Source organism: Paraburkholderia jirisanensis, assembly GCF_054782355.1.
The window spans coordinates 284,961-340,807 of sequence record NZ_BAAGSQ010000002.1 but is presented as its reverse complement, the minus strand read 5'-3'; the positions used below and the strand labels follow the sequence as shown (position 1 = coordinate 340,807).

51 protein-coding genes and 1 pseudogene (2 of these 52 cut by a window edge) are annotated in these 55,847 nt (G+C 63.4%); 24 read left to right on the top strand and 28 right to left on the bottom strand.

All coding sequences use genetic code 11. From position 1 onward, the window contains the following. The 4 genes from ACYVNQ_RS01955 to ACYVNQ_RS01940 all read left to right on the top strand — a co-directional run. Window positions 1–1,366, top strand: the 3' portion of a protein-coding gene (locus tag ACYVNQ_RS01955) for a DUF2957 domain-containing protein (protein ID WP_460900459.1). Its footprint begins 80 nt before the window's first position; 1,366 of the gene's 1,446 nt are visible here — the last part of the coding sequence; its start codon lies off the left edge, out of view; the stop codon is at window positions 1,364–1,366. A 120-nt stretch (window positions 1,367–1,486) separates the two neighbouring features. Further along, window positions 1,487–2,746, top strand: a complete 1,260-nt coding sequence (locus ACYVNQ_RS01950) for a DUF2957 domain-containing protein (protein ID WP_460900458.1) — start codon at window positions 1,487–1,489, stop codon at window positions 2,744–2,746. Between the two features lie 128 nt (window positions 2,747–2,874). After that, window positions 2,875–3,699 carry an OmpW/AlkL family protein gene (locus ACYVNQ_RS01945; RefSeq protein WP_460900457.1) on the top strand — a complete coding sequence of 275 codons (825 nt, stop codon included), beginning with the start codon at window positions 2,875–2,877 and terminating at the stop codon, window positions 3,697–3,699. Between the two features lie 625 nt (window positions 3,700–4,324). Beyond that, entirely contained in the window at window positions 4,325–4,636 is a 312-nt protein-coding gene (locus ACYVNQ_RS01940; protein ID WP_460900456.1) for a hypothetical protein, read from the top strand. Between the two features lie 452 nt (window positions 4,637–5,088). Here the strand turns inward: ACYVNQ_RS01940 and ACYVNQ_RS01935 are convergent, their stop codons facing one another. Beyond that, window positions 5,089–5,751, bottom strand: coding sequence for a LysE family translocator (locus ACYVNQ_RS01935; RefSeq protein WP_460900454.1), 663 nt, complete (start codon window positions 5,749–5,751; stop codon window positions 5,089–5,091). Window positions 5,752–5,940: 189 nt separating this feature from the next. After that, a complete protein-coding gene (locus tag ACYVNQ_RS01930; RefSeq protein ID WP_460900452.1) occupies window positions 5,941–7,032 on the bottom strand; it encodes an NAD(P)-dependent oxidoreductase in 1,092 nt (363 codons plus the stop codon). On the opposite strand from ACYVNQ_RS01930, the gene ACYVNQ_RS01925 reads away from it, so the two are divergent. Then, the gene (locus ACYVNQ_RS01925; protein WP_460900450.1) at window positions 6,922–7,668 is read left to right on the top strand and encodes a Mut7-C RNAse domain-containing protein; all 747 of its coding nucleotides are present in this window, start codon (window positions 6,922–6,924) and stop codon (window positions 7,666–7,668) included. The two genes, ACYVNQ_RS01930 and ACYVNQ_RS01925, sit on opposite strands and share 111 nt — an antisense overlap. 213 nt (window positions 7,669–7,881) lie before the next feature. On the opposite strand, the gene ACYVNQ_RS01920 is transcribed toward ACYVNQ_RS01925, so the two are convergent. Next, complete coding sequence (locus tag ACYVNQ_RS01920; RefSeq protein ID WP_460900448.1) at window positions 7,882–8,088, bottom strand: hypothetical protein; 207 nt, start codon at window positions 8,086–8,088, stop codon at window positions 7,882–7,884. Between the two features lie 311 nt (window positions 8,089–8,399). Here ACYVNQ_RS01920 and ACYVNQ_RS01915 point away from each other — a divergent pair, with 311 nt between their 5' ends. Next, entirely contained in the window at window positions 8,400–9,344 is a 945-nt protein-coding gene (locus tag ACYVNQ_RS01915; protein ID WP_460900447.1) for a DMT family transporter, read from the top strand. On the opposite strand, the gene ACYVNQ_RS01910 is transcribed toward ACYVNQ_RS01915, so the two are convergent. From ACYVNQ_RS01910 to ACYVNQ_RS01860, 11 genes are all read right to left on the bottom strand, one after another. Then, complete coding sequence (locus ACYVNQ_RS01910; protein ID WP_460900446.1) at window positions 9,298–9,582, bottom strand: hypothetical protein; 285 nt, start codon at window positions 9,580–9,582, stop codon at window positions 9,298–9,300. The two genes, ACYVNQ_RS01915 and ACYVNQ_RS01910, sit on opposite strands and share 47 nt — an antisense overlap. Beyond that, window positions 9,579–9,752 (bottom strand): hypothetical protein, encoded by a 174-nt coding sequence (locus tag ACYVNQ_RS01905; protein WP_460900444.1) that lies wholly within the window; start codon window positions 9,750–9,752, stop codon window positions 9,579–9,581. The genes ACYVNQ_RS01910 and ACYVNQ_RS01905 overlap by 4 nt, the downstream gene beginning before the upstream one ends. A 271-nt stretch (window positions 9,753–10,023) precedes the next feature. Continuing rightward, entirely contained in the window at window positions 10,024–11,211 is a 1,188-nt protein-coding gene (gene zigA, locus ACYVNQ_RS01900; RefSeq protein WP_460900443.1) for a zinc metallochaperone GTPase ZigA, read from the bottom strand. A 297-nt stretch (window positions 11,212–11,508) separates the two neighbouring features. Next, window positions 11,509–12,114: an NAD(P)H:quinone oxidoreductase gene (gene wrbA / locus ACYVNQ_RS01895; protein WP_460900442.1), complete on the bottom strand. Its 606-nt coding sequence runs from the start codon at window positions 12,112–12,114 to the stop codon at window positions 11,509–11,511. A 241-nt stretch (window positions 12,115–12,355) separates the two neighbouring features. Next, window positions 12,356–13,258: an aspartyl/asparaginyl beta-hydroxylase domain-containing protein gene (locus tag ACYVNQ_RS01890; RefSeq protein ID WP_460900441.1), complete on the bottom strand. Its 903-nt coding sequence runs from the start codon at window positions 13,256–13,258 to the stop codon at window positions 12,356–12,358. Window positions 13,259–13,628: 370 nt separating this feature from the next. Next, window positions 13,629–15,266 carry a gamma-glutamyltransferase family protein gene (locus ACYVNQ_RS01885; protein ID WP_460900440.1) on the bottom strand — a complete coding sequence of 546 codons (1,638 nt, stop codon included), beginning with the start codon at window positions 15,264–15,266 and terminating at the stop codon, window positions 13,629–13,631. Between the two features lie 85 nt (window positions 15,267–15,351). After that, on the bottom strand, window positions 15,352–16,248 hold the full coding sequence (locus ACYVNQ_RS01880) for an ABC transporter permease (RefSeq protein ID WP_460900439.1): 897 nt from the start codon (window positions 16,246–16,248) through the stop codon (window positions 15,352–15,354). Next, complete coding sequence (locus ACYVNQ_RS01875) at window positions 16,248–17,192, bottom strand: ABC transporter permease (RefSeq protein ID WP_460900438.1); 945 nt, start codon at window positions 17,190–17,192, stop codon at window positions 16,248–16,250. Before ACYVNQ_RS01875 ends, ACYVNQ_RS01880 begins: the two co-directional genes overlap by 1 nt. Before the next feature lie 6 nt (window positions 17,193–17,198). After that, window positions 17,199–18,698 carry an ABC transporter substrate-binding protein gene (locus ACYVNQ_RS01870; RefSeq protein WP_460900437.1) on the bottom strand — a complete coding sequence of 500 codons (1,500 nt, stop codon included), beginning with the start codon at window positions 18,696–18,698 and terminating at the stop codon, window positions 17,199–17,201. A gap of 87 nt (window positions 18,699–18,785) precedes the next feature. After that, complete coding sequence (locus ACYVNQ_RS01865) at window positions 18,786–19,907, bottom strand: ABC transporter ATP-binding protein (protein ID WP_460900436.1); 1,122 nt, start codon at window positions 19,905–19,907, stop codon at window positions 18,786–18,788. Then, window positions 19,904–20,941: an ABC transporter ATP-binding protein gene (locus tag ACYVNQ_RS01860; RefSeq protein WP_460900435.1), complete on the bottom strand. Its 1,038-nt coding sequence runs from the start codon at window positions 20,939–20,941 to the stop codon at window positions 19,904–19,906. The genes ACYVNQ_RS01865 and ACYVNQ_RS01860 overlap by 4 nt, the downstream gene beginning before the upstream one ends. A gap of 125 nt (window positions 20,942–21,066) precedes the next feature. Here ACYVNQ_RS01860 and ACYVNQ_RS01855 point away from each other — a divergent pair, with 125 nt between their 5' ends. Continuing rightward, on the top strand, window positions 21,067–21,930 hold the full coding sequence (locus ACYVNQ_RS01855) for a LysR substrate-binding domain-containing protein (protein WP_460900434.1): 864 nt from the start codon (window positions 21,067–21,069) through the stop codon (window positions 21,928–21,930). 30 nt (window positions 21,931–21,960) lie between these two features. On the opposite strand, the gene ACYVNQ_RS01850 is transcribed toward ACYVNQ_RS01855, so the two are convergent. The 4 genes from ACYVNQ_RS01850 to ACYVNQ_RS01835 form a co-directional block, all read right to left on the bottom strand. Then, window positions 21,961–23,448 carry an MDR family MFS transporter gene (locus ACYVNQ_RS01850; RefSeq protein ID WP_460900433.1) on the bottom strand — a complete coding sequence of 496 codons (1,488 nt, stop codon included), beginning with the start codon at window positions 23,446–23,448 and terminating at the stop codon, window positions 21,961–21,963. Window positions 23,449–23,594: 146 nt separating this feature from the next. After that, on the bottom strand, window positions 23,595–24,149 hold the full coding sequence (locus tag ACYVNQ_RS01845) for a GAF domain-containing protein (RefSeq protein ID WP_460900432.1): 555 nt from the start codon (window positions 24,147–24,149) through the stop codon (window positions 23,595–23,597). Between the two features lie 19 nt (window positions 24,150–24,168). Further along, window positions 24,169–25,581: an MFS transporter gene (locus ACYVNQ_RS01840; RefSeq protein WP_460900431.1), complete on the bottom strand. Its 1,413-nt coding sequence runs from the start codon at window positions 25,579–25,581 to the stop codon at window positions 24,169–24,171. Between the two features lie 150 nt (window positions 25,582–25,731). Further along, window positions 25,732–27,516, bottom strand: coding sequence for a gamma-glutamyltransferase family protein (locus tag ACYVNQ_RS01835; protein ID WP_460900430.1), 1,785 nt, complete (start codon window positions 27,514–27,516; stop codon window positions 25,732–25,734). 208 nt (window positions 27,517–27,724) lie between these two features. Here ACYVNQ_RS01835 and ACYVNQ_RS01830 point away from each other — a divergent pair, with 208 nt between their 5' ends. Then, window positions 27,725–28,417, top strand: a complete 693-nt coding sequence (locus ACYVNQ_RS01830; protein WP_460900429.1) for a FadR/GntR family transcriptional regulator — start codon at window positions 27,725–27,727, stop codon at window positions 28,415–28,417. 206 nt (window positions 28,418–28,623) lie between these two features. Here the strand turns inward: ACYVNQ_RS01830 and ACYVNQ_RS01825 are convergent, their stop codons facing one another. The 4 genes from ACYVNQ_RS01825 to ACYVNQ_RS01810 form a co-directional block, all read right to left on the bottom strand. Then, a complete protein-coding gene (locus ACYVNQ_RS01825; protein WP_460900428.1) occupies window positions 28,624–28,890 on the bottom strand; it encodes a hypothetical protein in 267 nt (88 codons plus the stop codon). 141 nt (window positions 28,891–29,031) lie between these two features. Then, window positions 29,032–30,393 (bottom strand): class-II fumarase/aspartase family protein, encoded by a 1,362-nt coding sequence (locus ACYVNQ_RS01820; RefSeq protein ID WP_460900427.1) that lies wholly within the window; start codon window positions 30,391–30,393, stop codon window positions 29,032–29,034. A gap of 14 nt (window positions 30,394–30,407) precedes the next feature. Beyond that, the gene (locus ACYVNQ_RS01815; RefSeq protein ID WP_460900426.1) at window positions 30,408–31,574 is read right to left on the bottom strand and encodes an enolase C-terminal domain-like protein; all 1,167 of its coding nucleotides are present in this window, start codon (window positions 31,572–31,574) and stop codon (window positions 30,408–30,410) included. 30 nt (window positions 31,575–31,604) lie between these two features. Further along, window positions 31,605–32,951: a cation:dicarboxylate symporter family transporter gene (locus tag ACYVNQ_RS01810; protein ID WP_460900425.1), complete on the bottom strand. Its 1,347-nt coding sequence runs from the start codon at window positions 32,949–32,951 to the stop codon at window positions 31,605–31,607. Between the two features lie 250 nt (window positions 32,952–33,201). Here ACYVNQ_RS01810 and ACYVNQ_RS01805 point away from each other — a divergent pair, with 250 nt between their 5' ends. Then, window positions 33,202–33,930: a GntR family transcriptional regulator gene (locus tag ACYVNQ_RS01805; RefSeq protein WP_460900424.1), complete on the top strand. Its 729-nt coding sequence runs from the start codon at window positions 33,202–33,204 to the stop codon at window positions 33,928–33,930. A 24-nt stretch (window positions 33,931–33,954) separates the two neighbouring features. Here ACYVNQ_RS01805 and ACYVNQ_RS01800 read toward each other — a convergent pair whose 3' ends face one another. Next, the gene (locus ACYVNQ_RS01800) at window positions 33,955–34,686 is read right to left on the bottom strand and encodes a FadR/GntR family transcriptional regulator (protein WP_460900423.1); all 732 of its coding nucleotides are present in this window, start codon (window positions 34,684–34,686) and stop codon (window positions 33,955–33,957) included. A 212-nt stretch (window positions 34,687–34,898) separates the two neighbouring features. After that, window positions 34,899–36,449, bottom strand: coding sequence for a diguanylate cyclase domain-containing protein (locus ACYVNQ_RS01795; protein ID WP_460900422.1), 1,551 nt, complete (start codon window positions 36,447–36,449; stop codon window positions 34,899–34,901). A 335-nt stretch (window positions 36,450–36,784) separates the two neighbouring features. Between ACYVNQ_RS01795 and ACYVNQ_RS01790 the strand changes: the two genes are divergently transcribed. Further along, the gene (locus ACYVNQ_RS01790; protein WP_460900421.1) at window positions 36,785–37,021 is read left to right on the top strand and encodes a DUF2442 domain-containing protein; all 237 of its coding nucleotides are present in this window, start codon (window positions 36,785–36,787) and stop codon (window positions 37,019–37,021) included. A gap of 167 nt (window positions 37,022–37,188) precedes the next feature. Here the strand turns inward: ACYVNQ_RS01790 and ACYVNQ_RS01785 are convergent, their stop codons facing one another. Further along, entirely contained in the window at window positions 37,189–37,653 is a 465-nt protein-coding gene (locus ACYVNQ_RS01785; RefSeq protein WP_460900420.1) for a response regulator, read from the bottom strand. A gap of 196 nt (window positions 37,654–37,849) precedes the next feature. Here ACYVNQ_RS01785 and ACYVNQ_RS01780 point away from each other — a divergent pair, with 196 nt between their 5' ends. The 6 genes and pseudogenes from ACYVNQ_RS01780 (at window position 37,850) to ACYVNQ_RS01755 (ending at window position 42,069) form a co-directional block, all read left to right on the top strand. Beyond that, entirely contained in the window at window positions 37,850–38,038 is a 189-nt protein-coding gene (locus ACYVNQ_RS01780) for a CsbD family protein (protein WP_460900419.1), read from the top strand. Window positions 38,039–38,286: 248 nt separating this feature from the next. Continuing rightward, window positions 38,287–38,831, top strand: a pseudogene (locus tag ACYVNQ_RS01775) (alpha/beta hydrolase); the annotation flags it as partial. Window positions 38,832–38,975: 144 nt separating this feature from the next. After that, window positions 38,976–39,650, top strand: coding sequence for a heavy metal response regulator transcription factor (locus ACYVNQ_RS01770; protein WP_460900418.1), 675 nt, complete (start codon window positions 38,976–38,978; stop codon window positions 39,648–39,650). Next, window positions 39,647–41,035, top strand: coding sequence for a heavy metal sensor histidine kinase (locus tag ACYVNQ_RS01765; protein WP_460900417.1), 1,389 nt, complete (start codon window positions 39,647–39,649; stop codon window positions 41,033–41,035). The genes ACYVNQ_RS01770 and ACYVNQ_RS01765 overlap by 4 nt, the downstream gene beginning before the upstream one ends. A 99-nt stretch (window positions 41,036–41,134) precedes the next feature. After that, entirely contained in the window at window positions 41,135–41,461 is a 327-nt protein-coding gene (locus tag ACYVNQ_RS01760) for a hypothetical protein (protein WP_460900416.1), read from the top strand. 263 nt (window positions 41,462–41,724) lie between these two features. Continuing rightward, window positions 41,725–42,069, top strand: coding sequence for a hypothetical protein (locus ACYVNQ_RS01755; protein WP_460900415.1), 345 nt, complete (start codon window positions 41,725–41,727; stop codon window positions 42,067–42,069). A 107-nt stretch (window positions 42,070–42,176) separates the two neighbouring features. Here ACYVNQ_RS01755 and ACYVNQ_RS01750 read toward each other — a convergent pair whose 3' ends face one another. Together ACYVNQ_RS01750 and ACYVNQ_RS01745 are read right to left on the bottom strand one after the other, a co-directional pair. Continuing rightward, complete coding sequence (locus ACYVNQ_RS01750) at window positions 42,177–43,256, bottom strand: purine-nucleoside phosphorylase (protein ID WP_460900414.1); 1,080 nt, start codon at window positions 43,254–43,256, stop codon at window positions 42,177–42,179. A 215-nt stretch (window positions 43,257–43,471) separates the two neighbouring features. After that, complete coding sequence (locus ACYVNQ_RS01745) at window positions 43,472–44,356, bottom strand: helix-turn-helix domain-containing protein (protein WP_460900413.1); 885 nt, start codon at window positions 44,354–44,356, stop codon at window positions 43,472–43,474. Window positions 44,357–44,500: 144 nt separating this feature from the next. Here ACYVNQ_RS01745 and pobA point away from each other — a divergent pair, with 144 nt between their 5' ends. From pobA to ACYVNQ_RS01725, 4 genes are all read left to right on the top strand, one after another. Further along, window positions 44,501–45,685: a 4-hydroxybenzoate 3-monooxygenase gene (pobA, locus tag ACYVNQ_RS01740; protein ID WP_460900412.1), complete on the top strand. Its 1,185-nt coding sequence runs from the start codon at window positions 44,501–44,503 to the stop codon at window positions 45,683–45,685. A 267-nt stretch (window positions 45,686–45,952) separates the two neighbouring features. Next, window positions 45,953–46,954, top strand: a complete 1,002-nt coding sequence (locus ACYVNQ_RS01735) for a porin (RefSeq protein WP_460900411.1) — start codon at window positions 45,953–45,955, stop codon at window positions 46,952–46,954. 71 nt (window positions 46,955–47,025) lie between these two features. After that, window positions 47,026–48,039 (top strand): amidohydrolase family protein, encoded by a 1,014-nt coding sequence (locus tag ACYVNQ_RS01730; RefSeq protein ID WP_460900410.1) that lies wholly within the window; start codon window positions 47,026–47,028, stop codon window positions 48,037–48,039. Between the two features lie 105 nt (window positions 48,040–48,144). Next, window positions 48,145–49,497 carry an MFS transporter gene (locus ACYVNQ_RS01725; RefSeq protein ID WP_460900409.1) on the top strand — a complete coding sequence of 451 codons (1,353 nt, stop codon included), beginning with the start codon at window positions 48,145–48,147 and terminating at the stop codon, window positions 49,495–49,497. A 20-nt stretch (window positions 49,498–49,517) separates the two neighbouring features. On the opposite strand, the gene ACYVNQ_RS01720 is transcribed toward ACYVNQ_RS01725, so the two are convergent. After that, entirely contained in the window at window positions 49,518–50,411 is an 894-nt protein-coding gene (locus ACYVNQ_RS01720; RefSeq protein ID WP_460900408.1) for a LysR family transcriptional regulator, read from the bottom strand. Between the two features lie 204 nt (window positions 50,412–50,615). Here ACYVNQ_RS01720 and ACYVNQ_RS01715 point away from each other — a divergent pair, with 204 nt between their 5' ends. The 4 genes in view from ACYVNQ_RS01715 to ACYVNQ_RS01700 are tightly spaced (at most 28 nt apart) and all read left to right on the top strand, a layout consistent with a single transcriptional unit that may run on beyond the window. Continuing rightward, window positions 50,616–52,682, top strand: a complete 2,067-nt coding sequence (locus ACYVNQ_RS01715) for a hydantoinase/oxoprolinase family protein (RefSeq protein WP_460900407.1) — start codon at window positions 50,616–50,618, stop codon at window positions 52,680–52,682. Beyond that, window positions 52,679–54,424, top strand: coding sequence for a hydantoinase B/oxoprolinase family protein (locus ACYVNQ_RS01710; protein WP_460900405.1), 1,746 nt, complete (start codon window positions 52,679–52,681; stop codon window positions 54,422–54,424). Before ACYVNQ_RS01715 ends, ACYVNQ_RS01710 begins: the two co-directional genes overlap by 4 nt. Further along, complete coding sequence (locus ACYVNQ_RS01705; RefSeq protein WP_460900404.1) at window positions 54,421–55,527, top strand: M24 family metallopeptidase; 1,107 nt, start codon at window positions 54,421–54,423, stop codon at window positions 55,525–55,527. The genes ACYVNQ_RS01710 and ACYVNQ_RS01705 overlap by 4 nt, the downstream gene beginning before the upstream one ends. Window positions 55,528–55,555: 28 nt before the next feature. After that, on the top strand, window positions 55,556–55,847 hold the 5' portion of the coding sequence (locus tag ACYVNQ_RS01700; protein WP_460900403.1) for an aminopeptidase P family N-terminal domain-containing protein. Its footprint extends 809 nt past the window's final position; the window shows 292 of its 1,101 coding nt (coding positions 1–292); the start codon lies at window positions 55,556–55,558; its stop codon lies off the right edge, out of view.

The window sequence follows — 55,847 nt, the reverse complement described above, 5'->3', positions numbered from 1 at the left end:
CACCCCCGGCGCGATCAATTCCGCGCAATGCTCGGGACCGAATTGCCCGGTGCAGGGTCCGCCGCCGTCGACGCCGGCAGCGAACGCACTGTGCCCGGCCACCGCCGACATCGTAAAGAACACCTACCTGGGCGGTGCAGGCAGCGGCGAAGTGGTGAGCCTGAATATCGACGCCACGGCGATGGCCTACAAGCTCACGTGGCTCGAATCGCCGATTCCGGTAGCGGCCGGCGCCACGCAACCGACGCGCGCCGGCATCACGGTGGCCGGCAATCTCGCGCATCCGCCGGCCGGCTTTCTGCCGACCGCCGAGCAGACGCGCTGCGCGTTCATCCTGCTGCCGGGCAGCGGCACGGTGCCGCCGCACAACCCGGCCAACCCGACCTATGACGGCACCACGTATACGACCGTGACGAACCCGCTCAACCCGCCGATGATCCTGGTCGGCCAGGGTGGCGTGGCGGGTGGTGGCATTCCTGGCGCCGAGATCGCCTTCTCGGGTCTCATATTCGATGCGTCCACGTCGCCGCTCTTTCCGATTCCGGATCGCACGTTCGACTTCTATCCGTTCATCGGCTTCGCCACCGTCGACACCAACCTTACGGATCTGGCGGGGACCTACAACTCGCTGATGTACCACATCCAGCCGACCAAAACCTACAAGGCGGTCGGCACGCAAAGCGTCGAAACCTTCGATACGAACGGCGCGTGCACCTCGCCGTCCGGCGCCTGCGCGACGACCGGTCAGCCGTGGACCACGAATGCGTCCGGCACCTACTTCACCAGCGCACTCGCGCCGCAGACCACCGGCCCGAACGTGGCGCACGTCGAAGACCTGATCATTCCAGGCGGTATCCCGTTGACGCTGCCGCTCTCCGCGAACGCAAACATGATCCTCGGCAAGGTCAACGGGGCACTGGTACCGCTGATCATCCGTACCGGCGTGGCCGATCCGACCAACATCGTGCTCGACGACGAATCAGGTATTGCGCTGCTGTCACCGGCCAACGCCGTCGTCTCGGGCGCGGTCGACGGCGGCTACGTCGGCGCGGACTCGAACTTCAAGTACACCGCGACGCTGATCAAGGGCGCAACAGGCACCTTCATCAATCCGTCGACGCAAGCCGCCGAAAGCGGTTTTGGCCTGCAATACGGCGGCGCAAACCCGGGCCTCGTCACGGCGGCCGATGCGCAGAGCGGCACGAACGGCTTTGTGATCTCGGCGGGCAGCCTGTACGCGGTGCTGCTGCAGGGAACCACCGGCAACGAAGTCGAGAACGGCGGCATCACGCCATCGTCGGCGATCCCCGGGCAGCCCACCAGTTCGATGCCCTACTTCGGCATCGGCGCGCAGATCAGCAAATGACGCGGCCCGCGCATGGCGGGCACATCGGACACAAACGGTTTCACCGTAAATAACAAGAACCCAGAGGCGGCTGGACAGGGAGCCGGCCCCTCGCGATAACGAAAATCAAGGAGATGCAGGATGGACTGGAGATTTCCTGCGGCGCTCGCGCTCGCGGCACCGCTATTGGCAGCATGCGGCGGAGGCGGCGGCGGTGGTAGCGGCGGTGCGCCCAGCACTCAGGCACAGGACGCGCGGCTTTGCCCTGCTACGCTCGGCTACGACACGGTGTTCACCGGCGGCGCCGGCGACGGCGAGCTGATCAAGTTGCAGCTCGACACCACGAAAATGACCTGGCTGGTGACCTATGTCGCGTCGCCAATTCCGCAAAACCCGGGTTCCGTGCAACCGACGCGCGCCGGTCTGACAGCAAACGGCACGCTGACCCAGGAAACCGGACTGCCCACCACCAAACTAAACCAGTGCGCGTTCCAGCTGAACGGCGCCAGCCTCGACCCGACCCGGCCGGCGCGCATCTTCGTCGGCGAAGGCGTCGCAGGCGGCACGATTCCGGGCGCCGAGATTTCGTTTGGCGGCGTGCTCGGCGTCGGCGCCGTGCCCGACACGAAATTCCCGTACTACCCGTTCATCGGTTTTTCCGCGATCGAAACCGACATCACCAAGGTGGCCGGCACGTACAACCAGGTCGGTTACCACCAGGTGCCGTCGCAAAATTTCGCGCCGGTTGCGGTCGACACGCAGATCACGATCAACGCCGACGGCTCATGGACCGAATGCGACCACACCGGCGTGAACGCCGGCAAGTGCCAGCAGCCGGGCACCAACCTCGCCCAGACCGCAGCCAGCGGCGGCGCATTCGAGACCGACAACTTCCTCGGCCAGGTGAAACCGACGCTCGCGCCGACACCCGCCGCGAAGGGCTTCATGATCGTCGGCAAGCTGCGTAACCAGCTGGTACCGATCCTCGTCCGTACCGGCTTCGCCAGTTCATCGCCGACCATCACGCCGCAGGGCGCGCCGCAAGGCCCGGTGGCCGACGACGAATCCGGCATCTCGATGCTCTCGCCACAAGCGACCATCGCGCTGCACTCGCAGGACGGCGAGTACATCGGCGTCGACAGCCAGTTCGACTATCGCACCACCGCGCTCGAAGGCCTGCAGGCGACCATGCTCGATCCGTTCAACTCATCGCAGGCGTCGCTCGCCACGGCGCTCGATCTCGACTACACGCAGTCGGTGCCGGGCATCGTGACGACCGTGCACACGGGCGCGGCCGCGACGCCGACCGGCAAGTTTGCGTTCTCCGGCGGGGTATTCGGCTTCCTCGACCTGACGACGCCCAGCGCGCCGTACTTCACGATCGGTGCGTTCGTCCAGTGATGGACTAACGCGCATTCAGAACCCGACAGGGCGGCTGCGCCGCCGCACCGCACGCCGGCCGGCCAGGCTTGTCCTGGCCGCGTCGCGCTGGCGCGCGCAGCACGCCCGCTGGAGGAGGACATCACAACATGAAAAAGATCCTGGTTGCGGCGCTTGCCGCGTGTCTATCGACGGGCGCCCTGGCGCAGCATGCGGGCGACAACCTGGTCGCGCTCGGCTGGTTCCACGTCGCACCGCTGGATTCGAGCTCAGAGCTCACCACTGAGGTTGCGCCGACGCCGATCATGACGCCGCTGCGTCTGCCGTCGTCGTTCGTGTCGCAGGGCACCGGCCTGTCGACCGATAGCGCCGATACGCTCGGCCTGATTTTCAGCCACTTCCTGACCGACCACATCGCGCTGACCGCCGTCGCGGGCGTGCCGCCGACCTTCCAGCTGTACGGGCACGGCGTGATCAAACCGCCGGGGCCGGCCGGCGCGCTCGGCATTCAGGATCTCGGCGACCCGGCGTCGAACCCGATCGTCAAGAGCGTGCGGCAGTGGAGCCCGGCGGCGATCCTGCAGTATTACTTCGCCTCGCCCGATGCGAAATTCCGGCCATACGTCGGTATTGGTGTTTCGTACAACTGGTTCTCGAGCATCCAGCTGAACCCGGCTTTCATCCAGTCGACCCAGCAAAATCTCGGCGCGGTGCTGGCGGCCGGCGCGGGCAAGACGGGCACGACGACGGTGGAAGGAAAAGCGTCGTCGTCGTGGCAGCCGGTGTTCAATGCGGGCGCCATTTATAACATCACCGAACATTGGGGCATCACCGCGTCGATCACCTACATCCCGCTGAAGACCACCTCGTCGCTGATCATCAAGGCACAGGACGGCACCGAGCTCGGCGTGACGAAGGGCCAGTTGAAGGCCAATCCGCTGATCTCGTTTCTGGCGGTGTCGTATCGGTTCTGAGTGTGCGAGCTGGCCGCCAGCGTCGCGCCGTGGGCGCGGCTGGCTTGCTGACGGCGCTCGCGGGTGGCGCTTGATGGCCGCTAGGCGGCACGCCCCAGCCGCGAGCGCCGCCCGCCGGCCGCCGCTCGCGGGAGGCTTTTGCCCCCCGCTGTCTCGTTCACGCCGCCTCCTTTCATCGGCGCTCGCACCGCGCCTGCCGCACGTCAAACCGGTGGCCGGATCCCTCCGCGGGACCTCGCGCGCCGGGCCAAATGCGGCCGCGTGAAAAAAACCTGAAAATGAAGGTGAACTCACTGCAGCGCCGCGAGACCAAACCGCAGACAAAAAATAATCTGCGCGCGTCGCAGTAACGAGTTGACCCAGCATGGCGATCGCATGAAACTATGCCATTCGCATATCAAACCGCCTTTTACCGCTTCGACACCTGAAGTCGCTTCCCGTCGAAGCTGAAAATCCGCGCGATTGCTCCAGACTCGTTACACTGCGTGTCCAGAAAAACCCATGCCGACGTTTGTCGAGCCGGCATCGCATTTGCGGCCACTCTCGTTATGTGCGGCTACCGGTTGTGCCTATTCAACACCGCCGGTATAAGTCCGTCGAACTGCGAACTCTTAGTGCAAAAAAGATGAAAGGTAAGATTGTCGATGGCGAGGCCCGTGAGCGCCTCATCGTCTGGATGCGGCGGCGCATGGAGGAATTCGGCATCACGCTTGATGCGCTCGAAGCGTCGATTCAGGAAGAACTCGATCACCCACCGCTGTATCGGGACGCGCGGGGCAACGACTGGAATGGCGTCGGCGACATGCCGGACTGGCTGAAGGCGGCCAAGCATGCCGGCGTCGATCCAGACTTTTTCCGCGTCGCGCCGGAGCAAAAGCGCGAGGCTGAAACCGAAGCGTCGCTATTTCGCACGCAGGTTGATCTGTTCGATTCATGACTGGCTGCAGGTGCGGTGTGTGGCGTGCGCTGCCGTGTCCCGCATCGTGTGGCGGCAACTGAGCCCCACGTGCGCCAGCCAGGCTTCTCCGGTATGCAAGTCGCCTGTTAAAGGCGAACCGTCGCGATGTGTGTGAACGCGCAAGACGGCGCAGTTCGTCCCCCGCTTCGTCTTCTGTGAATATGGGCGAAAAAAAAGCCCGCCAAAAGCTTGGCGGGCTGAATCCATATCAGAGGAGACATGGAGGAGACAGGAGTAACTATAGCAAAAGCTTTGGTGCGACGCAACATCTACACCGCGTCCCCGCTCCTCTGTTGCTTCCAACCCACAGCACGCTGTATCGCCCATCTGGCGCGGCTCGGCCGTGAAATTTTTTGTGCTTTGCGTCATGCGCGAAATCGGGTTCGCGCATGACGGACACTCCCGGCGCGCGCTGAGCGTGCGCTTTGGCGTTAGTGCCGCACCAGCGCCATCGCCGCACCGAAACTGACGAAGATCCCGCCGGTCAGCTGATTGAACGCCTTCATGAAACGGGGCCGCTTGAGCCGCGTGCCGATGTGCGTGCCGAACATCGCATAAACGATGTACCAGCTCACTTCGAATACCGCGACGGTGGCAATGAGCACGCTCAATTGCGGCAGCGTCGGCTGCGACGCATCGATAAACTGCGTCAGCAGCGCCGCGCAGAACAGCACCGCCTTCGGGTTGCTGCTGCCGACCAGAAAGCCGTTGCGCACCTGCGACCACCGGGACGTGACGGCGCGCGCCGGCGCACCATCTGGAGCAACCGCCTCACCGCCCGCTTCTCCATCCGCTTCAGCCTGCCGTGCAAGCGGCGTGCGCCAGGCCTTGATGCCCAGCCAGATCAGGTAAGCGGCGCCGATCACCCGCAGCGTGCTGAACATCGCCGGCCAGGCCTTCAGCACGACGCCGAGGCCCGCCGCCGAAATCAGCAGCATCAGCAGCAGCGACATCAGGCAACCCACCATCGTCGGAATCGTGCCGCGCAGCCCATGCCACGCGCCGTGGGTGATCATCAACAGCATGTTCGGGCCGGGAATCGCGCAGCCGACGAAAGCCGTGGCCGCGCACAGCCACCAGGTGTGCAAACTCATGACGGAATGCTCAAAGGCAAAGCAAAGGGAACCCGATTATGCCCGTTCGCATAGCGCGGCGCGTGACCCGGCACGCGCTGCCGCGCAGTACGGCGAACCGCCGGCCTGCTGGGCCGCCCTAGCCTGCCGAGTCGCCCGCGCTCTCCAATGCATTACCCGTCGGACCGCCGAGCGACCATCGCCAGAGGACTAAGCCCGCCCCGCGCGGCGCGCCGACACCTGGCCCAGCACCGCGAAGTCTTTCTCGCCATCGCCGTGCGCGATCGCGTCGATCAGGCTGTCGCGCACCAGGCTCGCGATCGGCAGCGGCGTCGACACCGCGTCAGCCGCGGCGAGCGCGAGACGCACGTCCTTCAGCCCGAGCCGCGCCTTGAACAGTGCCGGCTCGTAACGCTGCTCCGCAATCATCTTGCCGTAGCCCTGATACACCCCGCCCGGAAACGGCCCACTCGTGATCACGTCGAGAAAGTCCTGCATCGCCACGCCGTGTCCCGCCAACAGCGACGCCGCCTCGCCCAGCGTTTCCACCGCCGAAGCGATCATGAAGTTCGCCGCGAGCTTCATCACGTTTGCCTGTTGCGGCAGCGAGCCGATCCGCCAGGTTTTCTGGCCGATCGCGTCGAACACCGGCTGCACGCGATCGATCGCTTCGGCAGGACCGGCGGCAACGATGATCAGCTTGGCCGCGGCGGCCGCATCCGGGCGCCCCAGCACCGGCGCCGCGACATAATTGAGACCGCGTTGCGCGTGCGCATGCGCGAGCTCTTCAGCAAGCGCAACCGAAATGGTCGCCATGTTCACGTGAATCTGGCCGCGCGGCGCGTGTTCGAGCAGTTGCGCGCTGATTGTCTCGCGCACCGCCGTATCGTCGGCGAGCATCGAGAACACCGCGTCGCCCGTAAATGCCTCGGCCACGGTGCCGACCGCTCGCGCGCCCAGCTCCACGAGTTTTTGCGTGCGCTGCGGCGAGCGGTTCCACACCCGCACCTGATGTCCCGCTTTCAATACGTTTTCAGCCATCACAGCGCCCATCTCGCCTAGGCCGATAAAACCGATGTCCATCTCTGTAGCTCCTGTTCGACAGAACCCGCAGTAAAGCACATGCGCCTCGCGTGTGCAGTTTGTCGCCGACGCGGCGACGCCGCGACGCGCAAGTGCGATACTTGCGTGATGGTCACGGCAACCTTCCGTTTCTATGAGGAACTGAACGATTTCCTCGCACGGCCTTTGCGCCGGCAGTCGTTCAGCTGCGTCTGCGCGAGCGCGGCGACCGCGAAGCATATGATCGAAGCGCTCGGCGTGCCGCACACCGAAGTCGAGCTGATTCTGGTGAACGGGGCATCGGTCGGTTTCGATCATCAATTGCAGGACGGCGACCGCGTCGCGGTCTATCCGACCTTCGAAACGCTCGACATCGCGCCGCTGCTGCGTGTGCGCGAGAAGCCGCTGCGCGTGATGCGCTTTATCGCCGATGCGCATCTCGGCGGCCTTGCACAACTGCTGCGGCTGGCCGGCTTCGACACGCTATACGACAACCATTACGCGGATGCCTACATCGAAACGCTGGCATCCGATGAGCATCGCGTCGTGCTGACGCGCGACCGCGAGCTGCTCAAGCGCCGCACCATCACACACGGTTGTTATGTGCGCACGCTGAAGCCCGAAGCACAGTTGCGCGAAGTATTCGGCCGGCTCGATCTGGCGCGCAGCGCGCAGCCGTTCCGGCTGTGCCTGACCTGCAACGTGCCGCTGCGGCGCATTCCGAAGGAAGAAGCGATCGGCCGCGCACCCGCTGGCGTGCTCGAGCGTCATACGCAGTTCGTCACCTGCGACGTGTGCGCGCGGGTGTTCTGGGAAGGCTCGCACTGGCAGCGCATGCGCGCATTGATGGACAGCGTGGCAGGCGCGCCGGGCTGACGCGCGAAGCGGATCGCGGCAGCAGCAGATACAGCCGCGATGCCAGTTTGAGCATGCGGGATGCTCAACCACCCATTCGAAACCAACTCAAAGACCAAAGAAAAAGCCGAAGCATCCGCTTCGGCTTTTCCCAACGTGCCGCCGGCCTCAACCACCTCGCATGGCTGCGACGCGCGGCCCGACACCGCACGTCCCGGACGAGCGGCGCGCGGCTTAGTTCGGTGCGCCCTTGTCGTTCGTGCCTGCTGCGGAAGCGGCTGCCGACACGCCGGCGCGCTTGCCGTGCGTCTTCAGTTGCTTATGCGGCTTTTTCGCCTTCGTGGTGGCGGCCGGAGCAGTTGCACCGGAGGCTTGCGCGAAGGCTTGTACGGACACCAGAGCAACTGCGGCGGTGACGAGCGAGGCGATAATTTTCTTCATGTGTGATCCCCAAACCGATACGACATTAATTGACGTGAGTGTGAGTGGAAGCGCTGGGCCCCACAGCCTTCTCAGCCGAAGGTCGGCCCGGCACTCCGCGGGCGAGTATCACGCACCGTAGGCAGTTTGTCATCCCGGATAAGCCCATATGTATTTTCCGGGAGACAGACAGCTTTCTTATTCCTTTCGAATCGACTTCGGCCGGCACCGTTTATCATGTCGGCTTTCCCGCAAGCGCTGCGCCTTGCACCTGATCCGCGCCAAAACCGGCGCGCATGGCGCTGCACGCATTCGATACGAGATCTCTTCGCTTGAACTCTCTTGCTCGCCAACACCTGCGCGCCAACCTGCTGATGCTGATCGCCGCGATGATCTGGGGCTCGGCGTTCGTCGCGCAACGTCTTAGCCTCGACGTGATCGGGCCGTTTCTGTTTACCGGTTTGCGCTTTCTGCTGGGCGCGGCAGTCGTGTCGGTCTTGCTGATATGTGTGCGGCCGTTCACCGTCGCACGCGCGCGCACCCAACTGCCGGCGCAACGCGCGCAGCGGCCCGACCGGGCCGCGCTGTGGCGCGCCGGAATCGTGCTCGGTCTGCTACTTGCGGTAGCGATTTCGCTGCAGCAGATCGGGCTGCGCTACACGAAGGTCGCGAATGCCGGCTTCATCAGTTCGTTGTACGTCGTGATCGTGCCGCTGATCGGCGTCGCGCTGCGCCATCAAACCCATTTCGGTACCTGGCTCGGCGCGTTGCTCGCGGCCATCGGCATGTATTTTCTCAGCGTCGACGAGCACTTCTCGATGCTGTACGGCGACTGGTACCAGCTGGCCGGCGCACTCGTGATTTCCGCGCAGGTCTTGCTGGTCGGCCGTTTTGCGCGGCGCCACGATCCGCTGATGCTCGCGCTCGTGCAGTTCATCGCGTGCGGGCTCACGTGCAGTGCGATCGCGCTGGCCATCGAGCCGCTGCGCATTGCCGATATCGTGCGTGCCGCGCCGACCATTCTGTATGGCGGCGCGTTGTCGGTCGGCGTGGCGTATACGATTCAGGTGGTCGCGCAGAAAGACGCGGCGCCTGCGCACGCAGCGGTGATTTTCAGCATGGAAGGCGTGTTCGCCGCGCTCGCCGGCTGGCTCGCGCTGGGCGAAACGCTGACTTCGCGTGCGTCGCTGGGCTGCGGCTTGATGCTGGCAGGCCTGATCGTCTGCCAGGTTATGCCGCTTTGGAGCGCACGCCGTCAGGTATCGCCACTCGGCTAGCGCGTGGTGACGCAGCACGGCGAGGCAAGTCGGAAGTCGGCGGAAACACGCACCAGCAGCCGTCGTCGTGGCGAAAGAAGAACAACGCATGCAGGCCACTCGCCGAATGCGCTTCGACCCGCACGTAGCGCGTGCCGTCGGTGCGTGTGCGGCTGAATTCAGTGACGCGCACCGGCATCGAAGGCGCCAGCCACTTGTCGACCAGACTGCGCAGCGATTGCTCGCGCGCGGCGCTCACGAGGTTCTCCACGCGGGCTTGTTGCTGGTGTCTTCGCGCGCGGTCTCGCGGCTTTGCTCTTCCTCTTCTTCCGCTTCCACGACCGCCAGCTCCATCTCGCGGATCACCGCAGCCGCCCTTAGCGTCCTGCAGTTCGCCGAATGCCGGATGTCCGAAAGCAACCGAACCATTTGCCGCGCTGATCTGCGTTTCATAAGCCACCCCCGCACTGCACAAGAGTCTTGATAAAGCACTTTAACTTTATGCCTGGATTACTCGTTGCTGTATAGGTTTTGACGAAATAGCAACAGTCGTATTCGAATCGTTGGTTCGAATGGTTCCAGTGCGCTCAGTGTGCAGGCGGCGAGCGGGGCGGGTCTGTGCGCTGCCGACCGCAACGGCATCACTACTTCAGACAAAAGCCGTCGCAGCTGGCATCGGGCATGCGCGCGAAGGTGCGCGTCAATTCATCCACGAAGGAAACGGGTCGTCGAATTTGCGCCATGCATCAGCGCCGCGTGCCAGTTCGTCGTCGTTCAACAGGCAAGCGTCGAACGCGGCGCGCAGTGCGGCTTCGTTCATCCCCGTGCCGATCAGCACCAGTTCCTGTTGGCGGTCGCCGAACGGCCCTTCGGAGCGGTGCTCGATGACGGCTAGCGCTTCCGGGTCTTGCGGCCATGACGCTTTCGGCACGGCAGCCCACCACGTGCCTGCGCGTCCATGCCGCGAAATCGCCCCAGCCTGCGACCAGTCGCCTACCAGATCGTGCCGCGACGCGAGCCAGAAGTAGCCTTTCGAGCGCAGCACGCCCGGCCACTCGCGCCCAATCCAGTCGAAGAAACGGCGCGGGTGAAACGGCCGGCGCGCACGATAGACAAAGCTGACGATCCCGTATTGCTCGCTTTCGGGGATATGCTCGCCGCGCATTTCCTTGAGCCAGCCCGGCGCTTGCGCGGCCGCTTCGAAGTCGAACAGGCCGGTATCGAGAATCCGGTCGGTCGGCACGCGGCCGAAACTGCTCTCGACGATCTGCGCACGCGCATTGAGTGCGCGCAGTACCGCCTTCATCTGCTCGAGCTGCCGGGCGTCGATCAGATCGGTCTTGTTGAGCACGATCACGTCGCAGAACTCGACCTGCTCGGTCAGCAGATCGACTACCGTGCGGCGGTCTTCGTCACCGAGGCTTTCGCCGCGATCGGCGAGAAAATCATGCGAACCGTAATCGCGCACGAAGTTGTACGCGTCGACCACCGTGACCATCGTATCGAGGCGCGCGATATCGGACAGGCTACGGCCTTCCTCGTCGCGGAACGTGAACGTCTCGGCAACCGGCAACGGCTCGGAGATCCCAGTCGATTCGATCAGCAGGTAATCGAAACGCCCGTCGCGCGCGAGCCGCTGGATTTCGATCAACAGGTCTTCGCGCAACGTGCAGCAGATGCAGCCGTTGCTCATCTCGACCAGCTTTTCGTCGATGTGCGACAGCTGGGTGCCATCGCGCACCAGTTGCGCATCGATATTGACCTCGGACATATCGTTGACGATCACCGCCACGCGCTTGCCCTCCCGGTTGTTCAGCACGTGATTGAGCAGCGTGGTTTTGCCCGCGCCGAGGAAGCCGGACAAAACGGTGACTGGAAGCTTGTTCATGGGGTTCTCGCGGGTCGTTCGGTTCGTTGGTGAAGTCTGCGTGCGATCGCACAAATGTTATAACATAACATTCAGAGCGTGCACGCGTATCCTTCTGGCCGATCGAAATCCGGCGCGAGAACTTACAGCAGGCGGGGTTTAAGGCCAAAGCAGACGGACTAGCCTGGCAGATCGGCCGGCCGTTCCCGCCGGGTAAAGGGAACGACGCAGATCACGTGACAGCGAAGGCGGCGTGCGGGTTCGCATCCGCAGGTTCGCGTGCGCGGGTGCGCACAAACGCGCACCCGCCGGCATCGATTAGCTGAACAAGCGCAGCGCCAGCTCGGCCACATGCTTGCCCTGGAAGCGCGCGATCTCGAGCTCGTTAGCGCTCGGCTGCCGCGCGCCGGTCGGGCCGGCCAGCGTCGTCGCGCCATACGGCGTGCCGCCGCTGATCTCGTCCATATTGACCAGTCCCGCGCACGCATACGGCACGCCGACGACCACCATGCCATGGTGCAGCAGCGTCGTATGGAACGACGTCAGCGTGGTTTCCTGGCCGCCGTGCTGCGATGCGCTCGACGTGAACACGCTGCCGATCTTGCCGACCAGCGCACCCTTGCCCCACAGGCCGCCCGTCATGTCGAGGAACAGGCGCATCTGCCCTGCCATATTGCCGAACCGGGTGGGCGTACCGAAGATGATCGCGTCGTAGTTGGCCAGATCGTCGGGCGTGGCGACCGGTGCCTGCTGGTCCAGCTTCGCGCCGAACTGCGCGGCCTTGTCAGCCGGGATCGTCTCGGGCACGCGCTTCACGTCGACGCTGACTGCCGAACCCGCCGAGCGCGCGCCTTCCGCGATCGCGCCGGCCATGGTTTCGATATGTCCGTACATCGAGTAGTACAGGACCAGGATTTTTGCCATTTTTACTCTCCGGGAAGAATCTGCGCATACCGCGAGTGGTGCGCGCAGGCATGTGCGAAAGATACTAACGAGGTCTTGCGCGCCGCGACAGACACACGATGCGACGACGGAGCAGGCGGCGCGAACCCCGCACAGTGATAGCACCGTCGTGTGACCAAAGATAATTAAACCTGCGGTCTTGCGAATAAACGAAGCGCGGCATGGCGCCGCGCCTTGCACATTCTGGCAGATCGAGCCCGGCTCAGATCACGTAGAACACGCCCGCGACGATCGAACCGAACAGCACCCATTTGACGACGTAGTAAGTCGGCCGATGCCATGCCTTGATCTTCTTGCCGACGCGCCGGATCGCGTACACGTACTTGAAGGTGCGGTTCAGCACGCCGGTGCGGTCGCATGCTTCGTTCGGCGAGGTGGCCGCGCGCATCAGCGTGTTCGACACGAAGCGGTTGATCGCAGCGGCCCAGCGAAAACGCATCGGCCGCTCGATGTCGCAGAACAGCACGATGCGCGACACGTCGGTGCCGTTCTTGGCGTAGTGAATGTAGGTTTCGTCGAACAGCACTTCTTCGCCGTCGCGCCAGAAGTATTCGTTGCCGTCGACGCTGATATAGCACTTCGGATCGGCCGGCGTGACGAGACCGAGGTGATAGCGAATCGAACCGGCATACGGGTCGCGATGGCGCACGAGACTCGCGCCCGGCGGCAACTGCGCGAACATCGCCGCCTTCACGGAAGGTATGTTTTGCAGCAGCCGGGTGGTGAATGGACACAGCGCTTCTGCGGAAGCATGCGGCGCGTCGTACCACTTCAGATAGAAGCGTCGCCAGCCGGTCTTGAAGAACGAGTTGAAGCCGATGTCGCTGTAGTTTGCCGCGGCGGCGATTTTCTGCGATGCATCGACCGCGAGCGCCTCTTCGCGGATTGCCTGCCAGTTCGCGCGCAATGGTTCCAGTTCGGGGAACCAGGACCGCTCGATGTAGGGGCCCGGCTTGATCGGGGAAAGCAGATAGCACCATAAATTGATCGGTGCGAGGAAGGTCGAGTGATCGGATAGCTGACGGCCGAAAGTGAACCGTTCAGTGCCGCGTCTGAACACATAAATCACGCTAACGACGACCCACGCCAGGACAATCCAACGCATTGCGGCTCCTATCAGGTTTCCGCTTGATGACAATGTCAAAAAGTTTAGCGTAGATGGGGCCGCATTGCAGGCATGGGGTGCCCAAAGCCATACTGGCCGGGGCTGACGGCGAATCGGCCGCCGCGCGTGTGCGTCAAATAAGCGAGCGCAACGGGCGTCTTGAGGCAGGCGCCGCGATGATCGCGCAATGCAAAGGAAGATCAGTTGGAGAACCGGCGACGATGAGCCGCCGGCCGCGCGTGTGCGCAATCAGATGATGAATGTGCGCACGCCGTCTGCGAGGCGTGAGCTCGCAAGACGGCGTGTGTTGCTGCTGCCAGGAATCTGCAATAACCGCAAAGACCGCAAGACCGCAGAAGCCTAAGAAACCTTAGAAGCCCGCTGCCAGCCCATCGCGACGGCTATCGCTAGCCGCCACATAGCCGCGCTCCGGCTCGTTGCGATCGAGCTTCCAGATGAACTGGCCGGAGCCGAAGTCCATATACGGATCTTCAAACGACTTGATCGTATGGCCGAGGCCCTTCAAACCGCGCGTGGTGTCCGCGTCGAGCGTCGCTTCGATGTCGACCGTGAAGTCGCGGTTCACCTTCCAGCGCGGCGCATCGCACGCGGCCTGCGGCTGCTGGCCGTAGTCGAGCATGCGCACCACAGTCTGCAGATGGCCTTGCGGCTGCATGTCGCCGCCCATCACGCCGAAGCTCATCACCGCTTCCTGGCGACCATCCACCTGCTGCGTCAGGAACGCCGGGATGATCGTGTGGAACGGACGCTTGCCCGGTTCGACGACGTTCGGCGAGCGCGGATCCATCGAGAAGCCGGCGCCGCGGTTCTGCAGCGAGATGCCCATTTCCGGCACCACGATGCCCGAGCCGAAGCCCATGTAATTCGACTGGATAAAGCTGACCATCATGCCGCTCTCGTCGGCCGCCGACATATAGATCGTGCCGCCCGCCTTCGGCATGCCGAAATCGAAGTGCGTCGCGCGCGTCGGGTCGATCAGCTTGGCACGCGACTTCAGGTATTCGTCGTCGAGCATCTGCTCGGGCGTCACTTCCATCGAACGCGGATCGGCCACATAGCGGTAGATATCGGCGAACGCGAGCTTCATCGCTTCGATCTGCAGATGCTGCGATTCGAGGCTGTCCACCTTCAGCGAGGCGACGTCGAACTGCTCGAGGATGCCAAGCGCGATCAGCGCGGCAATGCCCTGGCCGTTCGGCGGAATCTCATGCACGTCGTAACCGCGATAGCGCTTCGAGATCGGCTCGACCCAGTCGGCCCGATAGCCGCGCAGATCGTCGAGCGTCATCGCGCCGCCGCATTCGCGCGAGAACGCGGCGATGCGTTCGGCGATCTCGCCTTCGTAGTAAGCGCGCGGGCCTTGCTCGGCCAGCATGCGCAGCGTCTTCGCGTGGCCCGGATAGCGGATCAGTTCGCTGACGTTCGGCGCACGGCCGTGCGGCATGAAGGTCTGCGCATAGCCCGGCTGATCCTTCAGTTCCGGCACCGCGGCGGCCCACTTGTGCGCAACGACGCTCGCCACCGCGTGGCCGCGCTCGCACACTTCGATGGTCGGCTCGAGCAAATCGGCGAACGGCAGCTTGCCGAACTTGCTGTGCAGCGCTTCCCAGCCGGCGATCACGCCCGGCACCGTAACGCTATCCCAGCCGCGCTTAGGCTGGATCGCGATACCGTTCTGCTCGCCGTACTTGCGCTTGAAGTAGTCGACGTTCCACGCCGCCGGCGCGGTGCCCGACGCGTTCAGGCCGTGCAGCTTCGCGCCATCCCACACCAGCGCGAACGCATCGCTGCCGAGACCGCACGACACCGGCTCGACGGCGGTCAGCATCGCGGCGGCTGCGATTGCCGCATCGATTGCATTGCCGCCTTTCCACAGCATTTTCAGGCCCGCTTGCGAAGCGAGCGGATGCGAGGTCGACACCACGTTGCGCGCGAACACCGGCAGACGCTGGGTCGGATAAGGGTTTTGCCAGTTGAAGCTTGTCATCGGAAAACTCGTACAGATAAAAGATGAATGGGCGCAGCAGCAATGGCAGAGTCAGAGGCGGCTGCAGTGAGACATGGCTTTCGCCTTACGACTCGCGCGGATCGAGCGCATCGCGCAATCCGTCGCCGAGCAGATTGAAGCCAAGCACCGCGAGAAAGATCGCGATACCGGGGAAGATCGACATCCACGGCGCCTGGCTCACGAAGTCTTTGGCCGTGTTCAGCATCGAGCCCCACGACGGCGCCGGCGGCAACTGGCCAAGCCCGAGGAACGACAGGCTGGCTTCGGCGATGATCGCGGTCGCGATGGTCAGACTTGCCTGCACGATGATCGGCGGCAGCACGTTCGGCAGGATGTAGCGCACGATGATGCGGCCGTGGCCGAGACCGATCGCGCGCGCACCTTCGACATACTCCTCCGCTTTCACCGCGAGCGCCTGGCCACGCGTGAGCCGCACGAAGCGCGGCATCGCCGAGATACCGATCGCGGCCATCGCATTGGTGAGGCTCGGGCCGAGGAACGCGGCAAGCGCGATGGCGAGAATCAGGAACGGAATCGACAGCAGCGCATCGGCGATGCGCGAGATCACGCCATCGACCAGCTTGCCGAAATAACCGGCCACCAAGCCAAGCGGCACGCCGATCACCACCGCGATGCCCACCGACACGACGCCCGCCAGCAGCGACGCGCGCGCACCGTACAGCAGACGGCTATACACGTCGCGGCCGAGTTCGTCGGTACCGAACCAGTGCACGGCGGAAGGCGCCTGGCGCACGGTGAGGAAGCTTGCCTGGACCGGGTCGTAATGCGTGAGCCACGGCGCGAACAGCGCCATCACGACGATCAGCGCCACCAGCGCGGCGCCGAACACCGCGGCGCGGTTGCGCATGAACTTGGTGAGCCCGCGGCGCTTGCGGCGCGGCAATGCGGCTGCGGTCGTGGGCGCGGCAGGTGAGCGGACGGGTGCTGCGGGAGTAGCCATCAGCTGCGTCTCATGCGGGGATTAAGCAAAATATAGAGCACGTCGGCAAACAGATTGACGATGATGAAGCATAGCGCGGTGACCAGCACCACACCTTGTACAACAGCATAGTCGCGGTTGAACACCGCATCGACGATCAGCTTGCCGAAGCCGGGAATCGTGAACACCTGTTCGGTCAGCACCGCGCCGGCCAGCAGTTCGCCGAACAGCAGCGCGAGCACCGTGACGATCGGAATCAGCGCGTTGCGGAACGCATGCTTGACGACCACCGTGCCACGCAGCAACCCCTTCGCGCGCGCGGTCCGGATGTAATCGGTGCGCAGCACGCTCAGCATCGCGCTGCGCGTGTGGCGCATCAGCTGCGCGCCGAGCGCGGCGCCGAGCACGAAGGCCGGCATCAGCATCGTCTTGATGCTCATCCAGAAGTCTTCGCCGGGCGGCACATAGCCGGACGACGGCAGCAGATGCCAGCGCACCGACACGATAAAGATCAGCATGATGCCGAGCCAGAAGTTCGGGATCGACATGCCAGATAGCGCGAAGATATTCGCTCCGTAATCGAGCGCACCGCCGCGACTCGCCGCAGACAGCACGCCCGCCGGAATCCCGATGCCGATTGCGAAGATCATCGCCATCAGCGCGAGCTGCAGCGTGACCGGCAGCTTCTGCGCGATCAGCTGCGTGACCGGCACGTCGGTGCGCAGCGACGCACCGAGGTTGCCTTGCACGACATCCTTCACCCACAGCGCGTATTGCGTCGGCACCGGCTCGTCGAGGTGATACTTGACGCGCAGCGCCGCGATCAGCTGCGGATCCTGGTCTTCGCCGGCGAGCGCCGTGACCGGGTCGCCGGGCAGCAGCTTCTGCAGGCCGAAGATCAGCATCGACACCAGAATCAGCGTCGGCACCGCCACCAGCACGCGATTAGCAATGATCCGCAGCATGATCGATCAGCCCTTGATGCTCACGTCGCGCAGACGGATCAGCCCGTCCGGATACGCGGTGAAGCCCTGCACTTTCTTCGACAGCACGAACGGCCACGGCTGCACGTAGACGAACAGCAGCGGATCTTCGTCGGCCAGAATCTTCGCTGCGGCATCGTATTGCGCCTTGCGGTCGGCGACGGTCTGCTTCACGCGAGCCGCGTTCAGCGCATCGTCGACCTGCTGGTTGCAGTACTTGCCGTAGTTCAGGTTGCCGGCGCAGGTGGTGAACTGATGCAGGTTGCCGTCCGGATCGACGCGGCCCGACCAGCCCAGATACATCGCCTGGAAGTCGCCGTTATGCGCCGCGTTCAGCTGCGCCGCGTAGTCGGTCGGCCGCAGCTTCAGCGTGAAGCCGGCCTCGCCGACCATCGCCTGCAGCATCTGCACGATCTGGCTCGACACCGTGTTGTTCGGATACGCGAACTCGATCTCGACCTGTGGGTGGCCGGCCGCCTTCAGCAGCGCCTTCGCCTTCGCGACGTCACGATGCACCATCGGCAAGCCTGCGTCGAAGTACGGGCTCGCCTTCGGTAGCGCCTGGTTGGCCGGCGGAAAAATACCGGCGCCGACCACCTGGTTGATCGCATCGCGATCGATCGCCAGATCGAAGGCCTGCCGCACGCGCTTGTCGCGCAGCACCGAATTGCCGCGCGGGCCATTGTTCAGGTTGAACGCGACGTAGTAGTAGCCGAGGCCCGGCGTCGCCACGAACTTCAGGTTCGAGTCGCCCTTGGCCGAGTTCACGTCCGAAGGCGCGAGGCGTTCCAGCATGTCGAGCGAGCCCGAGCGCAGATTCGCGAGGCGCACGGTTGCGTCCGGAATCGGCTGGAAGATCACGCGCTGGATCGGGTACTTCGCGGCATCCCAGTAGCCATCGAATTTTTCGAGCACGACGCGGTCGTTCTGCACGCGCTGCACGAACTTGTACGGGCCCGAGCACACCGGATGCGAGGCCACGCCAGCCGCATCGGCAAAGGTCTTCGGCGACAGCATCATGCCGGCGCGGTCCGACAGCGACGCGAGCAGCGATGCGTCCGGCTGCTTCAACACGATCGCCACCGTGTTGGCGTCGACCACGTCGATATGATCGACCGAGGCCAGCTCGCTCTTGCGGTTGCTGGTCGGCAGCGTGCGGTCGCGTTCGAGGTTGGCTTTCACAGCGGCGGCGTTGAACGGCTCACCGTCCTGGAACTTCACACCCTGGCGCAGCTTGAAGGTGAGCGTCTTGCCGTCGGCGCTGGTGCTCCACGAGGTGGCGAGCATAGGCGAGAACTTCAGGTCCGGCGTGATATCGACCAGCGAATTGCACAGCGACGCGAACACCACGCGGTCGACGAACTGCACGCTGCGGGCAGGATCGAGCGTGCCGATATCGTCCTGCAAGCCGATCCGGATCTGGCTGGTCTGCGCCATCGCGGCGGACGCGCCAAGCGCGAGCGCGGCGCCTATCAACATTCTTCGCATGCGGACTTCCTTTCTTTTGTCAGTACATGAAGCGGTGTGGTTTGGATGACGATCGGCGTTCGCGCTTTTCTATCGGGCTCAGGTGCTTCACTCGGCGGTGACGGTCGCGGCCGCTTGCGCCGTCTGCCGTTCGCGGTACAGCGCGAGGCGCTCGGTCAGCTTCGTGCTGACGCGCGCGGCCAACGGCGCGCCGCTGCCTGCGTTCTGGATCTCGCGCCAGAAGTGACACGCGACGCGCCGGCCGTCGGGCAGCGACTCGCTCACCGGCCGCTCCTGCACGCACTGCGGCTTCATATGCGGACAGCGCGTATGGAAACGGCACCCCGAAGGCGGCTTGGTCGGGCTCGGCAAATCGCCAGACAAGGCCGGCCGCGTGCGCCGCTCGTGTGGGCTGCTAGCCGGAATCGCGCTGAGCAGCGCCTGGGTGTACGGATGCAGCGGCGCGTCGAACAGCGCGTCGACATCGGCGAGCTCGACGATTTCGCCGAGATACATCACCGCGACGCGATCGCTCATATGGCGGATCACTGCCAGATCGTGCGCAACCATGATCAGCGTAAGGCCGAGGTCCTGCTTCAGCGTTTCGAGCAGGTTGATCACCTGCGCCTGCACCGACACGTCGAGCGCCGAGACCGGTTCGTCGCCGACGATCAGCTTCGGCTCGCCGGCCAAAGCGCGCGCGATGCCAATGCGTTGCCGCTGGCCGCCGGAGAACTCATGCGGATAGCGATCGGCGTACGCGGCCTGCAGGCCAACGGTACGCAGCAGATCGGCGACGCGCTCGCGCCGCTCGGCGCCGTTGCGCGCGAGCCCATGCAGCGCGATCGGCTCACCGACGATCTGCCCGATCGTCATACCCGGATTCAGCGACGCGAACGGATCCTGAAAAATGATCTGCATCTCGCGACGCAGCCGCCGAAGCGGCGCGCCCTGCTGATGCGTAATGTCCTTGCCCTGATAAAACACGCGGCCCTGGGTCGACTCGATCAGGCGCAGCAGCAGGCGGCCGAGCGTCGACTTGCCGCAGCCCGATTCGCCGACGATCGCGAAAGTCTCGCCCGGCTGGACCGCGAACGACACGTCATTCACCGCATAGACAGTCGGCGTGCGCGTGAACAGCTGACGCGTGCCGCCAAAGTGTTTGGTCAGCGAGCGCGCTTCGATGATCGGCATGCGCGGATTGGCGTCGGATGGGTTTGTCGTGCTCATGCGACCTCCCGGCGCGGCGGCGTGGCGTCGTTGTGCGATTGCATGCTCTGTTCGACCGGCGCGAGCCAGCACGCTACGCGATGCACACCATCGAGGGTCTTGTCCGGCGGCGCCGCATCGATGCAGCGTTGTTCGGCAAACGGACAGCGCGGCGCAAAACGGCAGCCATTCGGCATCTGTTCAGGCGAAGGCACCGAGCCGCGGATCGTCGCCAGCGCGCCTTCGCGCTTGCCGACCGACGGAATCGCGCCCATCAGGCCAATCGTATAAGGATGCTGCGGATCGTCGAACAGGTCGGTCACCGTGCCGTATTCGACGATGCGGCCGGCGTACATCACCGCGACATGGTCCGCGACTTCCGCCACCACACCCAGATCGTGCGTGATCAGCACCATCGCGGTACCGGTCTCGGCCTGCAGATTGCGAATCAGCGACAGCACCTGCGCCTGGATCGTCACGTCGAGCGCGGTAGTCGGCTCATCGGCGATCAGCAGACGCGGACGGTTCGCCAGCGCCATCGCGATCATCACGCGCTGACGCATACCGCCCGACAACTGATGCGGATACGCATCGAGCCGCGTCTCCGGCGCTGGAATGCGTACGAGGCGCAGCATTTCGAGCGCCTGTTCGCGCGCTTCGGCGCGGTCGACCCCACGATGCCGGCGAATGCTCTCGGCGATCTGCTCGCCGATCGTGTACGCCGGATTCAGCGACGTCATCGGCTCCTGGAAAATCATCGACAGCCGGTTGCCGCGAATATCCGCAAGCTCGCGCTCGGACAGCGCGAACAGATCGCGGCCGTCGAACAATGCGGTGCCGGCCACGCGTTGCGCCGGTGGACTGGCGAGCAGCCCCATCAGCGCGAGCGACGTGACGCTCTTGCCGCATCCCGATTCACCGACGATGCACAGCGTCTCGCCGCTGCCGACTGAGAACGACACGTTGTCGACCAGATTCGGCACGCCGGGCGCACGCGAGAATTTCAGGGAAAAGCCGTCGACCGCGAGTACGGGCTGGTGCTCGCCGCCGTTCATGCCAACAGACTCCACATGGGGCTGGTCGCCTCTAGACGCTTGGTTAGACCGTGATTATCGCGTGCACAACATGACAGAAAATATTAATATTTCTTGCCGACACTTAAGTTTTACTTGAACAAGCGATGCCTACGCTGCGCATGTTGAGGACCTTTCGAGCCGTCGCGCGGACCGGATCGTTCGCGGCCGCCGCGGAACGGGTCGCGCTGACGCAAGCCGCGGTGAGCCTGCAGATGCGCGGGCTCGAGGAAGCGCTCGGCCGCCAGCTGTTCGATCGCAGCGGCCGTCAGGTGATGCTGAGCCGCTACGGGCAGGAAATCTGGCCGAAGGTCGAACAGATTCTCGACCTGCTCGACGAGCTCGGCTCGGACCGCAACGACACGATGGTCGGGCCGGTGACGATCGGCGCGGTGGTGTCGGTGATCGGTGCGTTGTCGCTGGTGGTCGCGCGTTTAAAGACCGCGCATCCGCAACTCGACGTGCGGCTGTTGTCCGCGCGCTCCGACGAACTCGCCGCGATGGTCGAAGCCGGCGACGTCGATATCGCCGCGGTGGTCGCGCGTGCGGACGCGACGCTCGCCGACACGCTCAAATGGACCACGCTGTATAGCGAGCCGCTGGTGCTGATCGTCAACAATGAAATCGCCGATAGCGATCCGCAGCGCATCTTGCGCAGTCACGGCTTTCTGCGCTTCGACCGGCGCGTGCGCACCGGCCGCGTGGTCGATCAGGCGCTGCAGAAGGCGGGCTTGAGCGTCAACGAATATCTCGAACTCAATTCGATCGAAACCATCGTCGCGTTGGTGCGCGAGAACGTTGGTGTCGCGGTGCTGCCGCTGCTGCATCGGGGCAACTGGCGCAACGATCCGTCGCTGCGCGTGTTGTCGATTGCGAATCCGCCGATGTTGCGCACGGTAGGCATGATCCAGCGCGCGTCGTACGACCGGCCGGCGATCACGCAGGCGATTATCGATGCGCTGCATGGATGAAGCACGCCGCGCACGTCTGCGTTTTCAGTGTCAGTGCGCGACCGTCGTGGTCACTTCATGGGCGTGCCGGATCCGCACCGATGGCACCAGCATCGCCAGCAACAGCACTGCAACCGCCACCACCAGCAGGATCACGAAGGTCAGATGCAGCGATTGCTGCAACGCGAGCCGCACCGCCATATCGCCACTGATGCCGACCTTGCCGGCCGACGCATCGAGCGCCGAGCGCAACTGATCGGTCGATACCGCGCCCAGCCCTTTCGCGTGCGCGAGGCCGAAATTGAATACCGCGCCGAACAAGGTCGCACCGAGCGTACTGCCCAGATTGCGCGAAAACAGGTTCGATGCGGTCGCGACACCGCGCTGCCCGCCTTCGACGATCTCCTGGATCAGCACCAGCGCGGAAGTCGCCGCGAGCCCCATGCCGAAACCCATCACTAACGAGCCGAGCCCGGGCAACAGCGGCGATGCGTCGATGTTCATCAACGCGAACACGATGCCGCCAATCGGGATGAACACACTACCCACCACCAGAATCGCGCGCAAATTGAAGCGGCGGAACAGCCGCGCGGAAATCGTCGCGCCTACCGGCCAGCCGAACATCATCATCGTCAGCGCCATGCCGGCCACCACCGGCGAGCGCTGCAGCACGCCTTGCACGTAGATCGGCAGGAAGGTCGTCGCGCCCATCAGCACCATGCCGGTCAACAGCGTCGACGCATTGGTCGCGGCAATCGGCCGGCGCGCCCATAGCTCGAACGAAATCATCGGCTCAGGCGCGCGGCGCTCCTGCAGCACGAACAGCACCGACGCCACCACGCACACCGCGCATGCGTACAGCGCATGTTCGGTGGCCGACGTGCCCGCATCGGTGAGCGCGATCATCAAGGCTGCCATCGCGATCGTGAACAGCCCCGCGCCGGCGACGTCGATCGACGGACGCTGCTGGCGCGGCGCTTCATGCAGGAACGCGATGTAGCCGGCGGCAGCCAGCAGGCCGATGGGGATGTTCATCCAGAAGATCCACGCCCACGACAGATCGCGGATGATCAAACCGCCGACCACCGGGCCCACCACCGCGGAAATGGCCCACACGCTCGCCAGATAGCCTTGAACCTTGCCGCGTTCATGCGCTGGATACAGGTCGCCGACGATCGTCATGCCGACCGGCTGGATCGCGCCGGCGCCGATACCCTGGATAAGACGAAACACGATCATCGCCGGCATCGACCACGCGAAGCCGGCCAGCAGCGAACCCGCGAGAAACACCGCAATGCCGACCAGCATCACCGGCTTGCGGCCGAACAGATCTGCGAGTTTGCCGAACACTACCGTCATCGCAGTCTGCGCGAGCAGGAACGACGAAAACACCCAGCTATACAGATTCAAGCCGCCTAACTGTGTCGCGATTTGCGGCATGGCGGTTGAAACGATCGTCATCTCGATGGCGATCATGGCCATCGATGCCATGACCGAAGCAATGACGAGCGCACGTCCGGACTTGCGCGATTCGCTCATGTCGTAGTGTGAGGAGTTTCGATTGCGGGGGGCGGGGGGTGACACGCAAGCGCGTCACTTCAAGACCGCATTCTGCCAGCCGAATGCAAATCGCGCTTGAGCTTCCTTGAGGATTGCCAGAGCGTTGCCTGAGTGTAAGCAGCCGCTCACGTACACCCGGCTATCGCGGCGTGCACGCTGATTGCAGCCGGTTGCGCATTGCCGCGATACAGCGCCAGCGGCGCAGCGAGAAACGATGCGAGCAGAATGCCGGCCTGCTCGTGCGCTTCGGTATACCAGGCTTCGACATGCGTCAGATTCATTGTGCCGACGCAGCGCCCGTCATACGCAACGGGAATATTCAGAATCGAACCGAGCCCCATGCCGACCATCAACGCATGATCGTCGAATGCGGCGCGGATGCCCTCCGGCGTGGTTGCGCGAAACGGCTGCAGGTTCTCCAGCGTCTGCACGCCCCACGCGCTGCCGCGTTTTTTCTTGCGGCCGCCGAGCGGATAAAGCGTCGGCGTATTGGTGAACAGTCGCTCGACCTCGTAGCGATCCGCATCGAACGACATGATCGTGAACAGCTTGCAGCCGATGGTCTCGCAGGCAAGCGCATAGACTGCGCGAAAAATCGTGTCGGGTTGCAACGCGCCGCGCAATGCGTGCGCAAGCTGCGACAGATCGGCAACGGTGAGTGGGCGCGGTTCGGCGTGCATGAAAAATCCCGTAAGCGAATCAGCCGTGCAACTCGGTCGAGCCGCGCAAGCCGCTGACGCCGCGGGTTGCGCCCAGCTCCTGTTTTTCGATGTCTTCGAGCGAGCGGTTGCGGGTCTCGATGCCGAGGCAGAACACGATCGCGGCGCCGATCACCAGCACCGCGGTCGTCATGCCGAACACGCCGACAAAGCCAAACGCCGGATAGACGAAGCCGACCAGAATCGGCGCGCTGACCGAACCGATGCGCCCAAACGACGACGACGACCCGACCCCGGTAGTGCGCACCGCTGTCGGAAAGATTTCCGGCGTGTACGCGTAGACGCCGGCAAACGCGCCGTTCATGAAGAACGACAGACACATGCCCGCTGCCATGATGCCGAGCTCGCCATGCGAAAGAGCCAGAAACACCGCCGCGATCGCGCCGAGCAGCATGTACGACGACACCACCGCCTTACGCCCGATGCGCTCGTTCAGATACGCAGCCGAGAAATAACCGGGGATTTGCGACGCATAGATCGCAATCGAGTAGCCGAAGCTTTGCGTGATCGTCAGCCCTTGCTTGACGAGCAGACTCGGGATCCACGAGAAAAACGAGTAGTACGCGAACGCAACCGAGAACCACATCACCCAGCTGATCGCGGTCACGCCGGCGAGGCGCCGCGACCACAATGCGGCCACGTTGCTGAATGCACCGCCGCGCGTATCGTGAAGCGGTTGCGGATCGACGGTTGCGGCGGCCGGCGGCAAGCTGATGCCGCGCCTCTTGAACCAGTCTTCTACCTGGGTGACGATGCGCTCCGCCTCGCGCGTCGAGCCGCGGCTTTCGAGCCAGCGCGGCGATTCGGGCAGCGACCGGCGCCACCACAACAGCATGACGACCGGCGCCGCGGTGAGCATCGCAACATAGCGCCAGCCTTCGTCGAAATTGCGCACCACCGTGAAGCCGAGAATCGACGAAGTCAGATAGCCGAACGACATGAAGCCGACCAGCGAGCCGCAGAAAATACCGCGATAGCGGCGCGGCACGAATTCCGCGAGGAACGGCGCGATCACCACCGCTTCCGCACCGGAGCCGAAGCCCGCGACGATACGCAGCGCAAAGAACGCATGCCAGTCGTTGACGAGCGCGCTCGCGAACGAAGCGACGCAATAGATCGACAGCGCGCTCATCATGATGCGGCGCCGGCCGATCACGTCCGCGCTGACGCCGGACAGAAACGCACCGAAGAAATAGCCGATATACGTGCTGCTTGCGACCAGCCCGGTCTGCGCGCTGCTCAGATGCCACAGCTTGCTGACGATCGGCAGCAGAAATGCGAGCGACGACGAATCGAGCCCGTCGAACAGATAACCGAGGCCGCCGACGATCAGCAGCTTGCGATGGAAGCCGGATAACGGCAACCGCTCGAGCCGAGCCGCAATCGAAGACATGGCGCTACTCCCCTGAAAATCTGCTGATGGTCAATATTGGCGATGCGGGCTGCGGCTCTGCGGCGGCCTGTGCTTTTGTCGGCTGCGCGTGGGCCATGCGTTGGCTCTACGCTTTGCGTCGCGTCGACCTCGCCGGCCGGGTTGCCCCTGCTAGCGGCCCACCGCGTACGCCTGCATCTGGCGCGGCGTCGCGGCGCCACGCATCAAGCCGTCGCGCAGACCCACTGCGCAGACGCGGCCGAGCGACCACGGTCCCGCTACCGTCAGGTCATGTCCGCGCGCGCGCAGTTCGGCCAGCGTGCTTTCCGGGAAACGCCCTTCCGCGGACATCTTGCCGAGCGAGATCGCGCGAGGATAAAACGAGCCCGGGAAATGCGCAGTCTGGAACGACGGCGCATCGATCGCAGCCTGCAGGTTCATGCCCGCGTGCACATGCCGCAGAAACAACTGCAGCGACCACTGATCCTGCTGATCGCCGCCCGGCGAACCGAATGCCGCGTACGGCGCGCCATCGCGCGTGACCAGCGTCGGCGACAGCGTGGTGCGCGGCCGGCGGCCCGGACCCAGCGACGACGGCAAGCCTTCTTCCATCCAGAACATCTGGGCGCGCGTCGTCACGTTGAAGCCAAGGCTCGGCACCGCGGGCGACGCCTGCAGCCAGCCGCCCGACGGCGTGGCCGACACCATGTTGCCCCAGCGATCGACGATGTCGAGATGCACGGTGTCGCCGCGCAATTCGGGCAGCGGCGCGAAAGTCGGCTCGCCTTGTCCGCAACCGCCTGGCTGCTGCCGGCCGGCGTTCGCGAGCACCTTCTCCATACGCAGCCGGCTGTCGCCGATTTGCCCGGGACGGAACTCGAACGATGCGCGCGCGGGGTCGATCAGTTTGCGGCGTTCGTCGTTATAGGCGTCGCTCAGCAAGGTCTCGAGCGGCACATCATTGAAGCGCGGGTCGCCGTAAAACACTTCGCGATCCGCGAACGCGAGCTTTGCGCATTCGATCACCGTGTGCACGAAGTCAGGCCCGGTCGGATCCATCTGCGCGATATCGAAGCCTTTCAGCAAAGCCAGCTGCTGCAGAAACACCGGCCCCTGGCCCCACGGCCCGGTCTTGTGCACCTTGAGGCCTGCGTATTCGTAACTTGCCGGCTCTTCGTAGCTCGGCATCCAGCGCGCGAGGTCGTCGCCGGTCAACAGGCCGGTATTGCGTCGGCCTGAGGTGTCCAGCACCGCCGTCGTGCGGAAGTACGTATCGATCGCCTCGGCGACGAAGCCTTCATAGAACGCATGACGTGCGCGCTCGCATTGCTCCGTGCGGTCGGCGACCGCGCTGGCTTCTTCAAGAATGCGTTTGTAAGTTGCTGCGATCGACGGATTGCGGAACAGCTGGTTCGGCTGTGGCGCCTCACCGTCGATCAGCCATTGCTGTGCCGAGGTTGGCCACTCGCTGACAAAGAAATCCTTGATCGCGACAATCGATGCGGCCATGCGCGGCACCACTGGGTAGCCGTTTTCCGCATAGCCGATCGCGTAGCTGAGCACGTCTTGCAGCGGCAGCTGGCCGTAGTCGCGCAGCAAGGTCATCCAGCCGCCGAACGCGCCCGGCACCACCGCGGGCAGCAAACCGGTGCCCGGCACGACGTCGAGCCCCATGCCGCGCATGCGCTCGATGGTCATCGTTGCGGGCGTGACGCCCTGCCCGCAGAGCACCCGTACGCGCTGCTCGCGCGCGCTGTAGAACACCACCGGCAATTCGCCGCCCGGACCATTCAGATGCGGTTCGACGATCTGCAACACGAAGCCCGCCGCCGCTGCGGCGTCGAACGCATTGCCGCCCTTTTCGAGCACCGCCATCGCCGATGCAGTGGCGAGCCAATGCGTCGAAGCCGCCATGCCGAACGTGCCGATCAGTTCCGGGCGCGTGGTAAATGCCATGAGTTTGCCTTTCTACACCTTGCATTTTTGAACCAATCTATATTGGTTCAAAACCTGTACCCGGAAGGGTTTCTTGCGGGTTTCTCATCGCACTATCGTAATTTGCTTCATAATTTACGGTCAATAAGTATTAGTCAAGTTAAACGTCAGGGTGTCATGTTACCGTGATACATTGAACCAATATCAATTGGTTTGAGGTAAAGAGAATATGCCTGAAACACCCGTGCTCGACCGTGTCGTCGACTACATTGCGAAGCATCAACTAAGAGATGGCGATCTGCTGCCGGCCGAGCGCAAGCTTGCCGAAGATCTGTCGGTGAGCCGGCGCGAGCTGCGCGGCGCGCTGGCCACGCTGGAAGCAGCGGGCCGCATCTGGCGCGGCGTCGGCCGCGGCACCTATCTCGGCGCGCGTCCGCTGAAGTTTTCACCCACGCTAAGCGGGCTCAGCATGGGCACCAGCCCGACCGACGTCGCCGAGATGCGCCTGATGATCGAGCCTGCGCTGGTGGCTCTCGCCACAATGAAAGCGAGCCCCGACGACCTCGAAGAACTCGAGAAAGTCGCGCGCAAGAATGCCGCGACCAAAGACGACTACGAATGGCAACAGTGGGACCATCGTTTTCATTCGCTGCTCGCGCAAGCCACGCGCAACCCGGCCATCATCGCTTTGCTCGAAGCGATCAACGGCGTACGCGTGAAGCCCGCGCTACGCGAGAAAACGGTGGATCAGGAAACGCGCCGGCATTTTGCCGAGCAGCATCAGGCGATCGTATCGGCGATGGCCGCGCGCGATAGCGAACTGGCCGAGCGAAGAATGCGCGAGCATCTGCTTAGCGTGCAGACGAGAATGGCGGCGCGGGAGAAGCATGCGCAGCGTGTTGAGAGTCTGCAGCGCGCGTGAGGACTGTGATGCGCGTCGAAGCGACGGCTGATGGTGGTTTGACCCGGCCGGCCGCGTGGCTTGACGTCGCGCGGCCGGCCGGTTGATCGGACAAGGTCTGGCTTGAGGCTTGTGGTGCGAGCTCGAGGCGGCGCGAAGGTTGTGGGCCGCGCCTCGTGTCAATGCTTCGTATCAGTGCCTCGTGCCTCGCCTCGCGTTAGCCCGTATTAGCGCCAGCCGTGATGCTCGCGCCACTCACGCCGCTCATGACGGCGCCATTCGCGCTCACGCCATTCCCGATGTTCGCGCCAGTACGGGTCGTAGCCGCCGTTGTATCCATACACCACCGGCGCCGCGTACACCGGCTGCGCCGGCACATAGGTTTCGACCGGCACGCCCAGTCCCACCGCAACGTTCACGTGCGCCGACGCTGCCGCCGATGCACCCAATACCGCCAGACCCAGCACTGCGCCAAGCATCATCTTCTTGTTCATCTCGACTCCTCGCACATTGCGTGCATGACTTGTGAACCCGGAATCGAGTGTAGGAGCCGATGGCTGACACAGGTGCAACGGTGTTGACAGATTCGTAACAGGAATTTTCGGTTGGCTTGGAACGAAGCGGCGGCTAAAACCTCACTGCGCCTTCACGCTGGTTGCGCGTGCAACGTTGCGCGCCATCTCTGCCGCGGCACCGAGATAATTCGCCGGGTCCGTCAGCGCGCGCAACTGCGCATCGCTGAAGCGCCCGGCGATCTTCGCGTCGGCCGCCAGAACCTCATACAGCGTACGGTTCTGTTCGATCGCGATACGGCACGCGTCATACACCACGTCGTGCGCGTGCTGACGTCCGATCGCGGGTGCAAGGCCCATCATCACCGCTTCGGCGACGATCAAGCCGCCGGTGAGATCGAGATTGCGGCGCATCCGCGCGGCGTCCACCTGCAGGCCGCGCAGCATGAAGTTCGCCTGATGCAGCGCGCTCGCGGCCAGCAGGAAGCTCTCCGGCACCGCGCTCCATTCCAGATGCCACGGGCCGGTCGCGCGTTCGAAGTCGTGCATCATGCCGTCGAGCATCAACGCGGCGCGCTCGCGCAGCATCTTCGCGGCGGCGAACATCAGTTCGCTGGAAATCGGATTGCGCTTTTGCGGCATCGTCGAGCTCGCGCCGCGGCCCGGTACGAACGGCTCGGCCACTTCGCCGAATTCGGAGGCCGCCATCATCATCACGTCGAGGCCGATCTTGCCGAGCGACCCACCGATGCTGGCCAGCAGCGAGACCAGTTCGTACAGGCCATCGCGCGCAACGTGCCACGTGATTTCCGGATCGCGCAGGCCAAGCTCCTCTGCGAACAGCCGCCGCGTTTCGAGTGCGCGCGGCACGTCGTTGAGCGACGCAAGCGTGCCCGCCGCACCGCCGAACTCCACCATCAGCGCGCGCGCCTTCGCCTGTTGCAGACGCTCCGCATGACGGTTCAATGCGGACAGCCACACGGCAGCGCGAAACCCGAACGTCACCGGCAGCGCGTGCTGCAAATGCGTGCGGCCCGCGGTCACCGTATCCGCGTGCTGATCCGCCAGATGACGCAGCGCGTCACGCACTTCGTCGAGTTGCCGCTCGATGATCGCCACGCCGCGCGCGCATTGCAGCATCGTCGCGGTATCCATGATGTCTTGCGTCGTCGCGCCCCAGTGCAGGTAGCCGCCCGCTTCGCCGCACATCTCGCTGACCTGCTTGACCAGCGGCAGGATCGGATAGCCGACGATCTCCGTCTCACGCCGCATCAGATCGAGATCGAGCTTGCTGAAATCGGCACGCTCGGTGATCTCGCGCGCGGCATCGGCGGGAATCAGGCCGGCCTTCGCCTGCGCACGCGCAAGCGCCGTCTCGGCGTCGATGCAGCGCGCGATATACGCGCTGTCGGAAAATACGTCGCGCATCTCGGGCGTGCCGAACATGTCGCGGAACAATGCGGAGTCGAATACAGTCGTTGCCATCGTCAGTTCCTTCGTCAAGCTGCAAGGCGCGCCAGCCATGGGCGCAAACCATCTTTTTCTTCAAGACCGAAACCGGCGGCTTCGGTGGGCCGTACCAGACCGCCGCCGACGCCGCAGCCGGCCGGATAGCCGCCGAACGGCTGGAACACGCCGGGGTACGCTTCGCAGCCGCCCAGTTCGAGGCCGACCGCGATGTGCAGGTTGATCAGGTGGCCGCCGTGCGGATACGCCTGCGCGCGGTTGAAACCGAAGCGCTCGATCAGGTCGATCATGCGGGCGTATTCGGTGAGGCCATATGCGAGGCCGGCGTCCATCTGGAACACGTCCTTGCCGGCGCGCATGCCGCCGAACAGAGCGAGGTTCTTCACGTCCGGCACGGAGAACAGGTTTTCGCCGGTTGCAATGCGGCCGTCGTATGCCTGCGCTACCTGGCGGTTCAGATCGAAGTCGAGTGGGTCGCCGATCTCTTCGTACCAGCGCAAGTCATACGGCTCGATCGCGCGCGCATAGGCAAGCGCGGTATCGAGATCGAAGCGGCCGTTCGCGTCGACTGCGAGGCGTTGCCCGGCGCCCGCGACGCTCAGCGCCGCGTCGATACGCGCGAGGTCCTTCTGCAAGTCCGCGCCGCCGATCTTCATCTTGAACGCGTCGAAACCCAGCGCGCGATAGCTGTTGAGTTCATCGATCAGCCGCTGCGCGCTTTCTTCCGGGTAGTAGTAGCCGCCCGCCGCGTAGACGTCGACGCCTTCGAGCTTGCCGCGCCGGCCGAAGCAGCGTGCAATCGTCACGTGCGCCGGTTCGTCGAGCAGCTTGGCGTTGAGGTCCCACACCGCCAGTTCGAGCGCGCCGGCTGCCGCCGCGCGGTCGCCGTGACCGCCCGGCTTCTCGTTGCGCATCACCGTCTGCAGCACCTTCTGCGGATCGAACAGTTCACCGCTCGCATCGAGCAGGCTTTCCGGTGCCGCGGCGAGCAGCCGCGGAATCATCCGGTCGCGCAGAATGCCGCCTTGCGCAAAACGGCCGATCGAATCGAACGCATAGCCGATCACCGGCTTGCCGTCGCGCATAACATCGGTATGCAGCGCAACCAGCGAAATATCATGTTCGGCAAAGCTGACGAGCGCATTCGCGACGTTGCCTTCGAGCGGGACCGACGTCTCCCGGACCGCAGTGATACGCATAACTTTCCCTTGGAACTTGAATGAGCGGAATCAGATGACCTTGCCCGGCCGCGCGCCGAACACGCGCTGATATTCGTCGCGCGCAGTGTTGGCATCGAACTCGCCGGACGACTTCGCGATCACCAGCGTCGCCACGCTATTGCCGATCGAATTGCAGATCGCCACCGCCTGCGACGTGAAACGGTTGATGCCGAACAGGATCGGCAAGCCTTCGATCGGCAACAGGCCGGACGCCGTCACGGTGGCCGCGAACACGATGAAGGTGCCGCCCGACACGGTCGCCGCGCCCTTCGACGTGACCAGCATCAGCAACAGCAGGCCGATCTGCTGATGCAGGCTGAGCGGCACGCCGTACGCGTTGGCGAGGAACATCACGCACAGCGACATGTAGACGGCGGTGCCATCGAGATTGAACGCGTAGCCGGTCGGCAGTACGAGGCCGGTCGCCTGGCGCGTGCAGCCGAGCCGCTCGAGCTTTTCGAACAACCGCGGCAGCGCGCTTTCCGATGAAGCAGTGGCGAACAGCAGGAAGATTTCTTCCTTGAAGTAGCGCAGAAAGCGGAACACGTTGAAGCCGTACAGCCGCAGCACGATGCCGAGCACCACCACGACGAAGAACGCCAGCGACAGATACATCACGACCAGCAGATAGCCGAGCGAGATCACCGCGCTCATGCCGCTGCTGCCGATCGCGAACGCGATCGAGCCGAATGCGCCGAGCGGCGCGAACTTCATGATCACGTCGACGAACTTGAAGAACACTTCCGACATGCGCGTCAACGCATGCTCGACGCTGCCGCGCTGCTCGTGCGTGAGCATCAGCAGCGCCGCGCCGAAGCCGATCGAGATCACCAGCACCTGCAATAGCGAGCCGTTCGCGAACGCGCCGATGAAGTTATCGGGGAACAACGTCAGCATGAAATGTTCGAACGACACCGGCGCGGCCTTGCCGTATTGCGCATGTGCCGCGGCCGCCGCATCGGCGCTTTGCGTCAGATGCATGCCGATGCCGACGTCGGACAGGTTCGCCACCACCATGCTCAGCGCCAGCGCAATGGTCGAGACGATCTCGAAGTAGATCAGCGCGCGCAGGCCGATGCGGCCGACGTTCTTCAGGTCGCCCGCCGCGGCGATACCGAGCACCACATTCAGGAACACCAGCGGCGCGACGATCATCTTGATCAGGCGCAGGAAGATGTCGCCGAGGATCTTCATGTCGACTGCCAGCTTCGGCGCGATAAAGCCGAGCGCGATGCCCACCACGATGCCCACGACGATCTGCACGCCGAGGCGCGCATACACCGGGGGCTTCGCGCGCGGCGCGGCGCTGGGTGCTTCCGCGCCGGAGCGGCTCGCGGTGTCGGTCTGAAAAGCCATGGTGGGTCTCCGTTTCTGCCTGTCCGGGAAAGCACTGGACAACACCTCAATATGTCCGTACTTTTAGAATATGTACGGACTATATTAGCCGCTCGCCCGATGGGTCAACCTCGGGTTTACCTGTAGCGGACTCGCCGCTATTTGCGCTGCGCCCCGTCCCGCTTGGCAATGCGCGGCGCGCGGGCTAGCATTAGCGCGCCGCAGCAAATGCCGCACCCCGCATACCGCAACCGATTGAGGATCGCTGTCCATGAAACCCCGATACGCCGAGTTGGCGGACCAGCTTATCCAGGCGATCGGCGACGGCACCTTCGAAGTGGGCTCTTCTCTGCCGAGCGAACTGGACCTTTCCGCACAGTACGGCGTGAGCCGCGCCACGGTGCGCTCCGCGCTGGAGAAAGTGCAGGAACTGGGGCTGATTTCGCGTCGCAAGCGGGCCGGCATTCGCGTTGAAGCGAGCAAGCCGCGGGTCGCGTTCGAGCAGTCGATGTCGAACCTCGAAGACCTGATGCAATTCGCGGTGGTCACCGAACGGCACGTGCAGGCGATCGCCGAAGTGTCGGCGAGCCCGGCGCTCGCCGCGCAGCTAGGCGTGCCGGCCGGCTCGCGCTGGCTGCGGGTCGAATTGCTGCGCGTCGATCCGGCCAAGCCGGAGCGGCCGATCTGCTGGACCGATGTGTACCTGGATGCGCCGCTCGGCGCGGGTTTGCGGCGCGAATTGCGCAGCAACAGCTCCGGGTTGATCTGCGAGATGGTCGAGCAGCGTTTCGGACGCGCGGTGCAGGAAGTGCGTCAGGAAATTCGCGCGATCGGCGTGCCGGCCCGGCTCGCCGAGCCGCTGGCCGCCGAGGCAGAGGGCCACGCGCTGGAGATCACGCGCCACTACGTCGACCAGCATGGCGCAGTGTTCGAGGCTACCGTCAGCGTGTTTCCGGCGGACCGGTACACGTACGCGTTGCAATTGCGGCGTCAGGGGTGACGGCAGCGGTGACTCAAACGTCGCTTACGCCGCGCTGAATTGCCCGCCGACGAATTCCAGATGCTGCGCCATCGCTAGTGCGGCGCCGTCCGGCGCGCCCTCGCAGATCGCGACATAAATCTGCTCGTGCTGCGCAAGACGCGCCAGCGACCGCTCTTTCGCATGCGCGAGATCCTGCGCCGTGGCCGTGTACGTGTTGCGGGTAATGTGATCGCGCAACTGATCGATGACCGACGTGTAGAAGCGCGTCAGCATCGAGTTGTGCGCCATCGCGGCAAGCGTCATATGAAAGTTCGCGTCGCCGCGCGCTTCGGCTTCGACGTCGTCGGCAGTGACCGCGCGCGCCATGTCGCGCAGCGCGCTGCCTAGCCGCTCGCGTTCGTCGGCAGTAGCACGCTCTGCAGCAAAGCGCGCCACGCAGCATTCGAACATTGCACGAAATTCAAGCGTTTCGCTGCGCTGCGGCGCGCCTTCGTCGCTGCGCAGCCAGATCGCCATCGCATCGGGCATCGCGTGCAACGCATGCTGTGCAGCGCTGACAAACACGCCGCTGCCGCGCCGCGTCTCCAGCGTGCCGCGCGCCACCAGCCGCTGGATCGCCTCGCGCACCGTCGAGCGCGACGCGCCGAACGATTCGGCCATCGCCCGCTCGGAAGGCAAACGCGCCCCCGGCTGCAAATCGCGCTCGAGCAGCCGGCTTTCAATCTGCTTGATGACATGACCCAGCGCGCCGTCAGGCATGCTCCGCTGTCCCATGACGTCTCCTTGTTTATCTGTGGTCGGGCTATTTTGCGGCAGTTGGCAGGACTTCGCATACTGCTGCACCCCACATGATGCCCGACGCTAGCGTGCATCGCCAAACGGAGACGAATCATGGCTGATTCAGGCAATGCGTTGCCCGCTTCGCCGGTCACGAAACTCCACGCAGAAAGCCGACGCGCGCGGCTTCAGACATTGTTACGGCATCGTCAAGGCATCGGCCAGCGCTTGAGTACGCCCGATCCGCTGCCCTCGTCGCACGCCGGCGACGCGAAACGGAACACGCCCTTGCCCGCTTCCTTCGCGTCATACAGCGCGACGTCCGCACGCTTTAGCAGCTGCTCGATCGACTCGCCGCTTTTCGCAAACGCGATGCCGATACTCGTGCCGATGCTGATCCCTTCGCCAGTGGACAGCATGTAAGGCTTCGCCAGCTCGCGAATCACGCGCGGCGCGAGCGCCTCGCAGGCGGCCGACGTGCCGTTCTCCAGCACCAGCGCGAATTCGTCGCCGCCCAGCCGCGCGACGAATTCGCCAGTCCACAGCATTCCTTTCAGGCGGCCTGCAACGGTGGTCAGCACTTCGTCGCCGGCATGGTGGCCCAGGCGGTCGTTGACCTGCTTGAAGCCGTCCAGATCGAGGTACATCAGCGCGACCTCCGGCGCCGCGCCGGCGGCCGGCTTGGCCAGCAGTTGCTCGAGACGCTCGTACAGGTCGCGCCGGTTCGGCAGCCCGGTCAGCGGATCGTGCCGCGCCAGATGCAGGATTTTCGCCTCCGACTGCCGACGCTCGGTCACGTCCTCGATGATGATCACCGCACTGCCGTCCGGCACCGGGTTACGCGTCATTTCGAGCTGACGGCCGTCGTCCAGTTGCAGATCGAGCGCGCCGCGCTCGCCCTCGAGCCACGCGGTACAACGTTCGACCATCTGCTTTCTGAGCGTCTCACCGAACTTCGCAACGCCGACGTGCCCGATGAACTCCGGCAGCGGCACGTTCAGCCGCAGCATTTCGACCGTCGCGCCGAACAGTTCCGCTGCGCGCCGGTTCGCGACGATCACCTTGCCGACGCTGTCGATCGTGCACAGTCCGTGCGGCATATGGGTCAACGCCGCATCGAAGCGCGCCGCCAGTTCCGCATGCCGCTGCTCGGCGGTCATCAACGCGACCAGGCCCTCGTAATGGCGCCGCACCACCGACACCATCGCAGCCAGATACGCGAACAGCGGCGGCACCAGAATCCATGCGCCACCACGCGGCGCGAGCAGCGCACCGATGCCGATCGGAATCGTGCCGATGAAGATCTGCATGATCGCCAGACGCGGCAGCGCCGCATTGCGCGACGCGATGCCGCCCAGAATACCCGCGGTCACCATCAATGAGAGCAAGGCCAGTTCGGTATCGGACGAGATGATGCTGGCCATCGTGCCGAGGCCGAAGGTCAGGCACGCGAGCAGCGACATCGGTGCATAACGTGCGGCCCATGGCCCGGGGTGAACCGGCGCCACGCGATTGCGTGCCACATAGAGGCATGCGATGCCCATCCGGGCGCTCAGAAACACCACTTCGGCCACGAGCCACAGCCACGTCCACGTTTGGTGCAGCCGCACGCATGCGACTGCCGCGACGAACAGACTCGACAAACCCGACATAAACAGCGGGCGCGTGTTCTCGAATAGCGTCGACAGCAGCGACGCGCGAATCGATGCGGTGACGTGGCCGTTGCCTGAAGCCGGCGTCTCAAGGAGGAAATTGAACATAAACGGCCTGGCTGGCATGGTCTACCGCATTCGGCGTTACTTTTCCGTCCCGTCGGAAAAGGGACGGTGATCTCTGCGTTTACGGCGCCGCAAGTCGGTTCCTTGATAGCCGCACACGCTGCCCGTCGCGAGGGACGAGGCGCCCGAATTATGCCAGCAGTCCGAATTCGTCTTGTGATTGGCGGGCAATGTACACAGACGAGCGCGGAATTTCATGTGGCTGAAGCGGTGATTGCTGCCCGCATCGCCGCCCGCATCGGGATATGCGCGATCGGCTTGCAGCGCGGCGCGACGCTACCTATCGTGTAGAAGCAATCCTTATTTGGGAGGCCGCCATGCTTGCGAACGCAGTCGATGTGCGCTTCGATAGCGCGCATCTGTTTCTTCAGCTATCCGACGGTCAGGCGGTGGAGTTTCCGCTGCGCTGGTTTCCTGTGCTCGAAGCCGCGACGGCAGACGAACGGGCGCATTTCGCGATCTCGCTGGATCGCCAGCAACTGTATTGGCCCGAACTGGATGAGGATGTGAGCGTGCCGGCGCTGCTGCATTCGCTGCCTGGTGAGCGACATTGAGATTTTTTGATTCAGGTGTCTCGCAGCGGGAAGCGTCCTGACGGGGTTGCGCGAAGCGTTGCCGCAAGAACTGCCACGGCAGCGCAATCGCCGCGCGTATACGCGAATACAACCGCGCGTCGCGATTGCGCTCATACTCGCTGCTTGTACCCGCTGCTCGTACCCGCTTAACCTGGCTTCGGCTCGTGCTTCAGTTCGCGGGCGGCGCCGTGATGTACACCGTGAAGAGGATCGCGCCGCACGAGGCGCCAGTTACCGGGCCGTTCGCGCACGCGCTGCTTCGCGCAAAAACGCTCCGCGCGTCGCAAGATTTTCAAAAGCTTCGCATACCGTAGCGGCTTGCGTATAAAACGGTAGACGCGCACTCGCGGCGGCAGTGCGCTGTTGTAAGTCAGGATCACCGGCACGGTAGACAATACAGGGTCCCGGCGCATCTCGCGCACCAGGTCCGCACCCCCGATACCCGGCGTGCGCGCGTCGGATACCAGCACATCGGGACGGCTCGCACGCGCGAGATTCAGGGCCTCGATGCCGTTCGTGGCGGTACGCACCACGTAACCTTCTGCCGCAATGAAGAGGCCGAGCGTGCTCAGCAGATGGGTGTCGGCATCGACAATTAGGATCACTGCCATATTGTCTCCCTCCATAAAGCTTATTTTAGCAAGCCGCATTCCATACGATAGGCTTCTTTGCACGGAGTGCAGCAAGATCGCACGCTACGCGCGAAGTACTTCGTATGCTGCTTCGCACAATCGATCCGGCCAGCTCAGGCCCGCCACATGCTCAAGTACCTGCGACGGCATGTGTCGTCCACTTTGGAGAGCCGCGATGAACAAGGATCAAGTGAAGGGTACCGTTGAGAAGGTTAAGGGCAAGGTCAACGAGGCAGTGGGACGCGCGACCGACAACCCTGCACGTGAACTGAAGGGCGACATCCAGCAAGAGGTCGGCCAGACGCGCAAGGACGTTGGCGACATGAAGGAAGCGGTGAAGGATTCCGCCAAGCGCAAGCACTAGCCAACGCATAAGCCGCAGCCGGGCGCATCTACGCGCCCGCGCTACCGCATCTAATGCGGTCTCGCCCCGCCGTGCCAGATTGTGCGGGCAGCGAGGTCCGCCCGAGCGGCCGCCCACGCGGCCGCTTTTCCCGTTGCGCTTTTCTCGTCATTTTTTTGTAATGACCGGGTAACCGCGCCGTTCGCGCGCGCTTATTAGACTTGCCATCACGTTGTCCCCCAAACCAATTGACGTGATGCCGGACTAAGGCCGGCTGGCGCCATGTTTACGAAATCCTTACGCACGACGGTTATAAGGTGACCTTGGTGCAGGAACCGCTGACCTCGTTCGACGAAGACGTCACCGCCACCAAACGCGTGCTGGCCAGCCTCGACGGCCGTGCGTGCTGGTAGGCCACAGCTACGGCGGCGCGATCATCACCGAAGCCGGCAACGATGCGCACGTGAAATCGCTGGTCTATATCGCAGCGCATGCCATCGATGTCGGTGAAACCGAGGCAGGCAATGGCAAGAAATACCCGAATTCGACCAAAGCCGTGGTGAAGACGCCGGACAACTTCCTGTACCTGAACCCGGCCGATTATCCGGCGGACTTTGCCGCCGACCTGCCGCGCGCGCAGGCAGAATTCGAAGCGCAGGCGCAAATGCCGACTGCGGCCTCGGTGTTTACCGCGCCGATTCCCGATCCGGCATGGAACACCAAGCCGAGCTGGTATATGGTCGCGAAGGCGGACAAGATCATCAAGGAAGTGGCGGCGCTGATCGAACAGGCGGCGCAGCAATCGGGCCAGTAAGCGGTCGTGACGACGCCCGAAGCTTAGCGCTCGTCGTGCGTAGCGGCCGGTGCATCCTGCGGGATGCGCCGGCCGCTTTCCGCTGGTAGCCTGATGCCCCTTACGCCCCCCCCCCAAAGGCACGACAAACGCAAAAGCAGCGATATGAGAATTCTGGTCATCGAAGACGAAACGAAAACCGGCGAGTACTTGCAAAACGGTTTGACCGAAGCGGGCTATGTGGTCGACGTGGCCGCCAACGGCATCGACGGTTTGCATATGGCGCAGGAGATGCGCTACGACCTGATCCTGCTCGATGTGATGATGCCGGAGATGGACGGCTGGACCGTGATGAAGAAACTCGGTGCGCGCAGCAATACGCCGGTGCTGTTTCTCAGCGCGCGCGGCACGCTCGAAGACCGCCTCAAGGGTCTCGATCTCGGTGCCGACGATTACCTCGTCAAGCCGTTCTCGTTCGCGGAGCTGCTTGCGCGCATCCGTATCATCCTGCGTCGCGGGCAGCCGCAGAAGCAGGAAGAAGTGCTGGAAATCGGCGACCTGCGCATCGACGTGCCGAAGCGGCGCGTCGAGCGCGGCGGCACGCGCATCACGCTCACCAACAAGGAATTCAACCTGCTGCACTTTTTCGCGCAAAACCCGGGGCAGGTATTGTCGCGTGCGCTGATCGCGTCGCGCGTGTGGGACATGAACTTCGATAGCGACAGCAACGTCGTCGATGTCGCGGTGCGCCGCTTGCGGCAGAAAATCGACGAACCATTCGACGCCCGGTTAATTCATACGGTGCACGGCGTCGGCTACCGTTTCGAGCACGAAGCATGAAGCGCCTGTCGCTGACCACGCGCCTCGCGCTGCTGTTCGCGCTGCTCGCTTTCGGTTCGATGGCGGTGATCGGCTACGTGCTGTACCGCCGGCTCGAACAACAACTGGTGATACGCGACGACGGCGCGCTCGTCACGCGTGTCGATCAGATCCGTACCTTGATGAGCGATATCGACGCGCGCGATCTGATCCACGACAAGCCGCATCTGTTTGCCAACATGCTGGGCAACACCGAATCGCTACTGGTGGTGCGCTATCCGGACGAAGCGCCGCTGATCGTCGTGAACCCGGGCGACACCGCGATTCCCAACGTCGCACCGGTGCCGCCGGATGCCGCGCTTTCGCTGGACGCCGTTCATCATGCAACCGAGCCCGACGGCACGCCGTTCATCTACGTCGCTGCCACCGCGCAAGGGTTGCGCGGGCAGCGCGAACTGCAGATCATCTCAGGCCGGCTGATGACCGAGCGCACGCGCATGCTGCGCGAGTACCGCAATCAGATCCTGCTGTTCGCGACGCTTGCAGCCGTGCTTGCCGCGCTGATCGCCTACGTGCTCGCGCGGCGCGGCATGCAGCCGCTGCAGCGGCTTGCCGCGCAAACCGCATCGATCGGCATGGGCAACCTGTCGACGCGCATCGAGTGGCGCGACGCACCGCGCGAACTCGATGCGCTGATCGGCGCGTTCAACGGCATGCTCGACCGGCTCGAACGCGGCTTCACGCAACTCAAGCAGGTGTCGGCCGATATGGCGCACGATCTGCGCACGCCGATCGGCAACCTGCTCGGTCAAACCGAAGTGGGTTTGAGCCAGACTCGCGAGCCGGCGTATTACCAGCGCCTGCTGGGCTCGAATTTCGAGGAACTGCAGCGCATGTCGAAGATGATCGACAACATGCTGTTCCTCGCGCGCGCCGAACATGCGGACCATGCGATCGAACGCAAGCTGCTGCCGGTAGCGGACGAATTCGAGCGGATGGCCGAATACTTCGAAGATCTCGCCGATGATCGCGGCGTGCGTATCGAGTGGCGCGGCGATGGCGACGTGTACGCCGATGCGCTGTTGCTGCGCCGCGCGCTTGCGAATCTGCTAGCCAATGCGGTGCGCTATGCCGAGCCGGGCACTGCCATTTCGATGGTTGCGCAGCAAGGGGCGCAGAGCACCACCGTGTACGTCGAAAATCGCGGACCGACGATTGCGCCTCAGCATCTCGAACGGCTGTTCGACCGCTTCTATCGTGTCGACGAATCGCGGCAGCGCTCGGCGGAATCGAGTGGGCTCGGGCTTTCGATCGTGCGCAGCATCATGATGCTGCACGGCGGGAAGTGGCACGCCGCGAGTGGTGACGGCGTGACGCGATTTACGCTTGAGTTTCCGCGCGGTTGAGCCTTGCGACCCAGCGGCGCCGGTCGCGCGACGTCAGGGCCGATGTCCCGGCGGCGGCGGCCGGTGCGGCGGCGGCGGACGATGCGACGGCGGCCGGTGATGAGGATGACGGTGCCGCGGCGGCAACGGACGGCAGCGGCGCACCAGATGGCCGTGCACCCAGACCTTTCGGCACTGCATGCGCTGGTGGGCCTCGGCGGTGGTCGGCAGACTCAGCAGCACCGATGCAGCGAGCGCGGCTGCCAGGACGGTTTTCAGCATTATTGCGGGACCTCACAGTTGAAGAGTGATTCGACGCGGTTCATCAAAATGACATCGGCGCGCAGGGTGTCGCACACCGATGCGGTGTCGATCGCGCGCCACGCCTGTGTCGGCACCCACGCCCACGCGACGCGACGAAACTTCGCGCTTGCGGCGCAGCCCTGACGCGCTGCAGGTTTAACGGCGCCGCCACGCAATTTCCTTAGAGTAATCGGAACGCACGCAAGCTGCTCGCGCGCCGCCTGGCCGCGATCGTGCATCGCGCATACCCGCTTGCCGCCGCCGGTTGGCCAGCTTGCCGACGGCCCAGCCGGACAGCGGTGTAGACTTGTGCGACACGGCGCTGGCTTTATGCGGGTTGATTCCCGCCCGGACGCCCATAAGTGCTGAGGCTGATGACGAACAGGAAACGAAGAGCAACGGGCATCATGAAACGTGAACTCACTGAAACTGCGAACGCGCGTGCCGACCTGCTGTGCTTTCTGGTGGCGATTGCCGCGGCATCATATGCGCTGACCGAGCAGTGGCGAGTCGACCACGTGGTCGACTGCTGCCGTCAATGGCTGAACAAGAATTCGACGACGATGCACTGGCTCGAGCGCGTACGGATCGGCCAGCTTGCGCTGAAGATCGCGCAACACGATCTGGAAAACGCCGGCATCGCGGTGCGATTGTCGAGTGTTTCGGCACTGTTTACCGACAAAATGGAACTCAACGAAGCGAGCACGATGGTGCAACGGATGAAGACGTTGTGTCAGGAAGCGTGCAACTGACGTTGTAACCTTGTGACGTTGCGACCTTGTCCGACATAGCGAGGATTGCCGCACGCAGTTACACGCCTTCACCCGATACACCCGCTAGCTGGGCCGCAACGGCTCAATCAGCGGTGCGGCACACCGCCCTTCCATTCGCTCCAGTGCGACACAATGTCCTGCACCAGCGGATTGCCCGCCAGGAACAGATTGTTCAGCGCGACCGTAAAGCCGCCTTGCGCCGCATAGTTGAGCAGGTTGTCCACGCTGGTCTGGCCGGCGTACGGGCGATCGAAATCCGAGCCGGCGCGCAGCACCGCAACGCGCTGCAGATCCACGCGATGATCCGCAGCCGCACGCTTAAGCGCCTCATACGTCGAGTTGTCCTCCTGCTGCGTCGTGCAATAGGTGCCTTTGCCATCGGTGAGGATCCTGGTCCACTGCCGCGCGCGTTCGCCTAGCGCCGTGCCGGACCACCACGTGTCCCCCGCCAGCGTATCGCAGCGGATCACAGCCGGCGGACGGTTGGCCGGCGCGTAGTTGAATCTGGCGCGCGCTGCCTGCGCCTCTGCGCCATCGGACAGCGTCACGTTGCGCGACAGCGCGAACGCCGCGTCGGTCAGGCGCGGGTTCAACTGGAACACTTCGGTGCGGTAGTCGAGCGGCGGCTTGTCGCTGGGGCTTTTCGTGTTGATGCCGAGATAACCGGTGTTCCAGCTCGACGGAATCTCGCGCGCATCGATCTCCCACTGAATGCCGAAGTCGACCAGATAGTCGGCCCACGCCGCCGAACCCACGGTCCCCTGCTGTGGATCGATCCCGGCTATGCCCGCCACCATGAAGTACGTGTGCCGCAAATCGAAACGCGAAGAAAAGGTCAGCGCCATGATCGAAGCGGCCGCATTGGTGTGCCCCATGCCGGTCGTCATCACGCATACGTCCTGGCGGTTGCATTGCACGGCCGGATAGTCCGGCGACAAACCGGGTACCGTGATGCTGCGCCACGGGCCCAGGTGGTCCAGCCACACCTGGCCTTCCGGGCCGAACATCGAGATGATCATCACCTTGACGGGTTGACCTTTCGATCCGCCGTCGCCGCGGGTAAGATTGTCGTCGTCTTGTGCGGTGGCGGCGGTGGAGCATGCCGCTGCGCTAGCGGCTAGCGCCAATGCCAGTACCGTCGACTTGCCCGGAATGCGATTTACCATGACAGCTCCTTTTATTCGTTCGTGTCTTATGCTGATCGGGAGGGGGACGCTGCAAACTGAGCTGTGAACTGAAATGCATCACGAAGCGATGCAATGCTTGTGAAAGCTCAGTTCATAGTTGTAGGTGAGATGCGCAACGGGCGGTAGCTCGCCTGGCATAAAGTGCGGGAGGGGTTGTGATGCGAGCGATGCAGGATGATTGCCGACGCCTTTGCTCAAGCTGAAGGCAGATGACTACCGCGCGACTGATCGCGAAACTGTCTGGGTGTGGTTCCGGCGAGCCGCCGAAAAAAGCGCGAGAAATAGGCGGGTTCGGCAAAGCCAAGCCGATCGGAAATCTGCGCGACGCCCATCGTCGTGTAGGTGAGGTTGCGCTGCGCCTCCAGCAGCACCCGCTGGTGCAGAATCTCCAGCGCGCTTTGCCCGACGAGGCGCCGGCAGACATTATTCAACTGCACCGCAGAAATGCCCAACCTGTCCGCAAACCGGCTGACGGGCCAATGATCGGCGTAGTGCCGCTCGATCAACGTTGAAAAGGCGGCCAGGTGAAATTCCGCGCGGTCCAGGTTGCCGGCGGCTTGATACATTTCCCTGTGCTGTCGCTCCACCCATATCAGCAACGCACTGAGCAGGGATCTCAGCAGAAGGTCCCGGCCGGGAGCGGGCGCCGCGTATTCCTGCGTGATTTTTTCGTAGAGAAGATCGATATACGCCTTGTCCGACGCGACCGCGTAGCAGCCGGGGTGCTGGAATGGCGTCTGCAGGTCACGCAAGTTTTCTCTAAGCCATTGGATCAGAGGAAGCGCGACCGTCAGAACATAGCCCTCCACATTCTTGCTAAAGCGAAAACCATGCACGTGCATCGGCGGCACGATCTGGATAGCGGGTTTGTCGATACGCGTGACCTTGCCTTCGACGTCGAGGATCACGAGCCCGCGCTGCACGTAGAGCAATTGTCCAAGATCGGCATGCCTGTGCTGGCGAATCTCCCAGTTTGCCGGACCGCTGCGTTCCGGAATGGATTCGCAATGCAGCAGGTCGGGAGTCGGCCATCCGACACCCTCTCCATACAGCTTGAATACCGGTATGTTCGAAGCCATCGCAAGCCCGCCGACTTTTCGGGAGTTTCGAAAAGTGCAAGTTTAGTTTGGAATATTGCCTTGTTGTCGCGCTCCATATTACTAAAAATACAACTTCGGAAAACGAGGATGTCAGAAGATATCCCGGCATGTGAGGAGCAGACAATGAAGACAAGAATCGCCATCATAGGGGCCGGCCCTGCAGGGTTGCTGCTGGGGCAATTGCTCGACAAGGCCGGCATCGACAACGTCATCCTCGAACGTCAGTCGCCTGACTATGTGCTTGGACGCATCCGGGCCGGTCTACTGGAGCAAGGCACGGTAGATTTGCTGCACGAGGCTGGCGTCGGTGCCCGCATGGACCGCGAGGGGTTGGTTCACGAGGGGATCGAACTCGCGTTCGATGGCCGCCGCGTACGGGTCGATCTGAAAAAGCTGAGCGGTGGAAAGACCGTGATGGTTTACGGCCAGACCGAGGTGACGCGAGATCTGATGGAAGCCCGGGCAAGCTCCGGCGCTCACACTGTCTACGAAGCGGCCAATGTCGCGTTGCACGATGTCGCGACCGCAGAGCCTTATATCACCTACGAGAAAGATGGCGAAGCATACCGGCTCGATTGCGACTACATCGCGGGCTGCGACGGATTTCATGGTGCGTCGCGCAAGGCCATTCCCGCGGACGTACTAAAGGTTTATGAACGCGTCTACCCTTTCGGTTGGCTCGGCTTGCTTGCCGACACGCCTCCCGTTAGCCACGAACTGATTTACGCAAGCCACGAGCGAGGGTTTGCGCTATGCAGTCAACGCTCTAACACGCGCAGCCGATACTATCTGCAGGTGCCTTTGACCGAGACCGTTGAAAACTGGTCAGACGAGCGGTTCTGGCAGGAACTCAGAACCCGCGTGCCTCACGATGTCGCGGCGCAACTCGCCACCGGTCCCTCGCTTGAGAAGAGCATTGCCCCGCTTCGCAGCTTCGTGGTGGAACCGATGCAATACGGCCGCCTCTTTTTGCTTGGCGACGCTGCACACATCGTCCCGCCAACGGGCGCTAAAGGATTGAACCTCGCCGCAAGCGACGTTCGGACCTTATATGGCATTCTTCGCGGCGTCTATGAAGACGGACGCATCGACCTGTTGACGAAGTATTCCGAGCTGACCCTCAAGCGCGTGTGGCGCGCTGAGCGCTTCTCATGGTTCATGACCTCACTGCTGCATCGTTTTCCCGACGCCGATGCGTTCAGTGCGCAAATGCAGCACGTCGACCTGCTGTACTTCACCGAGTCCGATGCCGGGATGCGCACGATTGCCGAAAACTATGTCGGCTTGCCCTACGAAGCGATCAATTGATAACTTGATTGCCCGCTTTGCTTAAGCAAGGCGGTCGAACGCAACACTTCCTGCCTAAACTCCTGTCTCGCTCAAAGAGCGCAGCCAACCGCGGCTGCGCTTTGTCGCTCAACTCATAGCCTTGGCGCTATGAACGCATAGTTCCCTCGGCAATTGTTTGGCACGGCTGCTGATGGTTACATTGCGTCATCAGCCCAACGGTTTTGCGCATGCACGCGACGCGACTAGCCGACTAAAAAAACTGGAGACAAGGAAGTGCGCTTCTCGATGAATACCGCAACACTCATAGTGTTGGCGGCTGCGCCGGGCATCGCCTGCGCGCAGACGTCCGTCTCGCTTTACGGTTCTCTTGATGGCAATCTTCGCTATCTGACGCACGCGGATAGTGCCGGCGACGGGCTACTGAGCACAGGAGGAAAGGGCTTGCTCGAATCGAATCGCTTTGGCGTGATCGGCACGGAAGATCTCGGCGATGGGCTTCAGGCGCACTTCCGGCTGGAGTCCGCGTTCGATGGCGGCACAGGTGCGTTAGGCACGCCAGGCGCACTATTCACACGCGAAGCGACGGTCGGTTTGAGCGGCCCCTGGGGCGGCGTGAACGTCGGCCGGCAGTTCTCGGTCAGCGCGCGCACCGTGTCGAGCTATGACCCGTTCAGCTTTCGCTATCTCCCCATCACGCCGATTTCAAAAGATATCGTCGGCACGTCGTCGGACCGCTTCGACAACGATATTCAGTACATCGGCAATTTCGGCAATCTGACGGCACGCGCGGAATACATGCCAGGCGGCACGGCGGGCAGCATCAAGACCAACACCGCGCTGGCGGGCGGCGCCAGTTACAGGATCGGCGGCGCGCGCATCGGCATGGCTTACACGCAATGGGACGATTTCGGCGGCCCGGGGTTGAACCGCAACCAGTTGACGGCGGGCGGCGACTATCGGGTCGGCGACTTGCGCGTGGCCGCTGGTTATATCGGCGATTGGCAGGACGCTCACGGTGGCGATCACTCCACGCGCGACTTGTGGATCGGCACGGTCTATTCGTTCAACGCGGCATTCGCGTTGACGGATGCGCTTTATCGCACCGACTATGACACCGCAGGCAAGACAGGTTCGAAAACCCTGCTGATGGCAGGCATCACTTACCAGCTTTCGAAACGGACGACCTTGTATGCGGAGGTCGACAACACCCGCTTTAAGGGCAACGCAATCACAAGCGGACAAACCAATCAGACCGGTGTCGCAATCGGCATCAACGAGCGGTTCTGACCGCGGAACACCACACCGGCATTTCATTCAACGTCACGCTCCTCGCGGACGTGGCTTAACGGAGATGAATCATGCGCATTCTCGACTCTCATTTTCACTGGTGGCCGCGCTCGGTCTTCGAAGCACTGTGCACGCGCGAAGGCTATCCGCGCGCGCAGTCCAACGGCAAGGGCGGCTATACGTATTGGCGGCAGGAAGGCGGCACGGCGCGTTTCAATCTGGGGCAAGAGTGGTTCGATCTCGATCGGCAGATGGCGCATATGGACGGGCTCGGCTATGAAGTCGACGTGATCTGCTCGACTGGACCTTTCTCGCTGCATTTCTCCGATTTGCCGGTGGAAGAAGGACGCGCGGCCGCGATGCTGTGGAACGAGGAAATGGCTGGCGCGCAGCGTCGCTATCCGGGCCGCTTGTGGGCGAGCGCTGCGGTGCCGCTGCGCGACACCGCGGTCGCGATCGAAGTGGTGGACCATGCGATCGGCAAGCTCGGCCTGATCGGTGTCAATCTGCCCGGCAGCGTCGGCTCGCTCGACCGGATCGACGCAGCGCGCCTCGAGCCTTTCTATGCGCACATCGAGAAGCTCGGCGTGCCGTTGTTCCTGCATCCGACCGATTCGATTTTCCCGGATATTCTCGATGGCTATGACGGCGCACTGTATTTGAGCCTTGGGCGCGTCGTCGATATCAGTGTGTCGGCGTGCCGGCTCGTGCTGTCGGGAATCATGGAGCGGTATCCGGAACTGAAGGTGATCATCTCGCACACCGGCGGTGCACTGCCCTACCAGGCAGGCCGCATGGACAAGAACGCCAAGGCTGCCAGGCTGCCGAAACCGCCCAGCACGTACATCAAGCGGATGTACACCGATACCGTGTCGCCGCACGAAATGGGCATCCGCTATGCGATCGAGTTTTACGGCGCGGATCACGTGATGTACGGCAGCGACTATCCGTGCTGGGATCCGGCTACGGCATTGCAATTGTTCGAAGAAGTCGGCGTTTCGAAAGAAGATCAGCAGAAGATCTTTTACGGTAACGCGCGGCGTTTGTTCGGCTTGCCGGAGACGAGTATGTCGAACGCTGCCTGAACCGATCTGAATCAGCGCAGCAGAGTTCAGGTGCGCAGCACGACATCCGTGCTGCGCGAGCGTTTTTTCTCCAGCTCCGACGTCTTCACTCGAGCACGCCCCCCCATGACACACGAGCACCCGATCGATATCGAAGCGCTGATCGATGAGCGCAAGCTGGGCCGCTTCCAGATTTTCGTTGCCGCCTTATGCGCCGCTGCATTGCTGGTAGACGGCTTCGACACGATGGCGATCGGCTATGTCGCCCCCGCGCTGATCAAGGCGTGGGGCATCGACCGCTCGGCGATGACGCCGGCGTTCGCCGCCGGCCAGATCGGCCTGATGCTCGGTTCGATGGTGGTCGGTCCGCTTGCGGACAGGTTCGGACGACGCCCGGTGATGATCTACAGTTGCGTCGCTTTCGGCCTGCTATCGCTGGCGACGATGTCGGTGTCGTCCATCGGCTGGTTGATCGTGTTGCGCTTCGTTACTGGTTTCGGGCTCGGCGGTGCGATGCCCAATGCGCTGGCCCTGACCAGCGAATACATGCCGTCGCGCGTTCGCGTGACGGCAACCATGGTGATGTTCTGCGGCTTTTCGATCGGTGCGGCGCTAGGCGGTTGGGTCGTCGCGCGGCTGATTGCGCAACACGGCTGGCAGGTCGTGTTCCTGATCGGTGGTGTGATTCCGCTGGTGCTTGCAGTGGTGCTTGCACTGCTGTTGCCCGAATCGCTGCGCTATCTCGCGTCGACGGGAAAGCATCGCAAGCGTCTCGCTGCCTACGTGCGCCGCATCGCACCCGGCACGGATCCCGATGGCCGCGCGACGTACGTGATGACTGAAAGAAAGACCACTGGCTTCGTGGTTCGCGAACTGTTCAACGATGGCCGCACGCGCATGACGCTGCTGCTGTGGGCCATTACCTTCATGGTATTGCTCGATCTCAATCTATTGTCGAGCTGGCTGCCGACGATGCTGCGCGATTCCGGCCTGCCGCTGGAAATCGCGGCAACCGTCACGATCGGCTATCAGCTCGGCGGCACGGTCGGCAACGTGTTGCTGGGGCGCTTCGTCGATCGTTATGCGCCGTTCCTTGTGCTGGTGATCACGTTCGTCGTCGCGTTCGTCGGTATCGTGGGCATCGGGCTGGTGGGAACGAATGTTCCGCTGCTTGCCGTGCTGATCTTCGTGGTCGGATTTTGCGTGATCGGTGGCGTCGGCGCGTCGGATGCGCTGGTAGCGACCTGCTATCCAACGAGTGTGCGGGTTACGGGTTTAGGCTGGGCCATCGGCGTGGGCCGCATCGGCGCGGTGGTCGGTCCGACCATCGGCGGCCTGGCACTGACGATGGGTTCAAGCACAGCAAGTTTCTTTGCGATCGGCGCGCTGCCGATGCTCGGTTCAGCTGCTGCCGCGTGGGCCGTTCACATGAGCTCGCGCAACACGCAGCGCATCGTGCCATCCATGCACGGCTCGTGAACCGAATGTTGCAGCACACGCTACGCGTGCACAGTCTCCGCCTGCCGCACCATCGCTACAAGCCGATCGATTTCCGGCATGTCCGATTTCGGGTTGCGCACGTAGTGCAGCATCAGGTGCATCGGTTCGACATCCACATCGAGTTCGACGATCGTGCCCGCCGCGATATCTTTCTGCACCGCACGCCGCAACGAGCACGAGATGCCGATTCCCGCGATCACCATATTGCGCACCATGCTCATTTCCTGCGCCTGCGATGCGACATTCGGCTCGGGCATGCCGGCCGCGCGCAGCATGCTGGCGATCGTACGGCCGAAGTAAGAAGTATCGTAGGCCACCACGAACGGATGTTGGGCCAGCGTGCGAATGCTGATATTGCTTTTATTCGCTAACGGATGATTCGGCGAAGCGATGAACGCCAACCGGTAACGCCCCAACGATTCGCTGGACAAACCCGGTACGTCGCCGCGACTAAGCATAAACCCGACATCGACCTGCCCGCGCGAACAAAGCGTATGTACTTCCTCGAACGTGCCGGCAAGGGCAATCAATTCGATTTGCGGAAACTCGGCGGAAAACTCGCCCAAGGCCTTAAACAACAGCGAATCGGCGACAAAACGCTGAGCTGCAAAGCGCAGCTTACGTTTACTTTTCTTGAGATCGGCGGAAATTGCCGAGGTGCGTTCAAGCGTTTCAAGTGCGTAAGCATAGAACGCTTGACCTGCGGCCGTGAGTTGCGGGCTGACACCCGGACGACGTTCGAACAGCGCGCCGCCTAGTTTGGATTCCAGCTCACGTATATGAACGCTGACGGAAGGCTGCGTGATGTTGAGCGCCAACGCTGCTGCGCCGAAGCCGCCTGAATCCACTACGGCTACGAATACCTGCAGCCCGCGCAAGGTTACCGGCAACATCTGTCCGCCCTCCATCTGCGATAAGTCATAGCGATCTTACTATGAATCCATAGGCCTATGGCGGATTGCCTGGCTGCGTCGCGGTCCCTTAATGTCTGCCCACAGGACAAGAAAAGACGAAGGAGACACACACCGTTGGTCATTCCTTGTTCTGCGGCACTTAGCTATGCCGGAACACAAAATTTTGACTACCTGGGATATGCGATGAATCAAGTAGGTGTGGACATAGGCGGGACATTCACGGACCTGGTGGGCTATCGGGGCGGCGAGCTGTTGCTCGCGAAGACCTTGACCACCCCGGCCAATCCCACGCTAGGTGTAGCAACGGCGCTCGAGCTCGCGGGCACCGAACTGGGCGAACTCGACGAGTTCCTGCACGGCTCGACGATGGCGATCAACACGGTGCTCGAACGCAAGGGCTCCGCCACCGCGTTGATCACTACCGCAGGCTTTCGCGATGTCTACGAGATCGGCCGCGGCAATCGGCCCGATGCGTTCGACATCCATTTTCAACGCCCGCAGCCGCTGATTCCGCGCAATCTGCGTTTTGAAGTGAGCGAACGGCTGAACGCCAAAGGCGAAGTGCTGATGCCGCTCGATGAGCAGGCTGTGCGAACGCTGGGCGCGGAACTGGTTGCGCAAGGTATCGAATCGGTAGCGGTTTGCTTTCTGCACTCTTACGCGAATCCGCAGCATGAACTCGCGGCGGGCCGCATTCTGCGCGATGCGTATCCGGATCTGTTCGTCACGCTGTCGCATGAAATCCTGCGCGAATTTCGCGAATACGAACGCACGTCGACCACCGCGCTCAATGCCTATGTCGGCCCGCGCGTGCGGCGCTATCTGCATACGCTGAAGTCGCATCTGGACGAACGCGGCTTTAGCGGCGCGATCCAGATCATGCGCTCCAACGGCGGCAGCATGTCGCTCGCGCATGCTGCAGTAGAACCGGTGTCGATGATGGAGTCTGGTCCGGTGGCCGGCATGATCGGTGCAGGTCACGTCGCGAAACTGCTGGGCATCCGTCAGGCGATCGGCTTCGATATGGGCGGCACGACCGCGAAAGCGACGCTGATCACCGACGGCATTCCCGCGATCGAAGACGGCTATTACATCGGCGGCTATGCGACGGGTCAGCCGATGCAGTTGCCGGTCGTATCGATCGTCGAAGTCGGCACGGGCGGCGGCAGCATCGCGTGGCGCGACAAGTCGGGCGGCCTGCATGTCGGCCCGCAAAGCGCGGGCGCCGCGCCTGGCCCCGTGTGCTACAACCGCGGCGGCACGGAGCCGACCATCACTGACGCCAACGTCGTGCTTGGGCGCCTGAACCCGGATCGCTTTCTGGGCGGCGGCATGGCGCTCGATATCGATGGCGCGAAACGGGCACTGGTGAAAAACGTTGGTGAAGGGCTCAACCTGTCCGCGAACGAAGCAGCGATGGGCGTGGTGCGTATTGCCGACTCGGCGATGGCGCTTGCGGTGCGTGCTGTATCGGTGCGTAAAGGCGTCGACCCGCGCGATACGGCGATGATCGCCTTCGGTGGAGCGGGGCCGGTGCACGCAGTTGCGCTGTGCAAGGAAATCTACATCCCGACGCTGGTGATTCCAAAGCTGCCGGGCAACTTCTCCGCGATGGGCATGCTGCTCGCGCCGTGGCGCCAGGACCTGGTGCGCACGCTGGTGGGCGTGCTGGGCAAGCTCGATCAGCAGACCGTGCTTGCGGCATTCGACGAACTCACCGCAGCGGCCAAACGCCAGCTAAGCGAAGACGAACTCGAAGATCACGCCGCGCAGTTCGACTTTGCGGTGGACCTGCGCTATCGCGGCCAGGAACACAGCATCACGGTGCCGCTCGCCGGACCGGATGCGCTGTCGCCCACGAACACGGCGATGCGCGAGCGCTTCGACGAACTGCATGACCAGCGCTACGGGCACTCGGCTTCCGGCGAAATCATCGAGGTGGTCAACCTGCGACTCACCACGACGGTCGCGCGCGGCGACGCGATCGACAGTTTCATCGGCGCGAAATTCGAAGCCGAGCAAGCACCGCCTGAGCAACTGCGCGATGTGATCTTCGACGATCCCGAGTGCCCGCTGCAGGCACGCATCCTGTGGCGACCGTCGCTGGCCCCGGGCTTCGAAGTGGAAGGGCCGGCCGTGATCGAGGAGCCGCATTCGACCACGGTCATTTTCCCCGGCGACGTCGCCCGCATCACCGAACACGGACACATGGTGGTGTCCATCAAACTGCCCGAAGGAAATCTGCAATGAAGACCACGCAAACCTCTCAAGCGCAAGCCGCGATGCCGACGCCGCGCCGCGCCGCGGTGGATCCGATCACGCTGGAAGTGGTCAGCAATTCGCTGATTGCCTACGCGGAAGAGATGGCGCTCGCGCTGTGCAAGTCCGCGTACAACATGATGATTTATGAAGTACGCGACTTCTGCTGCGGCCTGATCGACACTGAAGGACGGATGATCTGCCAGAACGAAGGCGGTCTACCGATTTTTCTCGCGGACCTTGGCATTGCTGTCAAGGATGGTATCGATCGTTATGGTCTGGACGGCTTCGCGCCCGGCGACGTGGTGATCATGAATCACGCCGGCGTGTGCGGGCAGCATTTGAACAATGTCGTCGTCTACACGCCGTGCTTCTTTGAAGGCAAGGTAGTGGCGTTTGCGGCCAACCGCGCGCACTGGGCCGACGTCGGCGGTTTGCGCACCGGCTTCGGCAACGTGCAGACCTACGAGATCTTCCACGAGGGCATCCAGATGCGCTCGATCAAGATCTACGACGCCGGCCGCCGCAATGACGGCGTGTGGCAGATGATCTCGGACAACATCCGCTTTCCGGAAGCGTCGCTGGGCGATCTCCGAGCGCAGATCGCCGCGTGCCAACTCGGCGGACGCCGCCTTGCCGAACTGTATGGCCGTTATACGGTGCAGACCGTGAGCGATTGCATCTCAGCTTCGTGGGATCAGGCTGAAGCCGAAGCGCGCGCCGTCGTGCAAAGCATTCCCGATGGCGTCTATACCGCCGAATCGCGGCTCGACAGCGATGGTCGTCGACTCGACGTGCCGTTGCGCGTGAAGGTGACCGTGGTCGTGGAAGGCTCGAACCTGACGATCGATTACTCCGACATGAACGAGCAGGTGCCGGGTCCGCTGAACTCGGGATACTCGGGCGGTCTGTCTGCCGCGCGCGTCGCGTTCAAGTGCATCACGATGCCGCATGCACCGGTCAACGAAGGCTGCTTCCGCGCGCTTACGCTGATTTCGCCGGAAGGCACCATGCTCAATGCGCGACCGCCCGCAGCACTCGGCCTATGGAGCATTGCATTGCCGACCGTGATCGACACGCTGTTGCGCGCGCTGTCGCTCGCGCTGCCCGACTTCGTGCCCGCCGCGCACAAGGGCGATATGGGCGGTTGCTCGTTCTACGGGCAGCGCGAAGAAAACAACGAGCGCTATGTGTTGATGAATATTTTCGGCGGCGGCTGGGGTGGCCGCGCGAAAGAAGACGGCGCATCGGCATCGGTGTCGATCTGCCAGGGCGACGTGCGCAACACGCCGGTGGAGCTGCAGGAAATCCGCTATCCGTTTCTCGTCGAATGTCATCAGCTGCGCGAAGACAGCGGTGGCGCTGGCCGCCAACGCGGCGGGCTTGGCGTCGTGCTGCGCTATCGCGCGCTGCAGAAGAGCACCGTCAACGTCAATCTCGAACGCATTATCGAACCGCCGTGGGGCGCTGAAGGCGGCAATCCGGGCGCGAGCAACGCGGCAATGATCCGGCGCAACGATGGCACCGAGCGTTCGGTGACGAAGGAAAGCAATATCGCGCTGGCCGCGAACGACACCATCACGTTCTGGACTGCGGGCGGCGGCGGTTACGGCGAGGCACGGGAGCGTGCGCGCGAACGGATCGAAGACGACCTGCAACAGGGCTACGTGACCGCGGCCGGCGCGTTGCGCGACTACGGCGTCGCGCTTGGGCAAGAGGAGTTGACGCAATGAGTGCGCAACTTAGTCAGGAGCGCTCGGAACGGCTGCGTAATGCGATGGCCGATGCGGGCGTCGATCTGCTGGTGGTGCCGGGCGACGCATGGCACAGCGAGTATCTGCGCTATGCGCTCGACGTGACGCCGATGGAAGGACAGGCAGTCGCCTGCATCGGGCGCGACGGCACGTTCCGCCTGTTTGTGGATAGTCCCGCCGAAGCGGCGAGATTCGCCGCCGAGCTGTCTTCTTCAGTACAGGTGTCGTGGTCGCCGCAGCCGCTGGCGGAAACAGAGACGTGGCTTGCGGCGCGCGGCACCTCGAAGGCGGCGATGGCGGCGCCGACGGTCGCGCCATCGCGTCTTGCCCGTGGCCCGCTCGGGGCAGACATAGCCGCGACGACCGCATGGTTCGACCGGCTGATGGTCGACAAGAGCGCGGCTGAGGCGGACGCGGTAGCGCGCACCACCGCACTCGCCGATGCGGGCTACGAAGTGTTCAGGAACGCCGCGCGCGTCGGCACCAGCGAATACGAACTGATCGCCGAAGTCGAAGCGTGGTTTCGCGCGCAAGGATGCCCCGAAAACTTCGTCATTCTCGGCACGGGCGGCCGCGAAGTGCGTGGCATGCATCCGCCGGGCGAACGGCGCATCGCAGCCGGCGATCTGGTGACGACCGAATTGACGCCGTGCGTCGACGGCTACTACGCGCAGATCTGCCGCACGCTGGTGGTCGGCGAACCGACTGATGCGCAGCTACGTGCATTTGCGGTCTATCAGGAAGCGCTTGCAGCGGGGATCGCCGCGGTGCGGCCGGGCGCGACGCACGGCGACGTCGCGCGTGCGCAGAACGATGTGTTCCGCCGCCACGGCCTTGGCGACTATGTAACGTCGGCCTATACACGGGTTCGCGGCCACGGTGTCGGTTTGTTTGTCGACGGCGTGCATGTGCTCGAAAACGTCGACCTCGTGCTTGAACCCGATATGACGCTGATCGTGCATCCGAACACGTATCACCCGGAGGTCGGGTACATGGTGCTGGGCGATATGGTGCGCGTCACGGCCACCGGATGCGAGGTCCTCACGAGGACGCCGCGCGATCTGTTCACTGTGCCGGCGTAAACGCCGGCACTTGCAGGAGGAGACAACTATGCGTCGAGGACTGGTTAGTTGGTCACGGGAAGAGGTTCCGCAAGCGACTTTGGACGCGCGCGTAGCGCGGTTGCAGCAGGCGATGCAGACGGCCCGGCTGGATGCGGTGCTGGCTTATACGTCGTTCGCGCAGCCCGCGCCGGTGCAGTGGCTTACACACTTTGTGCCGTATTGGAGCGAAGCGCTGGCAGTCGTGCTTCCGCACGGCGCGCCGACGCTGCTCGCCGCGCTGACGGCGCGGGTGCATCCGTGGATTCGTGAAGTGGCGCATCTCGCCGAAGTCGTCGCGG

What these genes read in the sequence shown, in the direction of transcription:
- ACYVNQ_RS01725 (WP_460900409.1), top strand. Translation starts at nt 48,145, where the DNA reads ATGACACACGAGCACCCGATCGATATCGAAGCGCTGATCGATGAGCGC.
- ACYVNQ_RS01720 (WP_460900408.1), bottom strand. Translation starts at nt 50,411, where the DNA reads ATGTTGCCGGTAACCTTGCGCGGGCTGCAGGTATTCGTAGCCGTAGTG.
- ACYVNQ_RS01835 (WP_460900430.1), bottom strand. Translation starts at nt 27,516, where the DNA reads ATGGCATTTACCACGCGCCCGGAACTGATCGGCACGTTCGGCATGGCG.
- ACYVNQ_RS01940 (WP_460900456.1), top strand. Translation starts at nt 4,325, where the DNA reads ATGAAAGGTAAGATTGTCGATGGCGAGGCCCGTGAGCGCCTCATCGTC.
- ACYVNQ_RS01890 (WP_460900441.1), bottom strand. Translation starts at nt 13,258, where the DNA reads ATGCGTTGGATTGTCCTGGCGTGGGTCGTCGTTAGCGTGATTTATGTG.
- ACYVNQ_RS01930 (WP_460900452.1), bottom strand. Translation starts at nt 7,032, where the DNA reads ATGCTTCGCGGTCGCCGCGCTCGCGCAGACGCAGCTGAACGACTGCCG.
- ACYVNQ_RS01765 (WP_460900417.1), top strand. Translation starts at nt 39,647, where the DNA reads ATGAAGCGCCTGTCGCTGACCACGCGCCTCGCGCTGCTGTTCGCGCTG.
- ACYVNQ_RS01950 (WP_460900458.1), top strand. Translation starts at nt 1,487, where the DNA reads ATGGACTGGAGATTTCCTGCGGCGCTCGCGCTCGCGGCACCGCTATTG.
- ACYVNQ_RS01830 (WP_460900429.1), top strand. Translation starts at nt 27,725, where the DNA reads ATGCCTGAAACACCCGTGCTCGACCGTGTCGTCGACTACATTGCGAAG.
- ACYVNQ_RS01790 (WP_460900421.1), top strand. Translation starts at nt 36,785, where the DNA reads ATGCTTGCGAACGCAGTCGATGTGCGCTTCGATAGCGCGCATCTGTTT.
- ACYVNQ_RS01850 (WP_460900433.1), bottom strand. Translation starts at nt 23,448, where the DNA reads ATGAGCGAATCGCGCAAGTCCGGACGTGCGCTCGTCATTGCTTCGGTC.
- ACYVNQ_RS01785 (WP_460900420.1), bottom strand. Translation starts at nt 37,653, where the DNA reads ATGGCAGTGATCCTAATTGTCGATGCCGACACCCATCTGCTGAGCACG.
- pobA (WP_460900412.1), top strand. Translation starts at nt 44,501, where the DNA reads ATGAAGACAAGAATCGCCATCATAGGGGCCGGCCCTGCAGGGTTGCTG.
- ACYVNQ_RS01860 (WP_460900435.1), bottom strand. Translation starts at nt 20,941, where the DNA reads ATGAACGGCGGCGAGCACCAGCCCGTACTCGCGGTCGACGGCTTTTCC.
- ACYVNQ_RS01800 (WP_460900423.1), bottom strand. Translation starts at nt 34,686, where the DNA reads ATGGGACAGCGGAGCATGCCTGACGGCGCGCTGGGTCATGTCATCAAG.
- ACYVNQ_RS01855 (WP_460900434.1), top strand. Translation starts at nt 21,067, where the DNA reads ATGCCTACGCTGCGCATGTTGAGGACCTTTCGAGCCGTCGCGCGGACC.
- ACYVNQ_RS01730 (WP_460900410.1), top strand. Translation starts at nt 47,026, where the DNA reads ATGCGCATTCTCGACTCTCATTTTCACTGGTGGCCGCGCTCGGTCTTC.
- ACYVNQ_RS01795 (WP_460900422.1), bottom strand. Translation starts at nt 36,449, where the DNA reads ATGTTCAATTTCCTCCTTGAGACGCCGGCTTCAGGCAACGGCCACGTC.
- ACYVNQ_RS01865 (WP_460900436.1), bottom strand. Translation starts at nt 19,907, where the DNA reads ATGAGCACGACAAACCCATCCGACGCCAATCCGCGCATGCCGATCATC.
- ACYVNQ_RS01780 (WP_460900419.1), top strand. Translation starts at nt 37,850, where the DNA reads ATGAACAAGGATCAAGTGAAGGGTACCGTTGAGAAGGTTAAGGGCAAG.
- ACYVNQ_RS01770 (WP_460900418.1), top strand. Translation starts at nt 38,976, where the DNA reads ATGAGAATTCTGGTCATCGAAGACGAAACGAAAACCGGCGAGTACTTG.
- ACYVNQ_RS01905 (WP_460900444.1), bottom strand. Translation starts at nt 9,752, where the DNA reads ATGGTTCGGTTGCTTTCGGACATCCGGCATTCGGCGAACTGCAGGACG.
- ACYVNQ_RS01870 (WP_460900437.1), bottom strand. Translation starts at nt 18,698, where the DNA reads ATGCGAAGAATGTTGATAGGCGCCGCGCTCGCGCTTGGCGCGTCCGCC.
- ACYVNQ_RS01760 (WP_460900416.1), top strand. Translation starts at nt 41,135, where the DNA reads ATGAGGATGACGGTGCCGCGGCGGCAACGGACGGCAGCGGCGCACCAG.
- ACYVNQ_RS01815 (WP_460900426.1), bottom strand. Translation starts at nt 31,574, where the DNA reads ATGCGTATCACTGCGGTCCGGGAGACGTCGGTCCCGCTCGAAGGCAAC.
- ACYVNQ_RS01920 (WP_460900448.1), bottom strand. Translation starts at nt 8,088, where the DNA reads ATGAAGAAAATTATCGCCTCGCTCGTCACCGCCGCAGTTGCTCTGGTG.
- ACYVNQ_RS01880 (WP_460900439.1), bottom strand. Translation starts at nt 16,248, where the DNA reads ATGGCTACTCCCGCAGCACCCGTCCGCTCACCTGCCGCGCCCACGACC.
- ACYVNQ_RS01825 (WP_460900428.1), bottom strand. Translation starts at nt 28,890, where the DNA reads ATGAACAAGAAGATGATGCTTGGCGCAGTGCTGGGTCTGGCGGTATTG.
- ACYVNQ_RS01735 (WP_460900411.1), top strand. Translation starts at nt 45,953, where the DNA reads ATGAATACCGCAACACTCATAGTGTTGGCGGCTGCGCCGGGCATCGCC.
- ACYVNQ_RS01945 (WP_460900457.1), top strand. Translation starts at nt 2,875, where the DNA reads ATGAAAAAGATCCTGGTTGCGGCGCTTGCCGCGTGTCTATCGACGGGC.
- ACYVNQ_RS01715 (WP_460900407.1), top strand. Translation starts at nt 50,616, where the DNA reads ATGAATCAAGTAGGTGTGGACATAGGCGGGACATTCACGGACCTGGTG.
- ACYVNQ_RS01925 (WP_460900450.1), top strand. Translation starts at nt 6,922, where the DNA reads ATGGTCACGGCAACCTTCCGTTTCTATGAGGAACTGAACGATTTCCTC.
- ACYVNQ_RS01750 (WP_460900414.1), bottom strand. Translation starts at nt 43,256, where the DNA reads ATGGTAAATCGCATTCCGGGCAAGTCGACGGTACTGGCATTGGCGCTA.
- ACYVNQ_RS01845 (WP_460900432.1), bottom strand. Translation starts at nt 24,149, where the DNA reads ATGCACGCCGAACCGCGCCCACTCACCGTTGCCGATCTGTCGCAGCTT.
- ACYVNQ_RS01755 (WP_460900415.1), top strand. Translation starts at nt 41,725, where the DNA reads ATGAAACGTGAACTCACTGAAACTGCGAACGCGCGTGCCGACCTGCTG.
- wrbA (WP_460900442.1), bottom strand. Translation starts at nt 12,114, where the DNA reads ATGGCAAAAATCCTGGTCCTGTACTACTCGATGTACGGACATATCGAA.
- ACYVNQ_RS01710 (WP_460900405.1), top strand. Translation starts at nt 52,679, where the DNA reads ATGAAGACCACGCAAACCTCTCAAGCGCAAGCCGCGATGCCGACGCCG.
- ACYVNQ_RS01840 (WP_460900431.1), bottom strand. Translation starts at nt 25,581, where the DNA reads ATGTCTTCGATTGCGGCTCGGCTCGAGCGGTTGCCGTTATCCGGCTTC.
- ACYVNQ_RS01745 (WP_460900413.1), bottom strand. Translation starts at nt 44,356, where the DNA reads ATGGCTTCGAACATACCGGTATTCAAGCTGTATGGAGAGGGTGTCGGA.
- ACYVNQ_RS01885 (WP_460900440.1), bottom strand. Translation starts at nt 15,266, where the DNA reads ATGACAAGCTTCAACTGGCAAAACCCTTATCCGACCCAGCGTCTGCCG.
- ACYVNQ_RS01805 (WP_460900424.1), top strand. Translation starts at nt 33,202, where the DNA reads ATGAAACCCCGATACGCCGAGTTGGCGGACCAGCTTATCCAGGCGATC.
- ACYVNQ_RS01810 (WP_460900425.1), bottom strand. Translation starts at nt 32,951, where the DNA reads ATGGCTTTTCAGACCGACACCGCGAGCCGCTCCGGCGCGGAAGCACCC.
- ACYVNQ_RS01705 (WP_460900404.1), top strand. Translation starts at nt 54,421, where the DNA reads ATGAGTGCGCAACTTAGTCAGGAGCGCTCGGAACGGCTGCGTAATGCG.
- zigA (WP_460900443.1), bottom strand. Translation starts at nt 11,211, where the DNA reads ATGAACAAGCTTCCAGTCACCGTTTTGTCCGGCTTCCTCGGCGCGGGC.
- ACYVNQ_RS01875 (WP_460900438.1), bottom strand. Translation starts at nt 17,192, where the DNA reads ATGCTGCGGATCATTGCTAATCGCGTGCTGGTGGCGGTGCCGACGCTG.
- ACYVNQ_RS01820 (WP_460900427.1), bottom strand. Translation starts at nt 30,393, where the DNA reads ATGGCAACGACTGTATTCGACTCCGCATTGTTCCGCGACATGTTCGGC.
- ACYVNQ_RS01935 (WP_460900454.1), bottom strand. Translation starts at nt 5,751, where the DNA reads ATGAGTTTGCACACCTGGTGGCTGTGCGCGGCCACGGCTTTCGTCGGC.